General features: G+C 43.6%; 45 protein-coding genes, 1 tRNA gene and 1 pseudogene (1 of these 47 running past the window's edge). 23 read left to right on the plus strand and 24 right to left on the minus strand.

Annotation, left to right across the window (positions count from 1 at the left end; translation table 11 throughout):
- Positions 1-345 precede the first annotated feature (345 nt).
- The 9 genes and pseudogenes from AB5443_RS16930 to AB5443_RS16970 form a co-directional block, all read right to left on the minus strand.
- Positions 346-1,233 carry a HEPN domain-containing protein gene (locus AB5443_RS16930; RefSeq protein WP_368113885.1) on the minus strand — a complete coding sequence of 296 codons (888 nt, stop codon included), beginning with the start codon at positions 1,231-1,233 and terminating at the stop codon, positions 346-348.
- Between the two features lie 290 nt (positions 1,234-1,523).
- A complete protein-coding gene (locus tag AB5443_RS16935; protein WP_073347982.1) occupies positions 1,524-2,096 on the minus strand; it encodes an RloB family protein in 573 nt (190 codons plus the stop codon).
- Positions 2,097-2,108: 12 nt separating this feature from the next.
- Positions 2,109-3,317 (minus strand): ATP/GTP-binding protein, encoded by a 1,209-nt coding sequence (locus AB5443_RS16940; protein ID WP_368113883.1) that lies wholly within the window; start codon positions 3,315-3,317, stop codon positions 2,109-2,111.
- Positions 3,318-3,545: 228 nt separating this feature from the next.
- Positions 3,546-5,012, minus strand: a pseudogene (locus AB5443_RS16945) (hypothetical protein); the annotation flags it as partial.
- Positions 4,993-5,871, minus strand: a complete 879-nt coding sequence (locus tag AB5443_RS16950) for a hypothetical protein (protein WP_368113881.1) — start codon at positions 5,869-5,871, stop codon at positions 4,993-4,995. The pseudogene AB5443_RS16945 and the gene AB5443_RS16950, both read right to left, overlap by 20 nt.
- Positions 5,868-9,536, minus strand: a complete 3,669-nt coding sequence (locus AB5443_RS16955) for an ATP-binding protein (protein ID WP_368113880.1) — start codon at positions 9,534-9,536, stop codon at positions 5,868-5,870. The genes AB5443_RS16950 and AB5443_RS16955 overlap by 4 nt, the downstream gene beginning before the upstream one ends.
- Positions 9,520-10,071: a hypothetical protein gene (locus tag AB5443_RS16960; RefSeq protein ID WP_004308256.1), complete on the minus strand. Its 552-nt coding sequence runs from the start codon at positions 10,069-10,071 to the stop codon at positions 9,520-9,522. Before AB5443_RS16960 ends, AB5443_RS16955 begins: the two co-directional genes overlap by 17 nt.
- A 29-nt stretch (positions 10,072-10,100) precedes the next feature.
- Positions 10,101-11,297, minus strand: a complete 1,197-nt coding sequence (locus AB5443_RS16965; RefSeq protein WP_368113878.1) for a hypothetical protein — start codon at positions 11,295-11,297, stop codon at positions 10,101-10,103.
- A 150-nt stretch (positions 11,298-11,447) separates the two neighbouring features.
- Positions 11,448-11,594 carry a hypothetical protein gene (locus AB5443_RS16970; protein ID WP_195408299.1) on the minus strand — a complete coding sequence of 49 codons (147 nt, stop codon included), beginning with the start codon at positions 11,592-11,594 and terminating at the stop codon, positions 11,448-11,450.
- A gap of 481 nt (positions 11,595-12,075) precedes the next feature.
- Between AB5443_RS16970 and AB5443_RS16975 the strand changes: the two genes are divergently transcribed.
- From AB5443_RS16975 to AB5443_RS16995, 5 genes are all read left to right on the plus strand, one after another.
- Positions 12,076-15,402 carry a TonB-dependent receptor gene (locus AB5443_RS16975; RefSeq protein WP_195408300.1) on the plus strand — a complete coding sequence of 1,109 codons (3,327 nt, stop codon included), beginning with the start codon at positions 12,076-12,078 and terminating at the stop codon, positions 15,400-15,402.
- 19 nt (positions 15,403-15,421) lie between these two features.
- Entirely contained in the window at positions 15,422-16,993 is a 1,572-nt protein-coding gene (locus tag AB5443_RS16980) for a RagB/SusD family nutrient uptake outer membrane protein (RefSeq protein WP_368113872.1), read from the plus strand.
- Between the two features lie 283 nt (positions 16,994-17,276).
- Positions 17,277-18,167, plus strand: a complete 891-nt coding sequence (gene bla, locus AB5443_RS16985) for a class A beta-lactamase, subclass A2 (protein WP_368113870.1) — start codon at positions 17,277-17,279, stop codon at positions 18,165-18,167.
- 36 nt (positions 18,168-18,203) lie between these two features.
- The gene (locus tag AB5443_RS16990) at positions 18,204-19,613 is read left to right on the plus strand and encodes a GNAT family N-acetyltransferase (protein WP_368113868.1); all 1,410 of its coding nucleotides are present in this window, start codon (positions 18,204-18,206) and stop codon (positions 19,611-19,613) included.
- A 19-nt stretch (positions 19,614-19,632) separates the two neighbouring features.
- Complete coding sequence (locus AB5443_RS16995; RefSeq protein ID WP_044656072.1) at positions 19,633-20,157, plus strand: hypothetical protein; 525 nt, start codon at positions 19,633-19,635, stop codon at positions 20,155-20,157.
- On the opposite strand, the gene AB5443_RS17000 is transcribed toward AB5443_RS16995, so the two are convergent.
- The 3 genes from AB5443_RS17000 to AB5443_RS17010 all read right to left on the minus strand — a co-directional run bounded on the left by AB5443_RS17000 (position 20,154) and on the right by AB5443_RS17010 (position 23,180).
- On the minus strand, positions 20,154-21,698 hold the full coding sequence (locus AB5443_RS17000; RefSeq protein WP_368113866.1) for a M20/M25/M40 family metallo-hydrolase: 1,545 nt from the start codon (positions 21,696-21,698) through the stop codon (positions 20,154-20,156). The two genes, AB5443_RS16995 and AB5443_RS17000, sit on opposite strands and share 4 nt — an antisense overlap.
- Before the next feature lie 371 nt (positions 21,699-22,069).
- A complete protein-coding gene (locus AB5443_RS17005; protein ID WP_368113864.1) occupies positions 22,070-22,534 on the minus strand; it encodes a MaoC family dehydratase in 465 nt (154 codons plus the stop codon).
- 118 nt (positions 22,535-22,652) lie between these two features.
- The gene (locus AB5443_RS17010) at positions 22,653-23,180 is read right to left on the minus strand and encodes a GDSL-type esterase/lipase family protein (protein ID WP_044655972.1); all 528 of its coding nucleotides are present in this window, start codon (positions 23,178-23,180) and stop codon (positions 22,653-22,655) included.
- 130 nt (positions 23,181-23,310) lie between these two features.
- Here AB5443_RS17010 and AB5443_RS17015 point away from each other — a divergent pair, with 130 nt between their 5' ends.
- Positions 23,311-25,002: a pseudouridine synthase gene (locus AB5443_RS17015; protein WP_368113862.1), complete on the plus strand. Its 1,692-nt coding sequence runs from the start codon at positions 23,311-23,313 to the stop codon at positions 25,000-25,002.
- Positions 25,003-25,070: 68 nt separating this feature from the next.
- Here the strand turns inward: AB5443_RS17015 and AB5443_RS17020 are convergent, their stop codons facing one another.
- The 4 genes from AB5443_RS17020 to AB5443_RS17035 all read right to left on the minus strand — a co-directional run bounded on the left by AB5443_RS17020 (position 25,071) and on the right by AB5443_RS17035 (position 29,190).
- Positions 25,071-26,009, minus strand: coding sequence for a leucine-rich repeat domain-containing protein (locus AB5443_RS17020; protein ID WP_368113861.1), 939 nt, complete (start codon positions 26,007-26,009; stop codon positions 25,071-25,073).
- A gap of 329 nt (positions 26,010-26,338) precedes the next feature.
- Positions 26,339-27,361 carry a helix-turn-helix domain-containing protein gene (locus tag AB5443_RS17025; protein WP_368113859.1) on the minus strand — a complete coding sequence of 341 codons (1,023 nt, stop codon included), beginning with the start codon at positions 27,359-27,361 and terminating at the stop codon, positions 26,339-26,341.
- A 244-nt stretch (positions 27,362-27,605) separates the two neighbouring features.
- Positions 27,606-28,961: an MATE family efflux transporter gene (locus AB5443_RS17030; RefSeq protein ID WP_368113858.1), complete on the minus strand. Its 1,356-nt coding sequence runs from the start codon at positions 28,959-28,961 to the stop codon at positions 27,606-27,608.
- 22 nt (positions 28,962-28,983) lie between these two features.
- The gene (locus tag AB5443_RS17035; RefSeq protein ID WP_044655623.1) at positions 28,984-29,190 is read right to left on the minus strand and encodes a hypothetical protein; all 207 of its coding nucleotides are present in this window, start codon (positions 29,188-29,190) and stop codon (positions 28,984-28,986) included.
- A 75-nt stretch (positions 29,191-29,265) separates the two neighbouring features.
- On the opposite strand from AB5443_RS17035, the gene AB5443_RS17040 reads away from it, so the two are divergent.
- From AB5443_RS17040 to AB5443_RS17055, 4 genes are all read left to right on the plus strand, one after another.
- Entirely contained in the window at positions 29,266-29,565 is a 300-nt protein-coding gene (locus AB5443_RS17040; protein WP_368113856.1) for a nitrous oxide-stimulated promoter family protein, read from the plus strand.
- Between the two features lie 33 nt (positions 29,566-29,598).
- Positions 29,599-30,357: an SDR family NAD(P)-dependent oxidoreductase gene (locus tag AB5443_RS17045; RefSeq protein ID WP_368113855.1), complete on the plus strand. Its 759-nt coding sequence runs from the start codon at positions 29,599-29,601 to the stop codon at positions 30,355-30,357.
- A gap of 88 nt (positions 30,358-30,445) precedes the next feature.
- A complete protein-coding gene (locus AB5443_RS17050) occupies positions 30,446-30,715 on the plus strand; it encodes a zinc ribbon domain-containing protein (protein WP_044655624.1) in 270 nt (89 codons plus the stop codon).
- 332 nt (positions 30,716-31,047) lie between these two features.
- Positions 31,048-33,807 carry a PAS domain-containing protein gene (locus tag AB5443_RS17055; RefSeq protein ID WP_368113853.1) on the plus strand — a complete coding sequence of 920 codons (2,760 nt, stop codon included), beginning with the start codon at positions 31,048-31,050 and terminating at the stop codon, positions 33,805-33,807.
- A gap of 85 nt (positions 33,808-33,892) precedes the next feature.
- On the opposite strand, the gene AB5443_RS17060 is transcribed toward AB5443_RS17055, so the two are convergent.
- Both AB5443_RS17060 and AB5443_RS17065 read right to left on the minus strand, forming a co-directional pair.
- Positions 33,893-34,156: a GNAT family N-acetyltransferase gene (locus AB5443_RS17060; RefSeq protein WP_073347962.1), complete on the minus strand. Its 264-nt coding sequence runs from the start codon at positions 34,154-34,156 to the stop codon at positions 33,893-33,895.
- Positions 34,157-34,206: 50 nt separating this feature from the next.
- Positions 34,207-35,520: a TIGR01777 family oxidoreductase gene (locus AB5443_RS17065; RefSeq protein ID WP_368113851.1), complete on the minus strand. Its 1,314-nt coding sequence runs from the start codon at positions 35,518-35,520 to the stop codon at positions 34,207-34,209.
- Positions 35,521-35,643: 123 nt separating this feature from the next.
- Between AB5443_RS17065 and AB5443_RS17070 the strand changes: the two genes are divergently transcribed.
- Genes AB5443_RS17070 through galB form a run of 4 tightly spaced genes read left to right on the plus strand, consistent with a single transcriptional unit; the run spans position 35,644 to position 40,972 of the window.
- Positions 35,644-36,483, plus strand: coding sequence for an endonuclease VIII (locus AB5443_RS17070; protein WP_368113849.1), 840 nt, complete (start codon positions 35,644-35,646; stop codon positions 36,481-36,483).
- 28 nt (positions 36,484-36,511) lie between these two features.
- Entirely contained in the window at positions 36,512-37,492 is a 981-nt protein-coding gene (locus AB5443_RS17075; protein WP_022138154.1) for a lytic transglycosylase domain-containing protein, read from the plus strand.
- A 32-nt stretch (positions 37,493-37,524) separates the two neighbouring features.
- Positions 37,525-38,427, plus strand: a complete 903-nt coding sequence (locus AB5443_RS17080; RefSeq protein ID WP_368113847.1) for an ion transporter — start codon at positions 37,525-37,527, stop codon at positions 38,425-38,427.
- Between the two features lie 43 nt (positions 38,428-38,470).
- Complete coding sequence (gene galB / locus AB5443_RS17085; protein ID WP_368113845.1) at positions 38,471-40,972, plus strand: beta-galactosidase GalB; 2,502 nt, start codon at positions 38,471-38,473, stop codon at positions 40,970-40,972.
- A 68-nt stretch (positions 40,973-41,040) separates the two neighbouring features.
- Here galB and AB5443_RS17090 read toward each other — a convergent pair whose 3' ends face one another.
- A complete protein-coding gene (locus AB5443_RS17090; RefSeq protein WP_044653478.1) occupies positions 41,041-41,406 on the minus strand; it encodes a DUF2809 domain-containing protein in 366 nt (121 codons plus the stop codon).
- A gap of 176 nt (positions 41,407-41,582) precedes the next feature.
- Between AB5443_RS17090 and AB5443_RS17095 the strand changes: the two genes are divergently transcribed.
- Positions 41,583-42,251 (plus strand): MgtC/SapB family protein, encoded by a 669-nt coding sequence (locus AB5443_RS17095; RefSeq protein ID WP_044653477.1) that lies wholly within the window; start codon positions 41,583-41,585, stop codon positions 42,249-42,251.
- A gap of 26 nt (positions 42,252-42,277) precedes the next feature.
- Here the strand turns inward: AB5443_RS17095 and AB5443_RS17100 are convergent, their stop codons facing one another.
- The 3 genes from AB5443_RS17100 to AB5443_RS17110 all read right to left on the minus strand — a co-directional run bounded on the left by AB5443_RS17100 (position 42,278) and on the right by AB5443_RS17110 (position 44,859).
- Positions 42,278-43,051, minus strand: coding sequence for a TIGR03915 family putative DNA repair protein (locus AB5443_RS17100; RefSeq protein WP_368113843.1), 774 nt, complete (start codon positions 43,049-43,051; stop codon positions 42,278-42,280).
- A complete protein-coding gene (locus AB5443_RS17105; protein ID WP_368113841.1) occupies positions 43,048-44,316 on the minus strand; it encodes a putative DNA modification/repair radical SAM protein in 1,269 nt (422 codons plus the stop codon). Before AB5443_RS17105 ends, AB5443_RS17100 begins: the two co-directional genes overlap by 4 nt.
- Before the next feature lie 366 nt (positions 44,317-44,682).
- A complete protein-coding gene (locus AB5443_RS17110; protein WP_008760134.1) occupies positions 44,683-44,859 on the minus strand; it encodes a histone H1 in 177 nt (58 codons plus the stop codon).
- Positions 44,860-45,006: 147 nt separating this feature from the next.
- Here AB5443_RS17110 and AB5443_RS17115 point away from each other — a divergent pair, with 147 nt between their 5' ends.
- The 4 genes from AB5443_RS17115 to AB5443_RS17130 all read left to right on the plus strand — a co-directional run bounded on the left by AB5443_RS17115 (position 45,007) and on the right by AB5443_RS17130 (position 50,313).
- The gene (locus tag AB5443_RS17115; RefSeq protein WP_303003500.1) at positions 45,007-45,654 is read left to right on the plus strand and encodes a helix-turn-helix domain-containing protein; all 648 of its coding nucleotides are present in this window, start codon (positions 45,007-45,009) and stop codon (positions 45,652-45,654) included.
- Positions 45,655-45,687: 33 nt separating this feature from the next.
- Complete coding sequence (locus tag AB5443_RS17120) at positions 45,688-47,076, plus strand: alanine/glycine:cation symporter family protein (RefSeq protein ID WP_368113839.1); 1,389 nt, start codon at positions 45,688-45,690, stop codon at positions 47,074-47,076.
- 112 nt (positions 47,077-47,188) lie between these two features.
- The gene (locus AB5443_RS17125; RefSeq protein ID WP_044653515.1) at positions 47,189-47,821 is read left to right on the plus strand and encodes a hypothetical protein; all 633 of its coding nucleotides are present in this window, start codon (positions 47,189-47,191) and stop codon (positions 47,819-47,821) included.
- 356 nt (positions 47,822-48,177) lie between these two features.
- Complete coding sequence (locus tag AB5443_RS17130; protein ID WP_368113838.1) at positions 48,178-50,313, plus strand: KamA family radical SAM protein; 2,136 nt, start codon at positions 48,178-48,180, stop codon at positions 50,311-50,313.
- A 126-nt stretch (positions 50,314-50,439) separates the two neighbouring features.
- Here the strand turns inward: AB5443_RS17130 and AB5443_RS17135 are convergent, their stop codons facing one another.
- Positions 50,440-52,035 (minus strand): SusD/RagB family nutrient-binding outer membrane lipoprotein, encoded by a 1,596-nt coding sequence (locus AB5443_RS17135; RefSeq protein WP_368113836.1) that lies wholly within the window; start codon positions 52,033-52,035, stop codon positions 50,440-50,442.
- Positions 52,036-52,050: 15 nt separating this feature from the next.
- Positions 52,051-55,179 (minus strand): TonB-dependent receptor, encoded by a 3,129-nt coding sequence (locus tag AB5443_RS17140; protein WP_277132333.1) that lies wholly within the window; start codon positions 55,177-55,179, stop codon positions 52,051-52,053.
- A 108-nt stretch (positions 55,180-55,287) separates the two neighbouring features.
- Between AB5443_RS17140 and AB5443_RS17145 the strand changes: the two genes are divergently transcribed.
- The 4 genes from AB5443_RS17145 to AB5443_RS17160 form a co-directional block, all read left to right on the plus strand.
- Positions 55,288-55,866 (plus strand): uracil-DNA glycosylase family protein, encoded by a 579-nt coding sequence (locus tag AB5443_RS17145; RefSeq protein WP_195408325.1) that lies wholly within the window; start codon positions 55,288-55,290, stop codon positions 55,864-55,866.
- A 44-nt stretch (positions 55,867-55,910) separates the two neighbouring features.
- Complete coding sequence (locus AB5443_RS17150; RefSeq protein WP_022138774.1) at positions 55,911-56,264, plus strand: arsenate reductase family protein; 354 nt, start codon at positions 55,911-55,913, stop codon at positions 56,262-56,264.
- Positions 56,265-56,329: 65 nt separating this feature from the next.
- Positions 56,330-56,402 (plus strand) — tRNA-Trp (locus tag AB5443_RS17155).
- Between the two features lie 130 nt (positions 56,403-56,532).
- On the plus strand, positions 56,533-57,671 hold the 5' portion of the coding sequence (locus AB5443_RS17160; protein ID WP_117720571.1) for a site-specific integrase. The gene runs 28 nt beyond the window's last position; only the first 1,139 of its 1,167 coding nucleotides appear in the window; it begins with the start codon at positions 56,533-56,535; the stop codon falls past the right edge of the window.

Below are 57,671 nucleotides of genomic sequence, written 5' to 3' on the forward strand. Positions count from 1 at the left end.
AGGGCAAACATAAAATTACTGTTTGCTAAAATTAATGGATTTAGCACATAAAAAAGCACGGAATTTGACGAAGAACCTTTTTTATTTCATAGAGATGCTGAATTCAAATTATAAATGCAACACCGACTTATTTCACTGGGACAATTATTCTGCCATTGCATCATAATATTAAATATTCGGTAGGAAAAATGTGATTTTTTACTAAAAGTTCGGTAGGAAAAATGTAGTCTTTGTTGAACTACCATTAAATAATACGACAAATGGCACAAAGTTTACAACTCGCATCACAGCTCACATTAGCCGAGTTACCTTATATTTTAGGAATATCCCTATAAGATATACCAATTATTGCATCATCGTATCATATTCCGCGATTTTCTCCTTACATAAGCGTTCAGTAACATCTCTCAGAATATCTACACGGGGAATAAGGTATTCCAGTTGTTCTTGTGAAATACTGAAATCTTTGTTATAGCGAGCTTCTATGTAAGAACGACACAATAAATCAAAGCATTCTTTCTCTGTATCTGTATTTTGAGGGAAGACAGTAGTTAAGTCCATAGAAAAACGCTTTACCATCCCACCAAGTTCTTTGATTTTATGACTCTTCGGACGATAGTTCGTAAAGACCATCAGAATACAATTATAAAGTTTCTCACATGTCTGGTGAAGCAGAAATGCAGAAATTTTATTTTGTTTCTTAGGCAAATAAAATTCATTCACTCCTTCCAAAAGCCCGCAAGCATATGGATATAATTCATCAAATTCTTTTTGCGCAATATCCCGAATCTCCTTAAAACTCAACTTCCGTGGTTTAGCCAATTCGTGTTTGCCACTATCGTAAAGCATAATACCCTCCTTTACTATATCCGTAAAGAAATACTGGCTGACTTCCAAGTTACGGTTTACTGTATTAATATGCTCTACTATAAATTGTGGGAATGCATGACGGCGGTTTGCAAATAAGTCATGATATTTATTAGTAATACGATAGAGTTTTTCTTCCACTTGTTTAGTAGGTCCGGTTATGACGACAAGAATATCATAATCACTCTGATAGGAAGTATGAACACCAAATTCTATATTACTGTCCCATAAAACATAATTTCCCCTTGCATAACTTCCGAACAGGATAACCATCTGACAATTCCCGATGCTTTTACGCACTAAATCCAGCAAGACGGTCAATTCTTCCTGTGTCCGTTTGGGTAAACGTTTTATAGACTTTTTCATTATCATTCTTATTTGTAACTTTACAAAGGTACAAACTTTACCATACCCTAGCAACAGAGATACAAAAAAACTTATAATAAAGTATTTTTTAATTTGATTCTTATATTTAAAACAGAATCCAAACAATAAAAGAAACATCTGAATCCTGTTTTCTCATTTACACAAAATATTTTATAGTGCCATAATGTATATACTGATATGTTCATTCAATTGTGTTGCATTACATATTTTTAGATGTTTTTATTCAATTGTGGATGCAAAAGAACTGAATCTTATTGAAAACCAATTTCCTATTCGCTAACTTTTTTGATTGCCTTATAAATCTCACTATAAGAATCACGACCTTTATATTTTTCAGCCAGCTCACATGCCTTATCCATCTTTGAGTCTGCAAGCATATCTCTTACCCATTTGTCTTTTTCAAGATACTTGCGTGCCTTATCGTATGTTGGCAGATATTGCTTTAATGTTCTTTCAGTTGCAGCTGAATCTTGAAAATGTCGGCAAGTGTCCTCAAAGTGAAGCAAGAACCAGTACTCTATTGATTGCAAACTGTCACACAAAATCACATTGGCATTATTCTCGTATTTCTTTTTGAGCGCTGTCATTTTCCTGTTTTCCGCATCGGAGCGTCTGCTAACATCGGCATCAAAAACACATATCACAAAAACGTCTTCATCCAAAAGTTCCTTGATTCTCTTTTCAATCTTCTCAATGCTATTGTTTTCAAACAGACGTGGAGAAATAGAGTATCTATAACCAAGCAACTTCTTCAAATGGCTGAAATAGAATAATTCAGTCAATCCTTCACCAACAATATGAATAACCTGTCTGGTTGGTGTATTCTTTCTAACTTTTCTCATAAAGTTACATGATTATAGGTTAGGGACTGCACCGAATTTACCGAACTTATATGCCTTCTGAAGAGAACTAATTCTGTTCAATCCTTTGAAATCTGTCAGAGGGTAAAGCATACTTGATCCATCTGTATTCTTTTCCGTAAACCAGATATTATCTTTTCTAAGCAAATCTTCTTCGCCCAACAACCCGTCATAATGCGTGGTTAACAACAGTTGAGCCTGTTGGGATTCTTTCAGGAAATGTTCAATAATATATTCTATCAACTTGGGGTGAAGTGAGGATTCTATCTCATCGACTGCAAGAAAAGCATTTCTCTCAAGAATCTTTTGTACTTGAGCAGCCAAACCAAACGTACGAACAGTACCGTCTGACTCAAACAACTCAGGAAACTCGTAATAATCATTGTTTCCATACTCTGAAGAAACCCTATGTTGATACAGGGTATAATTAACCAACCCTTTCTTCGTTTCCTGCTCTTTGGATGTAATATTGGAGATATTGAAATCCGCTTCCTGTAAATACCTCAAAATATAATCTTTTGCAGATTCTTCCTTAATCGATTCTTCGGCATAACGGCTCAATGATGATGTAGGTACGATGGCAGGCATCACCTGATTTGTCAAGTACTGAAGAACTGTTTCCACTTCTGCAATATGTGTATTAACCTGCATGTAAGCAGCAAAAACAGACATATTATGTAGACATTTTAAGTTTATCTCTTCATTAACAGCTTGAGCAACCTTGATTTTCTGCCCGAATTTGATAACAGATACATTATTTTCAGTATTCCTTTCAAAGATAGAAGCCGGCTGCTGGCTTGGATAATAAATCAAAGTCTCCTTTGCAACATGTGATCTGTCCAAAGCAACGGAATATACATAACGAGTCGCTTTCTCTCCATTCATCAAATAAAATGAAATAGAAAATTCAGACAATTGCCCCTGCCTGGTTTTATCCAAAAGAAATGGAATCACCTGAATTTGTTCAGCTTTATTTAGCGGAGTGTAAGTAATAAATGATTTAATATAATCACAGACCTTAATAATATTACTTTTACCGGAAGCATTTGCTCCATAAACCACAGCAATTTTCAACAGTCTCACATCCTCAGCCAATTCGACTACGTGATATGATTCCATATCTTTACTACTATCAGCTTCAAAACTTAATATAGCCTCATCTCTGAATGAGAACATGTTCTTGAACTTTATTTCCGCTATCATATTATCTATTTTTCCACAAAGATAATAATAAAGCCCATAAATCATATATTAGATTTGATTATTCGCAATTTCCATGCAAATAATCTAATCTAAAGCGCAAATAATGAACGGCGTTTTAATTCATAGGAATATAATTCCCCAATTTCATCTTATTTATAACCTCACAAAGGTACGAACTTTGCCATCCCTAAACAACAGAGATAGAAAAGAACTTACAACAAAGTCTTTTCAAAATTTCTCCAACACTTCCATCATTGCCGGACGGCGTTTATATTTTATCCGAAATTCCGCTACTATGTTTTTCACCGCGGTCTGTCCTCCCTTTAGTTTATGTATGCCCGGTAACACTTGTGCGATAAATTCATAATTCCTCCGTCCCATTTTCCGTTCGGCATAGTCATTCAACGAAGAAGTATACATAGCAATCAGCTGTTCCGAATGAGTATCCTTCAAATAATGAGCATACCGCATCAATGCTTCCAGTTGATCGAATCTAGTTGATGACAACAAGGTGAACAAACGCTCATTATCCTGTTCTTTCACATAGATATCAGCTTCAGCACTTCCACCGAAAGAAAAATAGTTACTAAATTCTGTTTCCTTCATCATCGTATCCAAAAAACTCTTCCATTGTTCTTTCGGAATCAGAGTTTTGAGTTTACTGTAATATGTCAGTTTATCCCTGCCTGTCACAAACAATAGACGACATGTATCAATTACTTCGGAAGTCCGGTTGGTCATCTCGTAAATCTTCAGTTTTATTTCCAACCATTTACTATCGGTACCGGGATATGTCTCTTCTTTCGCCATCTCAATTCCTTCATCCAGTAAACGGATGGCTTCATCGTATTGGCAACGGACAATCAATTTTTCAACCTCCATCTCCCGTATTTCAGTCAGATAAAGATATTGGCGAATCGTTTCATTCGCTTTTTGCTCTTCATTCTGCTCCAATAATAAATTGACTTTGCGAAGAACTAACTGATATAAATCATAAGTGCCCTTTCTTGTTTCAAGAAGTCCATCAATCAATTCCAAGGCTTTTTCTGTCGGTTGAATCGAAAGATTGATTTGCATCATAAGTTCATCTATATCATAGATTCCGTAATTTCGATAAATAGATATTTCAGCAATCTGACGTAATTCCTGTAGAATATCCGTCTTTTGTTTCTGAGTTGTTTTAGGATGTCCAACCACTTTCATGAGTAAGTCTCCTGCGTGCTCACAATAAAGGGAAGTGCCAAAGTCATCATCTTCGTCAGCATATAGTAATTCATCCTCATAATTTTCACCGATAGAACGAAGTGTTTGAAGAGCTATGGCAATAGTACTATCCATATCTCCCAGACTCAAAAAGAAGTCTGCTTTCTTCAGAAAAATATCCATTCGATTGAAAACAGTTTCCCAATCACGACTGTAATCATTATAACGATTATAATAACGCGACTTTTTATTGTCACCGGAACTATTAAAAAGCTTTTGAATCTCCATTCTATAATCTTTTCCCTTTGATGTCGAAGACGATTCCTTGAATATAAAACGCTTCAAAAGCGCTGCCTTAAATTCCGGATTCGTTGAGGCATATTCACTGATAAATGTAGAAAGTTCCTGGGGATTAATGAATGACAGCAATTGCTTGATGTCCACATCAGGTAGTACCACCTCTTCTTCTTTTTTAACTATCCTCATTTTTGAAATACTTTATATATCCTTCTTGTTCATACGCCTTCCCATATTTATGAATCATCGCCACCAATGGTCTTAAACGTTCGTCAGAAACCAACATAGCCCTATAGCGCAAATACTGATTATCATAAAGCTGCCGATTTCCGTCCTTTAGGCGTTTCTCCACATCCGCAGGAATGAAAAATTCCGAACGATTGCCCAAATTTACATAGAATTCATTTAAAAAGATAGAAATGCCAGCCAAATCGATGTCTCCGAAATGAATATAGCGGTTGGGGATTATCTTTAGCCAATTACACAAATCCTTCGATTGCGGGTAACGGGATACGAAAAGAACTTTCATTCCTTCAAACAAATACTTTTGGGCACGGATATGCTGGAAATTCTCTCCATTCTCTATACCCACTACTACAACATCTTCAGGAATACGGAAATCTTCGTAATCCTGCATGAAGATGGAAGTGCCTTGCAAGGGAGAAAGCACACATGGTTCACCATGAAGAGTTGCTTCTATAGGCTCATAACAATTGAGAAGAAAACCTTTGAACGTACGGGTATATCTCAGTTTAGAGTCCCCCGCCTTCGCCACTTGCTCCGAACGTGATACTTCATCCGGACAGTTCCTCATCTCAATCCAATCTTCCAGCTCCATGCCGGAAGTATAATTCTGAGCAAGATAAATACGGCAACCTTCCGGGTCAATCATACGAAAACTACGCATACTCCCTCGGGGAACAATAGTGATGATTCCCTCATCCATTAATCTATTCGCTATCAGTCCAGCAAACTTTGTGTAAGGTACGAGCTCGCCGCCCAGCATTTTCAGGATCTGTCTCGCCATTGCCAATGTAAATAAACTACCACTCATTTTTCTATCTTATTATAGGTCAACAATGGGACAACCTGTGTATTTGACCGCCCGTCCTTACTCAGCAAATAGGTATATCGATAGTCCTCCACATTATAAGTAGTGGGAGAACTGTTTACCAACAATATATTCCGGCAATTGGCAAAATCCAGAATGCCTTTCACATTGTTGGGATGTAACTTGCCTATTTCATCCATCATGCAATGGATTTTAAAGTCACCGAACTTACGCGACGCCTTTTCCTTGAACACATTAATCAGCATGATATTGACCATTGCTTTCACCAGAATGTCCGTGCCGTCAGAACCTACGTTGGCAATCTTCTCTACCCATCCCGTGTCGTTATCATTCTCTTTCACGCGGAACTCCAGTTTGAATGTATCGGCAAGCGCTAACCGTCTGCGTCCCGGCTCGTCGAGCAGGAATTTCATAAACGACAGCAAATGCCGGACAGCCGTTGCATTGACATCTTCACGGGAAGCCTGCGAGAACAAGTCAACCTTTCCCATATTATATTGGTTCTCATCACAAAACCTCTTAATTTCCAGCAATAACTGCATCAGTTTATCGCTGCTCTGAAGCGGACGAAGTGCTATTTCCTTGATTACTCCGGCAAAATTCCGCTTGACAAAATCATCGTTGATATCCTTTATGGTTCTGTGTATCTCGCTTTCATTACGGGTCAGTCCTCCCACTTCCTGCGAAATCCGGCGGATTATATCCGTATACCGTTCACTGATATGTTTCTGATAATCGGAAATCTTATCATTATCCACAAACTCGCACAGATTGGAAGCGAAATCATAGTAATCCTGTTCTCCAACCAGTTCCGTACGGAAATGGAACGTGTTTTTTGACGAGAAGTTTCCATTGAACTGCGTCACCGCTTTCTTGAATTCGTCTGTTTTTTTGATGGTGGATACGATGAGAGACTTCAATTCTTCCACTATAACATCGCAACTTTTCCGGGTAGGCTTCTCTCCTATTTCCGTCACAGAAGGCGGACAGAAAGTTTCATCTTTCCGGAACATATCCACTTTTTTCAATCCGTCCTCCAGCAGATGCAATTCCTTGCCAATCCGGTCGAGATGCTCGTCTGCCCCTTTTTTCTGAAGCTGCAACTTCTCCTTCTTCAGAGCGAAACGTTCGTCCAATGCAACCAGCTTCGCATCCAGTTCTTTCTTCCGGCTTCGTGTAGCAGGTTCCTTATCAAACAGTTCCGCCTTGTCTCTTTCATAATAAAGAACTTGCGGACGGGATTTGCTGATAAATTCCAATTCTTTATTTATTTCGGCAAGCCTGTCGTCATACTTGCGGATAGTGACCGTATCAGCACCCTTTCCGTTCAGTTCATTCTCCTGTGCCTGTTTCAGTTCCTTGTCCCGCTCCGCAGTCTGTTGTTTCATCCGGTCTATCTCTTGCTGAACGCCTGCAACAAATTCCTCCAGTTCCTTCCGGAGTTCCGTCCTGCTGTCATTATACACTTTCCGGCAGGCTTTCAACAGTTTTTCCCGTTCATCCAAATACTTCTGCTTCTCTCCTTCCGCCACATAGAGACGGTGTCCGATTTCATCCAGTTGTGCCTTCAATTCTTCAGTACATCCTCTTTTCCATTCCTCTTCCTTCGTCTTCCATGAGGCGTAATCAGCCTGCAAATTCTTCAATTTTGCAGGAATCTGCATTCGCTCGGCTTCCATCAGATGTTGTTCTTCCAGAATACCATGTATTTGCTTCGAATACTTCTTCTCCAAAGAAGAAACTGCTTCCCCCTCTTCTTCCGCTAGTCGGGTGAGACGGTCGGTACAAAGTTGCCGGGCAGTTTGTTGCCTGTCACGTTCCTGCTTCATTTCTTCGGGAGTGCGGACAGAACGCTCGATGGCTGCCAGATTGAGTGAAACGCCGAACAGAGTAGACTCCTTATTCACTAATTGAGGTTGCAGTTCATTGTTGTACAACACCAGTTCCTCATCCGCCACCTTGCCTATCGTCTCCTGCCAATCCGGTTTGTTCTTCTCCAGCCACTCGCACAACGAACCTTTTCGTTTCTCAATCAGGGCATCCAATGTTTGCAACTGTTCTTCAATCGCGCTCCGCTCTTTGCGGACAGACTCCATCTTTGTCTGAAATTCCCATTTCAATTCTTTCACTTTCCATTCACACTCCTGTCTCAACTGCTTTATTTCTCCTTGCTGCTGACGGATGCCAAGTTCCAGTTCCTTGTCCTTTTTGCGCAGTTCGTTGATGCCGTCTTCACAATCGGACATTTCCTTTTGGTGGGGATGCTCGTATTTCACCTTTTGAAGTTTCAGGTTACACTGTGCCTGTTCATCGCGCAACTGCCGGATACGATTATCCACCGTCTGTACTTTCTCTTCTTGTGTCGTCCTTACTTTTTCCTCTTCCACACGAAGTTGTTGCATCAATTCCTCCTGCTTACCGCCAATCTCCGCATTCCGGACATTTATCCGTGCCTGCTGACTATTCTCAAAAGTATGGAAATCTGTTTCCAGTTTCTCAAACAGCAACCGGTACTTACTCAATACATCCTCATAAGCCCTTGTCAGTTCCGATTTCATACTCCGGACTTGTTCCAGTTCCTGAATCAACAGTTCTTCGCAAGATACCCGTTTGATGATTTCTTCAATCTGCATCTGCTCGTAATGCAGACGTTTCTCACGTATCTTTTTGAGTAAGTCGTTTATTACACCTATCTCCGTAATCAAGCCATCACGCTCTTTGGTGTACTTTTGTTGCAGTTCACCCATAAGCCGCAGCAACCGTTCACGTTCCGTCTCCGCTTTAGCCAGTTCTTCCTTCACCAGCGGAATCTCATGCAAAGCCCGTTTCTCCGCAAAGTTAAGTTCCGCACGCCCTTCAGCAATCTGCTTTTGGGTATAAATCAAGTCACGATAGGCATTCATTACTTTCTCCGCCATCTTCCGGACAGGCACTTCTCCATTCTTATTCTTTGTAAACCAAAGCATCACGTCCCTGTATTCCTGCTCGAATTCCTTTATCTGGCTACGATAGAAGTCTAAATCGACAGAGATATCCTCATCACTCATCGAACGGATAATGGTATCTTTTATAAAATCGGCATCCAATTTGGAATTTAAAAAGACGTTCTGTATGGTACGGGGAATATTCTGATATTTTGCACTTTCCACAATGGCAAACTTGCGGTAGGGTATCATTTCATGCTTACGGTTATTACCGAAGATGATGTCCCGATACATTTCATAGCTAGTCACCTGTGCAGTAATCTGAATCTTCGCGCCGATGTGTTCGCGGATACGTCCCCATTCGGAATATACCACATTGTGTTCGTCAATGAACCAGTCCTGTTGGAATGGCGCATCAATAAAACGGAAAAATACGCGTCCTTGGGATTTGGCAGCCACCACACAGTAAGCGGCATTCTCACGCATCACTTCATAGACTATATAAGAATTGGCGTACGGGAAGTAAAAAGCATCGAAACTTTTCTTCTCCTTCGGAATGCCCAGTCTTAGCTTGTCAGCATTATAAAAGAAAAGGATGGCACGAAGCAGCGTACTCTTACCGACACCTTGCGTACCTATAAAATGTACGTTGCCATCCAATTTCACTTCCGCATAAGGAATATGGGCACTGTTCAGAAAAATAATCTTATTCAGGTATCTCATCTTGCACCTCCTCTGAAATTGTGATACAATCAACCAAGTCTTCCATATAATGGAAAGCCGACAAAACTTTATATGTCCCGTCGAGTTCGTTTTCTTTCTCTATCAGTCCTATGCTCTCTAATTCTTTCAGCAGTTTGCCGACTACTTCATCATATTTCTTCTTATCCGAAAACAGTTTGGTCGCCTTTTCCTTCAGTTCGATATCGCACCCTATCTGAATCTCAATATCGGCGGCACGGAACAGGAATCCCGGGCCGAATGCCGAATGATAGGTTTTCAGGAAACTCAGGTAATCAATCCACTTCTGAATCGCCTCCAGTTTACGTTCCAAATCGACTTTCGATTCCTTGCGGGTAAAGTAGTAATAACCGTCACCGCCTTCCAGATAGAAGCCGATACCTTTGTAATAATCATAATAATCAGGTAAATCTTCCTCAATGGCATCATACAAGCGTTTTACTTGGGTAGAGACACTGTTAGAAGAAATGAATCCCCCTTTGCTAAGTATATTAAATATCTCTTCAGTGTATTTCATGGTCATCTGTTTTTAGTATTCAGCATACGTCATTTGGCATATATGATAGGGTATTCCACTTCGTCGGAGATTTCATAAGTATCCGTAAAGCGAAGTTCGTCGGCATACTGTGATGCCAGTTGGCAGAAAAAGATTAATTTCTCTCCACGTGTCACCTCTTTCCGGTAGCGATAGTTCATCACAAAAAAGAACAGATGGGTGCTGGATGCCATAAATGAATTATGCACTTCCTGCAGGTTTACGGTATCTATCATTTGCGACTGCCCATCCAGATATCCTTCCGGAATGGCATCTGCCAGTTGTTTCATTCCTTTCGGAGAATTCTTCTGTCGGGCGACAAGTTTCTTCAATATCTGAAAAGCCTCGTCGGAAGTCCGTAGATTATCAATGGAAAGTTTGATACGATAGCCGACCTGCGGCTCCATCCAAACAGGGTTCTTTTGCGCGGCAACAGAACGGATGCTTGTATGTTCTTCCAACAGGAACTGGTCTTTCAGGTACTTCAGTTTCTTTACTTTTTCAAAGATACGGTTCTGATAATCTATCAGGTTCAGATAATGGATGATTTGCTTTTGGATTTCAATCAGGTTATGGTATGAGTCATTCAACTGGAGTTTTACGTCACTCACCACATTACGCATCTGCACATCCATCGCCACCCGAAAGAAAGTAGGCTGTCCATAGTCTATCAATTCCTCGCTTTTACGAATCAACAGGGCTATATTGTTCCGTTTCTCGTCAAGCCGGACGAGTTTGGTTTTCTTTATCTTGTAATTAGGTTCGTTCTTATAGGTGTTATCCATATTCCGCTTCAAGTCCATCACGTTACGGACGGTAGTCAGAGCTATATTTTTCAGGCAGCGTTTCACTTCCCGTTGATAGTTGTACTTGCGCTGTTCGTTATTTTCCTTCAAGTAATAATCAATGTTTTCATTCAGCCGTGTCAGGTAATCCTGTACGAAAGAGACATTGATTTCTTCATTTACTTCGAGCACATCTTCAAAGAACTTCAGATAGATGTCTTCCATTTCGAGAAAATCGCCGGTATCCCGGATCACTCCGTAGTCTATCAAATAGCGGATGCGCTCTTCTTTGTACTCGGTCATTTCAAGTGCATAATCATAGCGGAACGAAAGAGACTTCCGCTTTGAAAACATTTCTTTCAGGAGTTCTTTCTCCCGGTCGAGACTTTTGACCAGTTCTTCTATGGAACGAAAAGTGCTCATATTAGTTTTGTCTTTTAATAACGATTACTTCTTCAATAGATCTCTATTGCTAAGAACTTTGCAAAAAACAAAGCCTTACAAAAATAATACAAATGAAATAACAAACCTAATTTAACTGTTAAGATTTTTATTATTTATGCGAATCAGTAGTTAGGATGACAGATATTTGAACCCAAAAAGCATCAGAGTAGTTGTATCTTTTGTGGTACCCACTTCTACAACATCCCTATCAACGGCTATTTCGGCAGCAATATCTGTTACCATACCGATAATCGGCCTTATCTGTACTATCTTCACTTATCATATTGAATTAATGTAAGATTTGATAGGTGTAGATGCTTCTTCGCAAGTGATATATTTCAAATAAATGTATAGTGATTTATATAGAATGGATGAGTTCAATAAGAACTTAGTTTATTATTCCTTTTATATTCATTTCGTTTCATAGGCTATAACCCGTATACATTTATAGTTCCTATTCTAAATCGGGGCAAATATATGTATATTATTTATTAACGCCAAAAGATTTAATAAAAATATTTTCTATATGGATAATACATATACAAAAATACACCTTATATAAAACGTGTACAAGAAAGCATCCGGCGTCTCCGGTCGGGTAGCAAAAGAGTCGGGTTTTAAATTCATATTTCGGTGTTTTCAAAATCCCAAGTCCTGATTCACTCTGACAATCCATGGTATTACAAAAGCATTAGTTCTTATTGAACTTATGCAAATATTTAATTAACCCTTATTTATTAACTAAAAAGTAATACTAATGAAGAAAAACATCCTTTTGCTGATGTTGTGCTTATTCAGCTCTATAGGAGTTGTGGCACAAACAAAATCTATTAGCGGGTTGGTGACGGATGCCACTGGTGAGCCGATCATTGGTGCGAGTGTAATCGAAGTAGGTACTACAAATGGTACTATTACCGACCTTGACGGTAAATTTACATTAAACATGAATCCGAACGGAAAAATTAAAATTTCGTACGTCGGATATCAGATGCAGACCATCGAACTCAAAGGAAAAACTTCGGTTCGAGTTCAATTGAAAGAGGATTCGGAGATGCTGGATGAAGTAGTTGTGACTGGTTATGGCGGAAAGCAGTTGCGTACCAAAGTAACCAACTCCATTTCCAAAGTAAAGGAAGAGACATTGAAACAAGGACTATACAGTAATCCGGGACAAGCATTGTCAGGAGCGGTTGCGGGTTTGTCCGTAAGCCAGACTTCCGGTAATCCGGGCAGCACGCCGACTTTGGTGCTTCGTGGTGGTACGAACTTTGACGGTTCGGGTTCTCCTCTTATCCTAATTGACGGGCAGGTGCGTTCTTCTTTGAGTGATATCAACCCTGATGATATCGAATCAATGGAAGTCCTGAAAGATGCCGGAGCAACAGCTATTTACGGTGCCCGTGCCAATGACGGTGTGATTCTTGTCACCACCAAACGCGGAAAGAGCGGTAGGGCGGAAGTCAACCTGAAAGCGAAGTTCGGCTTGAACTATTTCAAGAATTCTTATGAGTTCCTTGATGCCGGAGACTATATTTATTGGATGCGCATGGGATATAAGAACGCTTATACAGGCGATATGAAACATCCGGACGGAAATGCTGTCAAAGCATGGTCTTCTCTCAGTGGATTGACTAGCGCCACTCCTTACGGTACAGGTAATGCCTATTTTGCAAGTGACGGAGTGACTCCTTTGGATGGAAACAAAACGACCTCTGCTATTTGGAGTACAATGAAGTATGCGGATAACCTGGCATTTTTGCTCGATCAGGGTTGGCAAACGATGATTGACCCTATATACGGCGATAAACTTATTTACAAGAACACCAATATTGCGGATTTCAACGTGCAGACTCCTGCGTTTTCACAAGATTACAATTTGAGTGTAAGCGGTGGTAATGAGAAGGGAAGCTATTATGCCGGACTAGGTTATAATAAGAGTGACGGTACTGCATACGGTAACTGGTACAAGCGTATCACTTTCACCTTCAATGCTGATTATAAGTTGAAAGAATGGTTGACTTCCAGTTCCAGTTTTAACTTTGCAGACGCTACGTGGAATGGTCTGCCTGCCACCCAGACAGCCGAGGCCAATTACTTCTCACGTTGTTTGTCCTTGCCGCCTACTTTCCGCGGCTATAATGCGGATGGGGAAATGTTGCTGGGCCCTAACTCGGGAGACGGTAACCAACAATATAATTTTGATAAATTTGTCCGTGACCAAAACACAGACAAATTTACAATGAACCAGTCCTTTACTATTGATTTTATGAAAGGGCTGTCACTAAAATTAGGCGCAATCTGGTATTATCAGGAAGAGAAAGTTGAAAGTTTTAATAAAGACTATTTGAGTTCTCCGGGTAACAAGGTTACATCACGCGGCACTTCCGCCTCTTATGACCGCACGTTGGATCAGACTTATAACGCTGTATTGAATTATAATTATCAGATTAACAAAGATCATTATCTGGATGCAATGGCCGGTTTTGAGTATTATGATTCTTACAACAAAGGTTTCAATGCATCCGGTTCGGGCGCTCCGACCGACGACTTTATGGATTTACAATACACTACAAAAGAAGAAGGAAAACGCTCCATTGACTCCTGGCATTCCCGCCAGCGTATCATGTCTTTCTTCGGGCGTGTGAACTACGATTATCAATCAAAATATTTGCTGTCATTAGTTCTCAGAAAAGACGGATATTCAAAATTAGCTAAAGAAAACCGTTGGGGAGTATTTCCCGGTGTATCTGCCGGTTGGGTTTTCAGCAAGGAAAAATTTATGGCAAACACAAGCGATATACTTTCATTTGGTAAATTACGTGCAAGTTTCGGCCTGAACGGTAATGTCAACAAGAACTTTGTAGGCAATTATACTGTACAAGGCTCATATGGCAGTAACACATATAATGGTGTTACAGGATTCCTGTTGGGGAGCATTCCTAATCCATACTTGATGTGGGAGAAATCCAGAACTTTTGAAGTCGGACTTGATTTGGGATTCCTCGAAAATCGTATTAATGCCAATTTGACTTATTATAATCGTCTGACTAGCGATAAATATGCCAATATCACCGTACCTTCCACATCGGGAGTCGGTTCTGTGGTTTCCAATAATGGAAAGTTCCAGAATCAAGGTTTCGAGTTTGAACTGGCTTTCCGTATCATTGACCGGAAAGACTGGAAATGGAATTTGAACTGGAACGGTGCACTCAACAGGAACAAGGTCGTAGCTTTACCGGACAACAGCTTGGAACGTAACCGGCAGGATGCATATCAGGTATATACCGGTAATGGTGACGAGAAGATGTGGGTAGGCGGCTATCAAGAGGGACAACGCCCGGGCGACTTGTACATGTTTGTTGCCGAAGGTATCTATAAATCGCAGGATGAGATACCGGCAGGATTGATTGATATTACTTCCGGTAATAATGGTTCGACCGGCCGACCTTTGTATGGAGGAGCGGAAGGCTATAATAAATTGTCGGATAGTCAAAAGGAGAATGCATTGCCTATTCAGCCGGGGGATGTGAAATGGAAAGATGTCAACGGAGATGGAGTGATTGACAATTATGATATGGTGAAAGTCGGTAATACGGTGCCGAAATGGACAGGAGGTTTCAATACTACTGTGAGCTGGAAAGACTTGACATTATCAGCACGTTTTGATTATGCTTTGGGCTTTAAGGCTGTAGACTGGAAATCAATGTGGATTATGGCTTGTGCACAAGGTACCTACAATACTATCCAAGAAACGAAGGACACCTGGACACCGGATAATCCGAACGCAAAATATCCTACTTACGTTTGGGCGGATCAACTGGGGAAGAGAAACTATTGTCGTAGTTCTTCCATGTTTGTATATAATGGTAATTATCTGGCACTTCGCGAGTTGTCACTTACCTACCGCTTACCGTCCATTTGGGTGCAAAAGGCTAAACTAAGTAACGTGGAATTGTCTGTGACGGGACAAAACTTAGGCTATCTGACGGAAGCGAAGCACCTGTTTTCACCTGAGAAGGCAGATAACAACGGGGGATATCCGTTGCCGCGTACTGTGATTTTTGGAATCAACGTTTCTTTCTAACATATAAAAAAGACAGATTATGAAAAAAATAATATACATCATTTCTTTATTTATATCTACTGTCCTTTATACATCGTGTGATGCTTTGGATCTGGCTCCCGAGGATTATTTCGGAAGTGGGAACTATTGGAATAATGAAGCACAGGTAGATGGATATATGACAGGTATGCATTCTCAACTGAGGAGTTATTATGATATGTTCTATGTTTTGGGAGAAGTCCGTGGCGGAACACAACGTGTGGGAACTTCATCCGAGAATACGAGTTTGAATTATGCCAACTTGCGTTCAAATGTAATTGACCAGGATAGGCCGGGCATTAGTAACTGGTACGGTCTTTATTCTCCAATCATGCAAGTCAACCATTTTATTCAGAAAGTAGAGAATGAATGCAGCTTTTTGGATGACACAAACAGGAAACATTATCTGGCTCAGGCTTATGGATTAAGGGCGTTGTACTATTTTATGCTATATAAAACGTATGGTGGGGTACCCGTCGTAACCGAAGTTGAATTGCTGAACGGCAAGGTCACGGCTGATAAATTCTATGTGGAACGTGCGACAGCAGAGGCAACACTCGAATTTATAAAAGGGGATATCCGGAAGTCAGAGGATAATTATGCTGATGTGACAGTGGCGAATGATTATGATAAGACGATATGGTCTAAAGCGGCTACTTTGATGCTGAAAGCCGAAATATATATGTGGTCTGCCAAAGTGACCATTACCGGGCATACCGCTACCGGAACAACAGATTTGAAAGTGGCCCAGTCTGCTTTGAATCAGATTATAGGTAAATTCGAGTTGTTGTCTGACTTTGAGAAGGTATTCAGTACTGCCAATCGCAATAATAAAGAAGTTATTTTCACTTTACATTTTGCTGATGGTGAAGCGACCAACTGGGGAGGACAATTCCTGTATCAGGATGCTGTATTTATCGGTCAGGTATATGGACGTGACAGTAAGCGGATAGAGACGGATACATTGAACTTAAAGGGGACTGGCGGTGTATTCCGGCATGAATATACTCATGCTTTCTGGTCTGCTTATGATGAAAAAGATACCCGTCGTGACGCTACATTCCTGGAGTATTATACTCAAGAGGATAAAGATCCATCAAGTTTCGGATGTGTATTGAAAAAATGTATCGGTTCGATCAACTCTAATAATAACCGGATTTATGATACGGATGTCATTGTGTACCGTTATGCGGATGCTTTGCTTATGATGGCTGAGGTTGCGAACGGATTGGGAGAATCATGCAGTACATATATTAATAATGTGCGCAAACGTGCTTATGGTGACGACTATGCCGGACACGAATATACTGACGGTAGTTTTGAGGAAAACGAATTGGCTATATTGCATGAACGTGATAAGGAATTTGTATGGGAAGGTAAAAGATGGTTTGATGTTGTACGTATGCAGGACGCTTCTCATAATTCGTTAGTATTCTCGGCGACAGCCAATTATCCGGCTACTTCTCCTTTGATTAACACGAATGAAAAGCATAAACTTTTATGGCCGGTGGATATTAACACGATGAATATCAATCCATTGTTAGAACAAACGCCGGGATATGAACAGGAATAGGTATTAAGATTGTAGTTTTTTACAGTTAACGACATTGAGTCCGTTTTAAAAGGTTAGCAGCAGCTTCGAAAGCAAACTAACTTTTTAAAGCGGACTTAATTTTTAAATCAATAATTATGAAATATGTATATTTACTTCTATCGTAACCATTCCTTTTCTGAAAAGTGCAAGAATAAATTTGGGAGTACAATTATCGAATAAGAATTTGTTCCTAAAATTAGTATTCATATCTTTGTGTCTCCCAATAGAAAAAATAGAAACCTATTAAAAGAGAATATTAATTATGCGTTCATTCATTGTGTTTCTTTGTTTAATTCCCGTCCTGCTATTTTCTTGCCAGAGTGTTTCCCTTGAGACACAATTGAAAGAGGCGATCAAAGATAAGAAAGCTGAAATTGGCATTGCCGTCATCATAGATGGAAAAGATACGATAACCGTTAATAATGATACTCATTATCCTTTGATGAGTGTTTTCAAGTTTCATCAGGCGTTGGCGCTGGCTGATTATATGGGGAAACGCAATCAGTCGCTGGATACTCTGTTGACGGTGGAAAAATCGGATTTAAAGCCGGACACGTATAGTCCCCTACGGGATAAGTATCCGGAAGGGGGAATTGACATGAGTATTGCAGAGTTACTGAAGTACACCCTTCAGCAGAGTGATAATAATGCTTGTGATATTCTTTTTCATTATCAGGGCGGGCCGGATTCTGCGAATAAGTATATCCGGTCATTGGGGATTCAGGACTGTGAAATCACTCATACGGAAAATGATATGCATGAGGACTTAGACCTCTGTCACAGTAATTGGAGTACGCCGTTGGCTGCCGCAGAGTTATTGGAGATATTCCGTCGGGAACCATTGTTTGCAAAGGAGTATAAAGATTTTATTTATCAGACAATGGTAGAGTGTCAGACCGGACAGGATCGTTTGGTCGCTCCTTTGTTGGATAAGGGGGTGATAGTCGGACATAAAACGGGGACGGGAGATCGCAATGCCAAAGGACAACAGATTGGCTGCAATGATATCGGCTTTGTTGTTTTGCCTGACGGACATACTTACAGTATAGCTGTCTTCGTGAAAGATTCCGAAGAGAGTTCTCCGGAAAACAGTAAGATTATTGCGGATGTTTCACACATCGTTTACGAATATGTGATGAAGACAGTAAAATAAAGAGTTATAACGATAAAGAATAAAATCAGATTTAAAATGAAACTGCATCATATCGCCATTTGGACTTTTCGCCTGGAAGAATTGAGAGAGTTCTATATCCGCTTTTTCGGTGGAAAAAGCAATGAGAAATATGTTAATCCCAAGAAGGGATTCGAGTCTTATTTTATATCCTTCGATGAAGGGCCTTCTTTGGAGTTAATGAGCCGGCCGGATGTACAGAATACGGCGGTGGAAGAAAACAGAGTCGGGCTGACACATCTTGCTTTCACTTTTCCCAGTCAGGCGGAAGTTCTTCGTTTCACTGAAGAGATACGTTCCGAGGGTTATTCCGTCGTAGGTGAGCCACGCACTTCGGGAGATGGTTATTTTGAAAGTGTAGTTCTCGATCCTGATGGGAACCGTATAGAGTGTGTGTACAAGAAAGAATCAGGAGAAGAGACGAAGACAGGAGAAAAAGCAGAAACCAATGAAACAATAACCCATACTCTTGAAACGGGGCGCTTGGTAATTCGTCCTTTTCAGGAAAATGATGCAGAAGCATTTTTCGCTTGTTGTCAGAATCCTAATCTTGGGAATAATGCCGGATGGGCACCCCATAAAACAATAGAAGAATCGCGTGAAATTCTTCAGAATGTGTTTATCGGACAAGAGAATGTCTGGGCAATAACACTGAAAGATACGCAACGGCTTATCGGTTCCGTCGGAATCATCCCCGACCCGAAGCGGGAGAATCCGCAGGTTCGTATGTTGGGATACTGGCTTGATGAAGCGTATTGGGGTAAAGGATATATGACGGAAGCGGTGCAGGCTGTACTCAACTACGGATTCAACGAACTGCAACTCAGCCTCATCACTGCCAATTGCTACCCGCATAATAAGCGGTCGCAACAAGTACTTGAACGAAATGGATTTATCTATGAAGGCGTACTCCATCAGGCAGAACTGACATACAATGGAAATATACTCGACCATTTGTGCTATTATCTTCCTAATATATGCCGGCCCATCCCGGAAGATTACGATGAGATTCTGCAAGTTTGGGAAGCATCGGTACGCTATACGCATCATTTTCTTACGGAAGAACATATTCAATTTTATAAACCCTTAGTTCGCAATCACTATTTGCCGACGGTAGAACTATACATCATCCGTAATGCCGGAGGGAGGATTGTAGCTTTCATGGGATTGAGCGACGAGTTAATCGAGATGTTATTCGTGAATCCCGGCGAGCAGGGAAAAGGATACGGCAAGCGGTTGGTGGAATATGCTATTCAGAAAAAGCAGATGGATAAAGTAGATGTAAACGAACAGAATGAGAAGGCACTCAGCTTTTATCTTCACATGGGGTTCCAAATCACCGGAAGGGACGAAACGGACGGCATGGGGAAACCTTACCCGATTCTGCATTTACAGTTGAAAGAAGCAAATACCACAACAAAGGGCTAACCCTCAAAAACAAAGCTACATGAACCTACGTGATAAATTATCCGTTCGTTTTCATATCGAAGACATCAGGGAAGTACTTCATTTCATACAAGACGATGAACGGCTTCGGGAAGAAATCTATCAACTGATGTTTGACGAAGACGATACCGTCTCTTACCAGGCTTTGTGGACTTGTACACATTTCTCAAAGGAAGACGTAGAATGGTTGAGCCAAAGACAGAACGAGTTGATTGACGCAGCACTTACTTGTCCGCACTCCGGAAAGAGAAGGATGTTCCTGAATCTGCTTAGTCAGCAACAGCCGGCTAACCCGCCACGAATGGACTTCCTTGATTTCTGTATGGAGCGTGTCATATCCCGGCGGGAACCGGGCGGAGTGCAGTCTCTCTGTATAAAACTTGCCCACCAATTGACCTGCTCCATCCCTGAGTTACAACAGGAACTGCGCACAATGCTGGAAATCATGGAACCCGAATTATTGAATCCCGCTATCCGTGCCGTGCGCAGAAATACACTAAAGGCGATGAAAGCAAAGAAGAACTAATAGTTTTTCATCACTTCTTTAAAGTACCATTGAATCTTGCCGAAGTTTTCCAAAGAAATATACTCGTTCTCATTATGAATCGTACGTTGCTCGTACTGGTTCAGGCAAATCGGCAGGAAGCGATAAATATCATCACTCACAATCTGGTACTTATACGAATCAGTACCGCCAATCGTGATATAAGAAGTGACGATGGCGGCAGGATATATCTTAGCCAGTTCTTCCCTGATAATCTCGAAACCTTTTACGTTTTCGGGAGAAATGCCCGAAGGTTCACGTTCGGATACTACATTGATAGTAACATCATAGCCTTCGCACAACTTCTTCACGTGTTCAATCACTTCGGCAACCGAGCCACCGGGTAAAATACGGAAGTTGACAGTAACTTCCGCTTCCGAAGCCAGTACATTGGCCGCATCACTTCCCTTTGCCATAGTCACGGCTGTCGTTGTGCGCACCAGTGCGTTGGAAGCGGGAGATTTCTCCATTGTTTTCAACAGTAACGGTTCAAGCAGCCATTGGTTGGCTATCGCCATTCGTGAAAAGAATCCCATTTCTCCCCCTACATTATCGAAGAATGCAGCGATAGGAGAAATAATCCGTGCAGGGAATTGGTTGTTATTCAGCTTCTCAATGATTTCCGCAGCATATACCAAAGAACCTTTTGCGGGAGGCATTGAAGAGTGACCGCCCATTCCTCTGACCGTGAGACGCAGAGTAAGAAAACCTTTCTCTCCCACTCCCACCAAAGCCAACGGTTCTTTTATGGATTCCATAGCCGAACCGGGAGCTGCAATTATACCGCCTTCATCATATACCGCATCAAAACGCAGCCCTTTCCCTTTCATATAGTCTGCTATTTTGAACGCACCCTGACGCCCGCTCACCTCTTCATCCTGTCCGAAAGCAAACCAGATATCCCTTTCCGGCTGAAAACCTTCAGCTATCAGATTATCCGCACCTTCCATCAACGAGAACAGCATACATTTCATATCGAGCGTGCCGCGACCGTATATACGTCCGCCTGCAACAGCTCCTGAAAACGGGGGATAATCCCATTTCTCCGAGTACGACTCGATGGGTGGCAAGGGCTTATCATTGATTTGGAAAACAGTATCGGGAGCAGTCGCCGTAGCCGGGTCATATCCGATTACGGGAACGACATCATAATGGGATAAGAATAATATAGGTTTCAAATCACTGTTTTTTCCTTTCCAGTGAAAGACCAGTCCATAAGTGTTAATGGTATCTACCTCCATCGTCTTATATACTTCGGGATATGAACCAGCCAAATACGTCATAAATTCATCAAACGGCTTGAAATTTGTTTCTTCATAAACTTCATTGCTGATTGTCGGAATCCGTATTCCACCTACAAAACGGCGTATAGCTTGTTCGGAAGGGGTCGTGTTCACCAGTTCTTTATCACTCACATTTTTCTCTACTTTACCAAATTTATAAGTGACGGTTCTCAGCACCAGCACCAATACAATGACAAGTAGCAGAACCAATATGGCTGCGAAAATTATTTTAGTTTTCATACTTCAGTTATTTAGAATTGTCTCTCTTAAAATTAAATGTGACACACATCTATAGAATAAACAAACCATCGCAACTAAAAGATTTCAAATTCCGTCTTAATTTCCACACTTGCCGGTTTCGGTCAATTATCATAATATATTCAAATGAAATATCTGCGATATCCCCGTCATCGAAATCTGTCCCACCACCCAATTGAATTACAGGAATAGCCAAACCCGAAAATCAGCAGAAACAAATGACCTATCACCAACGTACCTACGCCAATCATTATAAAATTAAAAGTTTGAAGCGCAGAGAAAAACTAAGAAAAAACAAGAAGCTGCCTCCCTTTGCAGGGAGACAGCTTCTTTATGATGTCATTCTAATTCAATCAATTGAAATAATATAAGAATACGGCAATCCCTTCGAGGGCTTTCTTCGGTTGGTCTTTTATTTCGATGGCAAATTTGATTTCAGCTTTTGCCACACCACGCAAGTTGGTCAATGAATGAAGTGTAGTCACCAGACGGATGCTCTGTCCTGACAATACAGCCTGACCGAATTTCATCTTGTCCATACCGTAGTTAATCATCATCTTCAGGTTATTCACCTGAATTATCTGATTCCACAGATATGGGAGCATGGACAATGTTAGGTAGCCATGAGCTATTGTGCTATGATAAGGGCTGTCCACTTTGGCACGCTCCGTATCTACGTGAATCCATTGATGATCCAGTGTCGCATCTGCAAAAAGGTTGATACGTTCCTGCGAAAGTTCCACATAATCAGAAACACCTATTTGTTTGCCTACCAGTTTCTCGAATTCTTCGTATGAATTGATAATTACTTGTTCCATAGTCTTATCGCTTTATGGGGGTTATTAATCTATTAATTGACGGCAAAATTAGGAAAAATAAACTGATATGCCATCAATTTTTACGATAAAAGCAGTAACAAAAGAAATCGGGTATCACTCATAAATCGACAGCTTGTTTCACTGTTTCCGCCAGTATGCTGTAGCCTTTGCCATTCAGATGCAGGTCGTCGATGGTCAGGTCGGGATTCAGTCTGCCGTCCAGTAACAAGCGGTCGAATACATCGAGATAGATAATGTCCGTTCCTTGTAGTTTTTCATATATTTTCCGGTTGAGCATACGGATGAACTGGTTTACTGCCGTACTGTAATCATCGTAATCATTTCGTGGAAAAATACAGAAAAGATATGTTTTCAGAGAAGGAACGGAAAGGACTGCTTTCACATAACGTTCTACGTAATCGTCCACATTCTCATCGTTCAACCGATAGATGTCGTTGCTGCCGAATTGGATGATAACCTGACAATCAGAAGTATCCACAGTAAAAGACTCGACATAAGCCAGTCCTTCACCGGGTGCTCCGTAGTTCAGGCATTCCCATTGGGGGAAATAAATATCCAATGCCCAAAATGCCATATGGCTGTTGCCGACAAAAGCAAATTTCGGTTTTTCCTCAATCCTGTCCATTTTATATTCACTCAAGTTTATACTTAGTCAAGCACCCACTTTCTTTCATTCAAACTCCGGAACAAATATAGGACAAAATTCGCGGATTTACCTTACTTTTGCACCCGTAATCACAATCAAATATAAACCGATGATACATTTTTTCAAGAAGTCCGTTTCTCATATTGCGTTACCGGAGAAATTCACTTACCCTTTCCTGTATACGCCTCATCCGTTGTGCGTATTAGCGGCGGAAGAAGTGAAAGAGTATATCACAAGCCGGAAGGAATGGCAAGATGAATTAACTCTTGGAAAAATGTTCGGAGTACTGGTTATAATGCAGGAAACGGAAGGAGCTACGAAAAAAGCTACGGATAAAGATACAGAAAAAGGGACGGAAGAAGGAGGAAGAATAGGCTATTTAGCTGCCTTTTCCGGCAATTTGGCGGGAAAGAACCTGCATACTTATTTTGTTCCTCCTGTTTATGACTTACTGCAACCACAAGGATTTTTCAAGATTGAGGAAGAGCAGATTTCCGCTATCAATATCCGCATCAATGAGTTGGAGAATAGTGCTTCCTGTCTTGAGTCAAAAGAGAAGTGGAAGATAGAAACGGAGCAAGCTCAGGCCGAGTTGAATCACGCCAAAGCGGAGCTAAAAGCCGCGAAAGAAGACAGAGAAGCCCGACGCCGGTCATCACCTGGGATTTCCGAAGAAGGACAGGCCGCTTTGATTCGGGAAAGCCAATATCAGAAAGCTGAATATAAACGGAAGGAAAAAGCATGGAAGAAGCGGTTGGAAGAGCTCGAAGCGGAAGTTAACCGTTTCAAGAGTGAAATAGAAAGCCTGAAAGCAGAACGGAAAGAACGTTCGGCAGCTTTACAACAAAAGCTGTTCGGACAATTCCGGATGTTGAATGCGAAGGGAGAAGCGAAAGACTTATGTACCATTTTCGAGCAGACAGTCAGGAAAGTCCCACCCGCCGGTGCGGGTGAATGCGCATTGCCCAAGTTGCTGCAATATGCGTATCTTCATCAATTAAAGCCGTTGGCGATGGCTGAATTCTGGTGGGGGGATTCTCCTAAAAACGAAATCCGGCATCATGGATATTATTATCCTTCGTGCAAAGGGAAATGTGAACCGATTCTGCAACATATGTTGCAGGGATTGGAAGTAGACGAGAATCCGTTATTGGATAACGTTCATAAAGATACAGAATTGGAAACTGTGTTTGAAGATGAATGGTTGGTGGTGGTCAACAAACCGGCAGGAATGTTATCCGTGCCGGGAAAGGCGGAAGACATGGATTCCGTTTATCACCGCTTGAAGAAAAAGTATCCTGACGCTACGGGGCCTATGATTGTGCACCGGCTCGATATGGCGACTTCAGGACTACTGCTTGTGGCCAAAACGAAAGAAGTACACCAACATTTGCAGGCACAGTTCGAGAACAGGAGTATAAAAAAACGATATATAGCTTTGTTGGACGGTGTCATAGCAGAAACCGAAAAGACTGGAAGAATCTTACTCCCCCTCTGCCTGAACCCTCTCGATCGTCCCCGGCAAATGGTGAATGAAGAGTACGGAAAGGAAGCTGTCACTGAATATCAGATAATCACAAATTCAAGGAGCTGTACCCGCATCGCTTTCTATCCGTTGACCGGACGTACCCATCAGCTACGTGTACATGCCGCCCACCCGAAAGGGCTGAACTGCCCAATTCTGGGAGACGAGCTCTATGGCAAGAAAGCGGACAGGCTTTATCTCCATGCCGAATATATCGAGTTCCGCCATCCTGTCTACGGAGATATTGTCTGTATACATAAAGAACCGGAGTTTTAAGAAACTACTCCAAGTCATGATGGAGTAATTCCTTAAAGTTATTTGACCGTATCCGCATTAATAATGCGCTACTGGAAAAAAGTGATACTCTTCCATGTATAAGCGTCAGAGTATTCATTAGGCGTATACCACGTTGTGGCAGATTCAGCTTTCGGAGTGGCTGTGCCGGAGTCGTAATGCTTGTCAACATTCAATGTGAGATGGCATGCTTTGGCGAAATTACTGCCGTCGAAAGGTGGCATACCCATACTAGGATTTATCTTCAATGCCAGATTGCCCGGTGCAGTCAGTTTGAGCGTGGTCAGGTTGTTACATTGCTGAAATGCCTGACCGTTGATTTCAGTCACTTTGGGCAACGAAAGGGAGACGAGTCCGGAAAATGCAAAAGCACCTTCATGAATCCGGATGGCTTCCGGCAGTTCTACAGTCTTCAATAGAAGACAGCCAGATAGAGCCTGAAATCCGACATCTTCCACACTGCTGCAAGAAACAGTGGTCAATGTCTGACATGCGAAGAATGCGAAAGAGCCAAGCGCTTTCACCTCAACCGGTAACTTCACTGCACGCAAAGCAGGGTAATAGTAATGAAATACATCGTCCAAATATTCCCGCCCGTAGAAAGCTCTTGCGGGCAAGCCACGTACACTACCCGGAAGATAATTAAATTTTTCATCAACCCTTCCATCTACATTCACTAACGGCCAACCAGTCACGCCGGTCAAGTCTATCACTTCCACGTTGGAATCAAAAAAAGGGTTGCCGTCCGGAATACCAAGCATAGATACCTCCACGGGTATCCCTATTTTGGAGAACTCACCCGTCAGTTTGAATTCCTTGACACCTGCATCGAGGTCGGCTTTGATAGCGGCCTTTACTTCATCAGCAGTCATAGAAGTCATGTCAATAATACCCGGAGTGCGATTGTCCTCTCCATTTTCATTCTCGTCATTACCGCACGAGGCAAACATTAGTAATGCCAGTGCAAAGGGGATAAATAATTTCTTCATAATTTATTAATATAATGGTTTTCTATATCGGAAGCCTTCCGGCCGTTTTTTCGGAATGAAACAAAGAAGAAGAGGGATGGAAAGAGCTGTTTCGCTCTGCTAAAGTATTAGATTGCAAAGTTTCTGCCAAATAAAATCAATTGTCTTTTGTTTAAACGCACAATAAACAATTTTCCAATATACAAAAAACAATTTTCCTGAGAGGATTCCGAGGTAAATGTACAAAAAACAATTTTCCGATAGACCGAAAAGCCTTTAGGGAAAGAATGGAAACCAGACCCTGACAACACAAAATTATAAGAAAAGAAGAAAGAATGCGAGAAGGTATATTATTCTCCCTCCAAACGTATCCGCATACCATATTCTCTTGGGGTGACTCCCACCGCCTTTTTGAAGTCCCTGCAAAAATTTCCGCTATTGGCGTAACCAATCTTCCGGGTCATATCCGTGATGGAAATCGCGGGATTTTTTTGATAAAGCAGACATGCCTCACGTATGCGCAAATCATTGCGCCAAGTACTGAACCATATACCATGACATTTGCTCATATACCGACGAAGAAAAGGCTTGGTGGTTCCCAACGAAGCCGCCACCTCCTCCGAAGGAATATCTTTCCGGCAATATTCTTTCCGCTCTATATATTGTTGAAGCCTTTCATGCAGTATTTGTTCTTTTTCCGTAAGGATGTCTTCGGTCATCAACTCCTTTCCGTTCCCTTCTTCAATATCTTCCCTTGCCTCTGTTTCCATGTTTCCGCTACCCGGTTCCGATTCATCTGCCATGAACTGCCTGTTCAGTGACTCCGCCACAATGACCGGAATAGCAAATTTCATCTTATGGTAGTAATTGACAAACCACATCACTATAAAACTATAAAAAAGAACATACAACGGTACAAAGAATTTGTATATGCCCGGATAAAACAGGAGTGACAGTGCCATGATTCCAATAGCTAAAGCGCTATAAAAACCGATTTTCACCCAATACAGACGACTTTCCTCATTATCGTCATAATAATCTTCCACCTCCTGCACGGTCTTATGGTAAGCCAACATAAACTTCCATGTATAGAAAGCCAACTGGGCAACGTAGGCAATAATACCCGCATAAAAGAACCACATAAAAGAACCGGTAAAACAGAACAGGACGACAAACAGGGTAATACCCGCTACGGTAATAGCCACCGCATGACGAAACACCACGCTCCACCGGACTGCGTCCGGACGTATGAAAACCAACATGGACACGGTGAAAAGCAGTGCCTGGAATGATGCGACAAAAAGAGTACTGGCAGGCTCGATATGGCGGTCATATCCTGTAAAACAGCATATCAGACTGAGAAATGCCAACACGAAATAAGAAGATACAAGGATGTTGCGTGCTTTCCGGCGATATTATTGTAGTCCACAGCATACCACCCAATATCGCAATTACGAAAGCGGAACCACCCATCAAAAACTTATATGTTGTTTCATCCATATTTCCCGACCGTTATAATTGCAAAAATACATTTTTTCGCCAATTAAGGAAAGTTGAATGAAGAAAATACGGGATGACAGCGAATATTTATTTCATTTTCTTTCGGTTATGTAAAAATCAGAAGCTATTCGTAAGTACCTGTCTCCTCAATCTCCTGTAAACATAAATAAAAGCAGGGACAAGGAATAAATCCGCAGCTATCCAAGCCATCGGGTCACCGTAGCAGACGGCAAGAAAGCCGAAAGCGGGAACTGCGTAAAGGCTGACGAGGATACGGGCAATCATCTCCGCCACTCCGGAGAACATGGCAAGATTCGTAAAGCCCACTCCCTGAATGGTATAACGCAGGATGCACAACAGTCCGAGCGTAGGAAAGAACATACAGGAAATATGAAGGAAGAGCTCCGTATTCATCAAAATCTCCGTTTCCGACGGGTCTACAAAGATGAGAGCAAAATACTTGGCTCCCAACATCAGGAGTACAAAAGTAAATGCCGCATAGATAATCATCATCAAAGCACTTGCCTTAATACCCTGCCAAATACGTTCCGGTTTACCCGCACCATAGTTCTGTCCGCTGAAGGTAGCCATCGCAATCCCCAGACTCTCGAACGTACAGATAAAGAACATCTTGATGCGCATTGCCGAGGTAAAGGCGGCAACACAGGCTGTTCCCAACGCATTGTTCGCACTTTGCAGCATGATACTGCCAATAGCGGTGATGGAGAACTGAAGCCCCATCGGCACACCGATATAAAGCAGCGTCTTTGCCAGTTTCGACTGAAACCGGCGTTCTTTCGGCGTACTTCGCAATATTTCAAACTTCCTGTACATATAGATATAGCAGAGAACGGCTGAAAGTCCCTGTGAGAATACCGTGGCAATGGCAGCTCCCGCCACTCCCCAACCAAGCACAAGGATGCAGAATAAATCAAGAATTATATTCAAAACCGTAGAAAGAAGCAGGAACCAAAAAGGAGTCTTACTATCTCCCAACGCACGGATAATACTCGAAAGAAGATTGTAGAAGAACGTGAAAGGCACGCCGATAAAGGTGACAAGCAGATAAGCATATGCCCCCTCGAAAATATTCTCCGGCGTACGCATCATCCGAAGAATATCCGCGCACAGAATACTGGTGACAACAGCGATAGCCACAGACATCACCATAGAGAGTTTCAGGCTGACGGAGACATAACTGCGCATCGTACTATAATCCCTCGCCCCGAACTTCTGCGCCACGGGAATACCGAAACCGCCGCAACATCCGTTGCAGAATCCCAGAATGAGGAATACCACCGATGTGCTGGCTCCAACCGAAGCCAACGAATTAATTCCCAAAAACTTTCCAACGATTGCCGCATCGACAAGCGAGTACGTTTGTTGCAGCAGATTGCCGAGCAAAAGCGGCAGTGTAAACCTTAAAATCAGAGGTAATGCCGGCCCTGCCGTCATTTCTTTAGAGGTTGCCATACGTCTATGTTCTAATATTACCTTATCTTTTCACCAGTCTTTTAGGTGAGCCATGCCATGAACAACCCAAGCAATAGACTTCTGTCAGATCGAACCCTTCCATTGAATCTTCCGGATACTTCGGTACGACTTCTCCATTTTCCATCACATAGACCAGTAATCTCTCATTCCGGTCGTTCTTTACATATAAGGCGGCAATTTTACATTGCGGACACAATAACTTTTTCATGCGGCAAAGATACAAAACAGAATTGGATAAATATTCTGTAATCTTCCTTATCTTTGTGGAGTTCAAAAAGAGAAAATGAAGAAACAACGTATTGCACATGAGAAGAAGGTGGTAGAATTGATGATTCGTATCTACTGCCAGAAGAAGGAGAAGAACGCTGTTCTTTGTCCCGATTGCGAGGAACTGCTTCGCTATGCACATACGCGTCTCGACCGTTGTCCGTTCGGAGAAAAGAAGAATTCGTGCAAGAAGTGCACGGTGCATTGTTACAAACCGGCAATGCGTGAACGGATGCGGACAGTAATGCGTTTCTCCGGCCCGCGGATGTTGCTCTATGCACCTTGGGAAGCTATCCGCCATTTGCTGAATTTATAAGAAACAACATTAATCTAAACATATATATTTGTAATGAAACGAGCTGTTATTATTGGAGCTACATCCGGCATCGGGCAAGAAGTTGCGAAATGCCTGTTACTGGAAGGCTGGCAGATTGGAATAGCAGGCAGACGGCAGTCTGCCCTTGAAACCTTGCAACGGGTTGCACCTGACCAAATTGAAATTCAGGCATTGGACGTCACCCGTGAAGATGCGGCAGAAAAGCTGAATGCGCTCATAGACAAAACGGGTGGTATGGACTTGTTTCTTCTTAGTTCCGGCATCGGTTTCCAGAACATGAAACTGGATATGGAAGTGGAACTGAATACGGCACGCACCAATGTAGAGGGATTTACCCGCATGGTGGATACCGCTTTTGCGTATTTCAAGAAGAAGGGCGGCGGACATCTGGCGGTTATCAGTTCCATCGCAGGGACGAAAGGACTTGGCGTAGCTCCTGCCTATTCTGCGACCAAACGTTTTCAGAATACTTATATTGATGCTCTCGAACAGCTTGCCCGTCTTCAGAAGTTGGACATTCATTTTACGGATATCCGTCCCGGATTTGTAGCCACGGATTTATTGAATGACGGAAAGCATTATCCGATGTTGATGAAAGCGGATAAAGTGGGATGGCACATTGCCCGTGCGCTGAAGAACAAAAGACGGGTGGTAATCATCGACTGGCGTTACCGGATTCTTGTGTTCTTTTGGAGAATGATTCCACGTTGGTTGTGGAAGCGCCTGCCTGTAAAAACGAACGGGCAAAGGTACGAATTTATAGAAAAATAGATTGATAATTAGCAAGAACGGATAACTGTTGTTCCGATAAATCTACCTATCTTTGTCCGGTAACCAGAAACTTAAAACAAAAATAAAGATGGAACAGAAAATTTGTCAGTGTTGTGCCATGCCGATAGACGAATCTACATTCGGAACAGAAGCAGACGGTAGCAAGAATGAAGAATATTGCCACTACTGCTATGCGGACGGGAAGTTTACAAAAGACTGTACTATGGATGAGATGATTGAACATAACCTGAAGTATTTGGATGAATTCAATAAAGACTCTGAAGTGAAATACAGTGTAGAAGAAGCACGCGCCACCATGAAGGAATTCTTTCCGCAACTGAAAAGGTGGAAAAAATAAGCAAGAACAACATAAGGGGCTGTGTAAAAAAGGTGACATAATCAAGAGAATCCATTCCGATTACCTTTTTTACACAGCCCTTTCTATATTTTCAAAGAAGTCATCGTCAGTTATTACTCCAAACTACAATAAATCGTATCTACCTATTAAATTATCCGTAAATAGACAACAGTCCCTATTCATTTTTTCCTTTTTATCATTCATTATTTCTTCCCATTCGCTTTTTTATTATACATTTGTAACCGAATGTCCTTTCATCAGGACTGTAAACCAATAGAATAAATAAAAGACAAATAGTTCAGTTCTTATTTACTGATAAAAAGAAACAACAAATGAAACAAAGCGATTCACCTATCCTCAAGGATGACCATGTGCTTTCAGAAAACGAATCTGCCGGATTGACACACGACCTACTTTTGTTCGCAGAAAACATTTATGCCAGCCTGCCGATGAGTATCGAAGTTTATGATACTGATGGAATCTTACGTAAAATCAACGATAAAGCCCTGAAAATGTACGGAGTCAGCGACCGGACAACAGTCATAGACAAAGTCAATCTTTTCGATAGCCCCTATATGGACAAAGATTTGAAAGCCAAAATTCAAAAGGGCGAAGAGGTCACATTAGAATTTGAATATGACTTCGACCGTATAAATAGTGACGCCTATTTCAGCAGCCAAAAAAAGAACTCTATTATTTATGAAGCACAGGTAGTGCCGGTGTTGGATAATAAAAGAAATATTATCGGACATATATTACTATCTAATGACGTGACTGCCGAAAAAGAAGCGGAATTCCGTACAGAAGAAAGCAAGAAAAATCTGGAAATGGCTATGGAAGCCGCAAATATGGCTTCATGGGTATATAACGTCCACAAGAAAACGTTCAGCACATTGTACGGAAACGCACTGGCAAAAGAGGAGATGTCGCTGGAACAGATGCAAAGCCTGCTACACCCGCAAGACCGCCTACAGTTAATGCAGCTTTTCGCCCAACTGATAAACAAGGAAACCGAACAAGTGCACACCACCCTGCGCTTTTATAATAAGGAAGAAAGACAGTACCGCCATTACGAAAGCCGTATGCGCTTGTCTTCCGAACATCGAGGAAAGCTGCTGATTGTCGGCACCCAACTGGATGTGACGGAGAAAATACAAATGCAGAAGAAAACACAAGACCTGACTTCCAAACGCGAACTTGCCATGCAAGTGAGCAATATCGTACATTGGGACTTCGATGTGACAACGCAGAAATTCGAGTCCTACAATGACCCGATTAATGACTATGCCCCTAACAGGCTTGTCTCTCTCCAGGAATTTGAAAATGTTGTGCATCCCGACGACCGTTCCACTTATTTCGATGCCATGCAATCCATGCTGTCGGGCGAGAACGAAACCATCAACTTCACCTGCCGTATACAGACAAAATACGATGAGTCCTGGCAATATTGCAATGTCATCGGCGTTCCTTTCGAGCAGGACGAAAACGGAAACACCATACGTTTCACCGGTTTCCGGCAAAATATCTCCAAGCTCCACCGCCTGAACGAGGAGCTCAAGGAGAGAAACTACAAAATGGAACTTACTTTCAAGACCGTCGGTATGTCATACTGGGACTTTGATGTGATAACCCAAAAATTCACTGCATTCAATGACCCCGTCAACGATTATCACCCGGAAACTCCGATTGATATCGACCAATATTTAAGTGTCTCCCACCCGGACGACGTAGAACTTGTGCGCGAACATTTCGAAGGTATGATTCACGGCAATGAACAGGAATTCAATTTCCAATATCGCTCCAAGACAAAATGGGACAAGGAATGGCAGACTTTAATCATCACCGGTATTCAGGTAGAAAGAGACAAGAGAGGAAAAATAATCCGTTACACCGGTATAGGGTTCAACAATACGAAGTGGGAAAAAATGGCTCAGGAACTAAAGGAACTCAAAGACAAAGCTGAACTTTCCGACCGTCTCAAATCGGCTTTCCTTGCCAATATGAGCCATGAGATACGTACACCGCTTAATGCCATTGTCGGCTTCTCCGGTCTGATGGTGAATTGCGACGACCCCGAAGAAAAGGCAGAATATATGGAAATCATCGAATCGAACAATGAACTGTTGTTGCGACTAATAAATGACATTCTCGACCTTTCCAAGATTGAATCAGGCATACTTGAACGTAAGAGGGAAAAGTTCAACCTGTCCAAAGTATCCAGTGAACTTTATACCATGATTCAACCTAAAATAACCAATCCGAATGTAGAATTTATCATGGGGAATTCCGGCCCGGACTGCTGGATATTCCTGGATAGAAACCGACTCAAACAGGTGTGGATGAATTTCCTCACGAACGCGATAAAATGTACTCATTCCGGACACATCAAGATGGGATACAGTATCGAAAACGGGGGCATCAAGGTTTATGTGGAAGATTCGGGGGTCGGTATCCCGTTTGAATTACAGAACAGGGTATTCGGGCGGTTCCAAAAGCTCAATGAGTTTGCACAGGGAACGGGACTCGGATTAGCCATTTCGAGAGCTATCATCGAAGGTGCAGGAGGAGAAATCGGATTTACTTCCACTCCCGGCGAAGGTTCCACTTTTTGGGCATGGGTGCCGTGTGAGATAAGCATGCAGGAAGACATTGAGTCCAAAGTAGCACCACAGCCACAACTTGTCCGGGAACGAAATACGCACATATTCAGGCAACCTTTCTCTTTCAAAAATATAAATGGAGAAGAGTTGCAAATATTAATTGCCGAAGATAACGACAGCAATTATTCATTAGTAAAAAATATCCTCAAAGAATATCAGATTACCCGCGTAGTGAACGGAGTGGAAGCCGTGGAAAAGGTGCGCAACGAAAAGTTCGACATCGTTCTCATGGATATGAAGATGCCGATAATGGGCGGACTGGAAGCGACACGGAAAATCAGGGAATTAAACCCGGTTATCCCTATTATAGCACTGACCGCCAATGCTTTTGACGCTGACAGGATAAGTGCTATGGAAGCGGGTTGCAACGCATTCCTGGCAAAACCGCTGAAGAAAGAAGAATTGCTCGAACTGTTTTCTTTCAAACAATAACGACATCAAAGGGTGATAATGTAATATACCCAGTTCTCAATCCAGCCCACCCGGAACACACCATACTCATATCCTTTTTATTCCATCATCCCAGTTCCGGGTGGCGCTCTAGCCACCTCACCGCATACGAGCAAGTAGCTTTCGGTTTCATTCCGTTGGCCGAGGCGTAATCATAAGCAGCTTTTACCAATGCGGCGGCTATTCCGCGACCTTCTATCGGACGGGGAACAATCGTGTGGATGATGTCGAGAGAATCACCAAGAAGGCGATATTGTACAAAGGCGGTGCGACCGTCTACTTCTGTCTTGAACAGTTTTTGTTCGGGCTGATGAATAATTTCGTAATTCATAATCTTGTTTTTTAGAATTGCTTTGTTCTACACAATCAGTTTTGTTACCGTTAGAATTGTTCGATCCATTGCAATCGGTTTGTATCATAACCGCGGCGACCGGCAGCGGTGACGAGTTTTTTCTTTATATCTTCCGGCAGTTGGGGTGTCCGGCTCAGTATCCAGAGATATTTGTCGGTGCTGCTGCCTACGAGCGCATAGTTATAGTTCTCATCGTCCAACTCCAATACGTAATAGTCCGAATAGAAGTTGAGGAAGAAAGAAACTTTCAACTTTCCCGGTTGTGCAGGGTCGGGTATCTTGGCGTGCCCATTGGCGGTCTTGCAGATGTCATAAGGGGAGTTACGCTTGCATCCCCGGTTTTCGACACGAATAGAGCCGTCGGGACGGAGCGTGTAAGTAGCGGTCACGTCGACAAGTCCATGTTCAAAGCGGTTCTCGTAACGGGCTATTTCGTACCAAAGTCCCATATAACGATTCAGGTCGAGAGTGCGGACAGTGCTATGGTCTGTTCCTTTGAACAACCGTTCCACGTCGGGGACGGAAAAATGGAATCCCGCTTCCTGAAGGCGGGTAGGGCGAACCCGCTGACCGGATGTGAGGAAAGAAGCCGCTTCGCCATACAATATCCGGAACACTGCTTGCGGAACGACAATTGTTGTCCATGCATGATAGGCTTTCCCCATCTCACGGGCAAAAGTATATTGGGAAATTTGTTGCGGAGCAACCAGGTTGAATACTCCACGCATCTCCTCATGGGTGATAAAAAACTCCATCGCCCGACAAAGGTCGCGTATATCTATCCACGGGAAAGGCTGGTCACCCGGCCCGATGGCAGCAGCAATCTTCGTTGCCTGCAATGGTCGGAGCATCTGTTGCATCGCTCCCCCATCCGGTGAAAGCACAACACCGAAACGGGTAATGACAAGCCGCGTATGCTCCGGACAACGTTTCGCCTCTTTTTCCCAAGCATAGCAAAGGTCGGACAGGAACCCGTCTCCACGCGTACGGGTATATTCGTCCACTTCCGCCATCGCAGGATAATATCCTACGGCAGAAGCCGAAATCATCAGTTTCGGTTTTGTCCTGACAGCATTCAACGCACGGATAATGCGGTGCGTGACGACTATGCGGCTGTCGAAAAGTTCCTGCTTGTGCTCCGGCGTCCAACGTTTGTTAATCGGCGCTCCTGCCAGGTTGATGATAACATCGCAATGCGCCAGCGTCTGAATCAAATGTCCGGACATACCCTCGCGAAACATCGACCTTCCCAAAGGAATCACACGATGTCCGCCCTTTTCGGTCAGATAATTGGAGAGATGTTTACCTATATATCCGGTGGCTCCGGTCATTGCTATATTCATCTTGATTCTATTGTATATTCAACTCTACTAGAAAAACGTATAAAATGCAGGAAAAGTTCTTTGAAAAAAGCAAAATGAGGTTATCTTTGCAAGGTAGACTTAAACATTGAAAGGAAAAGCCATATGATAGAAGCCCCTGAAGCACGTATTCTTAGCGAACAGTTGAACGAAACGGTCAGAGGAAAAAAAATAACGGATGTGTACACACAATTCAGTCCACACAAGTTTGCCTGGTTCACAGGCAGCGCGGATGAATATGCCGGGTGGCTGTCCGGCAAGACAATAGACCATGCGCAGTCGCAAGGCGGCATGGTGGAGATAACAATAGGTGACAAAGTCCTCGTACTGACGGACGGTGTGAACCTGCGTTATCTGTCTCCGGGGACGAAGTTACCCGCCAAACATCAGTTGCTCATTGCTTTTGAGGATGAGAGTTGCCTGATAGCTTCCGTGCGTATGTACGGCGGAATGATGTGTTATGACAAGGATACCACCACCGGTACTCTCTCCGAATATTATCTCACAGCGAAAAGCAAACCTCAAGTGATGTCCGACGACTTCACCAAAGAATACTTCCTCGGACTCATCAACGCCGAGAGCGCTCAAAAGAAATCCGCCAAAGCTTTTCTGGCTACCGGACAGACCATTCCCGGACTTGGAAACGGCGTTTTGCAGGATATTCTTTACCATACCCGCATCCATCCGAAGAAAAAAATCGCCGGACTGACTGACAAAGAGAAAGAAAATTTGTTCTATCAAGTAAAGGAGACAATGAACGACTTATACCGCCAAGGCGGACGAAGCACGGAAACCGACCTCTTCGGAGAAAGTGGCAAATACGTAGCCTGCCTGTCGAAAGACACCGCCGGCACAGCCTGTCCCCGTTGCGGAGAAACCATCGTGAAAGAAAACTACCTGGGCGGCAGCATCTACTACTGCCGAGGTTGCCAACCGCCAGCGTAGTGCTTATCAAACTAAAATTATGAATGAAATGAAGAAACAAACTAAAATCAACTATATCCTTACTCTGATATTAGTGTTCTGTATCGGTGCTACCATCCCTACTTTGATAGGCAGCAGCCAAGTTAATGAACAACACTCGGCAAAGTCGGAAGTGCCCTATTGTGTCACCTCTCCCACCGTGCCTACCCAAGTCACTTTCGATGGAACTACCATCGACCTTCGCCGCTACGACCGTCGCGAACGGATGGATCGTGAAATGATGGCGTTCACCTATATGCACTCCACCACCATGCTTCTGATAAAGCGTGCCAACCGTTACTTCCCCATCGTGGAACCGATATTGAAAGCGAACGGTATTCCCGACGACTTCAAATACCTTATGGTGATTGAAAGTAATCTGAACAACATCGCCCGCTCTCCTGCCGGAGCTGCCGGACTATGGCAGTTCATGCCCGCCACCGGACGGGAATTCGGACTGGAAGTAAACGACAACGTGGACGAACGCTACAATATCGAAAAAGCGACCGTAGCCGCCTGCAAATACTTCAAGCAAGCGTATGACAAATATGGCGACTGGATGGCCGTATCCGCCGCTTACAACGCCGGACAGGCACGCATCTCTTCCCAACTCGACAAGCAACTGGCAAGTCATGCCATGGACTTATGGCTTGTAGAAGAAACCTCCCGCTATATGTTCCGCCTGTTGGCCGCCAAAGAGATATTCAGCAACCCGCAACGCTACGGCTTCCTGCTGAAAAGAGAACATCTCTACCCGCCCATCCCGTACAGGAAAGTGACCGTCAACACCCCCATCGACAACTTGAGCGACTACGCCAAGCAACAGGGCATCACCTACGCACAACTCCGTGATGCCAACCCGTGGCTGCGTGACACTTCACTGAAGAATAAAACCGGAAAGACTTACGTTCTCCATATCCCCACACAAGAAGGAATGTACTACGACCCGCAAAAGACAGTTGCCTACAACAAAAACTGGGTGATTGACTGACAGAGTATTTCATCCGGAACACATTTTTTATTATGAAACTGAAAGAAAGAATCCAACGTTTTCTGCATGACAATAAACTGAAACGGAAGTTATACGTCATCATCTTCGAATCGGACACTCCCGCAGGGAAACTGTTCGACGTGATTCTTATCGGCTGTATCCTAGTCAGCGTGTTGCTCGTCATTATCGAAAGCCTGAAAGGACTTCCCTCATACCTGACGACTCCATTCGTCATATTGGAGTATCTTTTCACCGCTTTCTTCACGTTCGAGTATCTGACGAGAATTTATTGCTCGCCCCGTCCCCGGAAATACGTTCTTAGTTTTTTCGGCATCATCGACCTATTGGCTACCCTGCCACTTTATATCGGGCTACTTTTCCCCGGTGCACGCTACCTGCTTATCATACGCGCTTTCCGGTTGATACGGGTGTTCCGTGTATTCAAGCTGTTCAACTTCCTGAACGAAGGCGAACGGCTGCTCACCGCCCTTCGCGAGAGTAGCAAAAAGATTGCGGTATTCTTCCTGTTTGTCGTCATTCTGGTGACGTCCATCGGGACACTGATGTACATGATTGAAGGTACGCAACCCAATTCCCAATTCAATAATATCCCGAACAGCATTTACTGGGCCATCGTCACCATGACTACCGTAGGCTACGGAGACATTACTCCCGCCACCGGTTTGGGAAAGTTCCTTTCCGCCTGCGTGATGCTTATCGGTTACACCATCATCGCCGTGCCGACGGGTATCGTATCGGCTTCGATGATGAAAGATTACAAGCGCAGAAGAGACAAAGAATGTCCCAACTGCCACCGTTCCGGGCATGAGGACAACGCCGAATTCTGCAAATACTGCGGAAGTAGCCTGAACCCGTCCGATACCAAAGAAATTCCGAAAGACGAAACAAAAGACAAAGCGAAAGCCAACACATAATCCAAAACAAAAAAATGAAAAACATTTTCTAACCCCCATATATATGAATAAACATCTTAAAATCGCAGCAGCTCTCCTGGTAGCTTTACCGACACTTGTCAACGCACAAGTACGTACCTCACAAACCTTTGAGAAAGGATGGAAATTCACTCGTGAAGACGACAAGAATTTCAGTCAGAAACAGTATGACGACACCAAGTGGCAATCTGTCACCGTCCCGCACGACTGGGCTGTCTACGGCCCCTTCAGCATCGACAACGACAAGCAAAAAGTCGCCATCACCCAAGACGGACAGAAAGAAGCGTTGGAACACGCAGGTCGCACCGGCGGACTTCCTTTTGTCGGAGTGGGCTGGTATCGCCTGAATTTCGAAGCTCCGGACTTCTCTTCCGGCAAGAAGGCAACTCTTATTCTCGACGGTGCCATGAGCCATGCCCGTGTGTACATCAACGGACAGGAAGCCGGTTACTGGCCTTATGGTTATAACTCTTTCTGCATTGATGCCACCCCTTACCTCAAAGCCAACGAGCAGAACACGCTAGCCGTCCGTCTGGAGAACGAGACAGAATCTTCACGCTGGTATCCGGGCGCAGGTCTTTACCGGAACGTTCATTTGGTGATTAACGAAGACGCCCACATCCCTACATGGGGAACACAACTGACTACTCCGGTGGTGAAAAAGGAGTTTGCCAAGGTAAACTTAAAAACCAGTCTTGAAATTCCGTCCGGCAAGTCCTTCACGGATTATCGCATCGTGACCGAACTGAAAGCTCCTGACGGTAAAGTAGTAGCCACCAACGAGGAAAAAGGAACGAAGTATGACGGAAAAGTTTTTGAACAGAACTTCGTGGTAGACGCTCCCCTGCTTTGGTCACCTGATTCACCGTCACTCTACTCCGCCGTATCCAAAGTGTATGAAGGAAACACGCTGAAAGACGAATACACCACACCTTTCGGCATTCGTTCCATTGAAATTATCCCGAACAAAGGGTTTTACCTGAACGGTGAACGCACTATGTTCAAAGGTGTCTGCAATCACCATGACTTAGGCCCTCTGGGCGGCATTGCCAACGAAGCCGGTATCCGCCGTCAGATACGTATCTTGAAGGATATGGGTTGCAACGCCATCCGTACTTCCCATAATATGCCTGCGCCGGAATTGATTCGTGCCTGTGACGAAATGGGTATGATGGTAATGGCGGAATCATTTGACGAATGGAAAGGCGCCAAATTGCAGAACGGTTATCATAAGGTTTTCGACGAATGGGTGGAAAAGGATTTGGTGAATCTGCTTCATCAGTTCCGCAACAACCCCAGTGTGGTGATGTGGTGTATCGGAAACGAGGTTCCCGACCAGTGGAACGGCGACCGCGGCCCTAAACTCTCCCGTTTCCTGCAAGACATCTGCCACTGTGAAGACCCTACACGCCCTGTCACTCAAGGCATGGATGCTCCCGACGCCGTGGTAAATAACAATATGGCTGCCGTGATGGATGTAGCCGGATTCAACTATCGTCCGCACAAGTATCAGGAGAATTATAAGAAGCTCCCGCAGCAGATTATTCTGGGCAGCGAGACGGCTTCGACGGTCAGCTCGCGCGGTGTGTACAAACTGCCTGTTGCCCGCCGTTCCATGCAGAAATATCCCGACCATCAGGCTTCTTCTTATGACGTAGAGCACTGCGGATGGTCTAATCTGCCCGAAGATGATTTCATCCAGCATGAAGACCTGCCTTATTGCATCGGAGAATTCGTATGGACAGGATTCGACTATCTGGGCGAACCGACTCCTTATTATACGGACTGGCCAAGCCATTCTTCCCTCTTCGGCATCATCGACCTTGCCGGATTGCCGAAAGACCGTTATTATCTCTATCGCAGTCATTGGAACAAGGAAGAAGAAACGCTCCATATCCTGCCCCACTGGAATTGGGAAGGGCACGAAGGAGAAGTAGTACCTGTATTTGTCTACACCAACCATCCGTCCGCCGAGTTGTTTATCAACGGCAAGAGCCAGGGCAAACGCACGAAAGACCTCTCCGTGACGATAGACAACAGTGCCGATTCGGTTTCAATGGCTAACCTCAAGCGTCAACAGCGTTATCGCCTGATGTGGATGGATGCCAAGTACGAACCGGGCACGGTGAAAGTAGTGGCTTATGATAAAGACGGAAAAGCCGTTGCCGAAAAGGAGATTCGTACAGCCGGAAAGCCTCATCATATCGAACTGGCTCCCGACCGTGCACAAATTAAAGCGGACGGGAAAGACCTGTCGTTTGTCACCGTCAGAGTAGTGGATAAAGACGGAAATCTCTGTCCGCTGGCCGACAATCTTATCAGCTTCAAAGTGAAAGGTGCAGGAACGTACCGCGCAGGAGCCAACGGCAACCCTGCTTCGCTCGAATCGTTCCAGACTCCGAAGATGAAGGTATTCAGCGGCATGATGACCGCTATCGTTTCTTCAACGGACAAGCCGGGGAAAATCACACTGGAAGCTACGGGAAAAGGGTTGGCGAAAGGTGTATTGGAGATTGAGAGTAAATAGAAAATAATGCTCTTATAAAACAAAAACGGGGTGAGAATCGTAAATACGATCATCACCCCATTTTTTTGTTATTTCCGTTGAAACAATCGTTCAAATAAAATAATAAGCACACATCCCACCGCATAGCAGGCAATATCCGCCCAATCGAACGTAGAGCCTAAAACAACTCGGGCTACACGATTCGTAATTCCCAATGTCTCCACCAACTGAAAGTACTGGAGCACTTCCACAAAACAAGCAAAAAGGAAGACATAAAACGGCATCCGGGGAATCCCTGTCGGAAGAAATATCCTCACAAAACTATACACCAGAACAACAACCAGTACATCACCGACATAAGGACGCACGAAATTATCACGGACATACAAAGCTATCAGCACCTCGATACAAAAGATAACCAAAAAACTGATTATATAAAATATTCTTTTCTTCATCATTCGCTCAATCACGGAGTTAAACATTCATTTTGGTGTGCGAATATACGATAAAATGCAACGGATACGTTCAAATATTATTAAATTAATGACACAAAAAGAAGAAATAATTGTATATTTATAAGTCTAAGTATTTTTTTCCGCAAACAATTAAAAACAGAAAGGAGACTGAACGTATGATGTTGAATATGGATTTTGTATTACGCTTGCTAGTTGCCGGAATACTTGGAGCCATTATCGGACTAGACCGTGAATACCGTGCCAAAGAAGCCGGATACCGCACTCATTTCCTCGTTTCGCTAGGCAGTGCCCTCATTATGATTGTTTCCCAATACGGATTTCAAGAGATTATCAAAGAAAGCAGCGTGACGCTCGACCCCAGTCGTGTAGCGGCGCAAGTTGTCAGCGGCATCGGATTTATCGGTGCAGGAACCATTATCTTTCAGAAACAAATCGTCCGCGGGCTGACCACCGCCGCCGGCATTTGGGCAACGGCAGGCATCGGACTGGCAGTCGGCGCAGGAATGTACACTATCGGTATTGCCGCCATGGTGCTGACTCTTGTCGGACTGGAACTGCTTAGCTACCTTTTCAAAAGTATCGGCATGAAAAGTTCACTGGTTTCTTTCTCTACCGCCAATAGAGACACGCTGAAACAGATAGCGGACAGATTCAACTCCAAGGACTACCTGATAGTCTCCTACGAAATGGAAACATTGCATCCGGGCGAATCGGAGTTTTATCAAGTGACAATGGTTATCAAGTCCAAGCGGAACAATGATGAAGGGCATCTGCTTTCCCTGATACAGGAATTTCCGGACGTAACGGTGCAGCGAATCGAGTAACTACCTCCTCTTCCCCCACTATCGGGTTATCGTTGCTTCTCCGTCAAATATTTCCAATAGCGCACAGGCATATCCTGCCTGTGTTTCCTCGGATTCATGCGTTCTTTTATACAAATCGCCTTGAAATATGTTTTCCAAAGCTGCTGGAAGAGTTTCTCGTCTTTATCCATGAGACTTTCGTCAAGCATTCCCGTAATCAGATGGGATTCGCGGCTGTCATCATCGAAAGAAATCGTTGTCACATCCTGCAAGTCGTAATAAAAGCCGTAGCGGCGTTTCATATCATAGATAATCCACTTTTGGTCGGCAAAGCGGTCTTTAAAGTGATGAATGGTAAGCGGCAATGCGTTAAATTGCGGTTCGAAAGCAGCGAAGAACGTCCCGTCCGCCGCTTTCTGAAAACGGACGAACTGCATCAGGTGTACGCGTTCGCCATCCACCTTTTTCCAGATTTGTGCTAGTTTCAGTACATCCGGGTCAGCAAAATTGGTTTCAATGGAACGGGGAGAATCAATCGCCTTGCGGATATAACGGAAAATAAGCATTCCCACTTCCGGCAGTTCCGACAACCAACTTTGAGTAAGGCACCCTAATGCCGAAGACGAAACTTTCTTCTGCAATCCACGCCATACACGGGCGGCTTTCTCTTCGTCGGTGACTACCGTATGCAACTCGTCATAGAATAAGGGCAAAGCATCTCCTTCCGACAAGAGTTCGTCGGGAAAGGTCTTGCGGAAATAGGCGTCAAAGACAGCAGTCAGCAGACCGTCAAAGGTTTTATCGTAGATGTAGATGTTCATTCTCCAAAGTCAAGTATCAACTGGCGTTCGTCCACTTTCTTTTTAGGTTTCGGCAGCAGCAGGGTGCGTACCCGTTGCGGTGAAAGCTCGTTCACGGTCTGCATTTGCAGGGGAAGTTCTTTGCAGGTGATGAAATATTGCGCTTTCTTCATCACTACTCCTATCTTTTTCAATTCGTAAAAGCCCAGTCGGGAGAAACGTCGGGAAGCGACGATCAGTTTCGCCGATTTCACGCCGATGCCCGGCACACGGAGAAGCATTTCGTAATCCGCCTTATTGATGTCAACAGGGAAATGTTCGGGATGGCGCAAAGCCCACGAGAGTTTCGGGTCTATTTCGAGGTCGAGGTCTGGATAGGAGTCGTCCACTATTTCATCTACTTTGAACTGGTAGAAACGCAGCAGCCAGTCGGCTTGGTAAAGCCGGTTTTCACGTACTAACGGCGGCTGTTTCAATGCGGGCAGACGCTTGTCGTAGGTATTTACGGAGACATATCCGGAGTAATAGACACGTTTCATCGTGGGACGGTTGTAGAGTGCCGACGAGAGAAAAAGGATGTCTTTATCGGACTCGGAAGTGGCACCGACGATGACTTGCGTACTCTGTCCGGCAGGTGCGAAGCGCGGGGCATGGCGGAATTTCTGCCGTTCTTCCTTGCTCTCCAATACGCCTTGCTGGATATATTTCATCGGGGCAAAGACGCTTTTATGGTCTTTTTCCGGTGCAAGCAGTTTCAAGTTTTCTTCTTTGGGAATTTCGACATTGACGCTGAGACGGTCGGCATACAGTCCGGCTTCGTTCACCAGTTCACGGCTGGCGCCGGGGATGCTTTTCAGATGGATATATCCGTTGAAGCGATGCACCAGTCGCAGGTCTTTGGCAACACGCACAAGGCGTTCCATCGTATAGTCGGGGTTGCGGACAACGCCGGAACTGAGAAACAGACCTTCTATATAGTTGCGACGATAGAATTCCACCGTCAGCTCCACCAGTTCGGATACGGAGAAGGTGGCACGCGGAAGGTCGTTACTACGCCGGTTGATGCAGTAGGCGCAATCGTAGATGCAGTAATTGGTAAGCATGATTTTCAGCAGTGATATGCACCGCCCGTCTTCGGCAAAACTATGGCATATCCCCCATCCTCCCACAGTATTGCCCAATGTCCCCGGTTTGTTGGAGCGCACTGTGCCGCTGGAAGAGCAGGAAACATCGTACTTCGCGGATTCCGCAAGTATCTTCAGTTTAGCCAAGACATTTTCATTCATAAATTCCCGTTCTGATTACCTGCGCAAATATACGATTAAATTTGATTCTAGTATTCATTTTCAATGATTCCATAAAGTTCTTTATTCACTAGAAACCGCAACAGAAATGAATGAAACGATATATATTCAAGAAATATTTGTGCTATATAAACAAGTTGTATGAGACCCGGGTGTCGTACAACTAATTCTTGCAGTATGTTATTTCCTGCTTTATTATTAATCATATACTCAATCACTATTGAGCATAAGCATTCAGCTCATAAACCTACCAAAATGAGTTTTCAGCCAAATAGAAAAAAGTAAGAGGGTCTGTCGCTTACGACAGACCCTCCTCTTTTTTCTAATATCTTAGTAGTCTTCTAACTATTAGTTCTTAGAAGCTTCCAAAGATGCTTTACGGAATTCTTTCATTGCTTTTTCGATTTCCAAAGAAGCCTTACGAGCACGAGTTCCTGCTGCTTTGTTACCGTTTTCAATCTGAGCGTTAGCATCTTTTGAGAAGTCAGCATAAAGAGCTGCTACTTTTTCTACCAATTCTTTCATAATCCTTTTATTTTTTTCGTTAATAATGTGCCGCAAAAATACACTGTTTCCTGAAATAAACGCATAAAAACAATATTTTTTTTGAATTATTCCCCGAAAATTATGCAAAAAAAGGGGTTTTCACCTTTTTTATCTACCTTTGCAGTCATGAAACCGCTTACAGATACCGATTATATACATGCACTGATTGCTGAAGGTGAGCATCAACAACAGGATTTTAAGTTCGAAATTTCCGACGCACGCAAAATAGCCAAGACTCTCTCTGCTTTTGCCAACACCGACGGAGGACGGTTACTTATTGGTGTAAAAGACAATGGGAAAATCGCAGGGGTACGCTCCGAAGAGGAGAAGTATATGATTGAAGCTGCCGCACAACTTTATTGTGTGCCGGAAGTGGAATACACCCTGAAAACATATATAGTGGAAGGAAGACAGGTCTTAGTGGCTACCATCGAAGAAACTCCCCACAAACCGGTATATGCCAAAGACGAAACGGGCAAACCGCTCGCCTATCTCCGCATCAAGGATGAAAATATATTGGCAACTCCTATACATCTCCGTGTATGGCAACAAAGCGACAGCCCGCGTGGAGAACTTATCCGCTACACTGAGCGCGAACAGCTTTTACTGGAACAACTGGAACGGGGAGCATTACTTTCGCTCAACCGCTATTGCCGTCAGACAGGAGTTTCACGCCGGGCTGCTGAACATCTGCTTGCCAAATTTGTTCGTTATGATATTGTGGAGCCTGTATTCGAAAATCATAAATTTTACTTCCGGATGAAAAGCGAATGACCACAAACAATATTGGATACTTAATACTTAACTATGACTTTTATCAATGAAATAAATGATATTCTTTGGACGTATATCCTAATCATCATGCTTTTAGGATGTGCCGTTTGGTTCAGCATACGGACACGCTTCGTGCAGTTCCGCATGATTCGCGAAATGATTGTATTGCTCAGCGAATCTGCCGGAAAAGGGAAACACGCGGAGAAACATGTGTCGTCTTTCCAGGCATTTGCCATCTCTATCGCCAGTCGTGTAGGGACGGGAAATCTTGCGGGAGTGGCTACGGCTATCGCTATCGGTGGTCCGGGGGCTATCTTTTGGATGTGGGTGATTGCTTTGCTGGGGGCTTCGAGTGCTTTTATTGAATCTACGCTCGGACAGTTGTATAAGATACGGGGGAAGGATTCTTTCATCGGAGGACCTGCTTATTATATGAAGAAGGGGTTGAAACAGCCGTGGATGGGGATGCTTTTCGCTGTGTTGATTAGTGTTACTTTCGGGTTTGCGTTCAATTCTGTGCAGAGTAATACGATTTGTGCTGCCGCGGAACATGCGTTCGGTGTCAATCATGCCATATTGGGTGGGGTGCTGACGATCCTGACGTTGGTTATCATTTTCGGCGGTATTCATCGGATTGCCCGTGTCAGTAGTGTGATTGTGCCAGTGATGGCGTTGGGGTATATTGGTTTGGCGCTGGTGATTGTGGTTCTTAATATCAGGCATTTACCGGATGTTATCGCGCTTATTGTCAGTCATGCTTTCGGATGGGAACAGGCGTTGGCGGGCGGAGTCGGCATGGCGCTGATGCAGGGGATCAAGCGGGGTCTGTTCAGCAATGAGGCGGGTATGGGTTCGGCTCCGAATGCGGCGGCTACGGCTCATGTCAGCCATCCGGTAAAGCAGGGGTTGATACAGACTTTGGCTGTTTTTACGGATACGTTATTGATTTGTACATGTACGGCTTTTATTATTTTGTTCAGCGGGGCGCCGTTGGATGGTTCGGCAAACGGGGTGCAGCTTACTCAACAGGCGTTGACGAATGAAATCGGGGCGTCGGGTAGTATCTTTGTGGCTGTGGCTCTTTTCTTCTTTGCTTTCAGCAGTATTTTGGGAAATTATTATTATGGTGAGGCTAATATACGTTTTATTACTCAAAGGAAGTGGGTGCTTCATGCGTACAGGATTTTAGTCGGCGGGATGGTGCTTTTCGGCTCACTGGCTACGCTGGATATGGTATGGAGTCTGGCAGATGTCACAATGGCGTTGATGGCTATCTGTAACTTGGTGGCTATTCTTTTCCTCGGGAAGTATGCAATCCGGTTGCTCAATGATTACCGGGCGCAGAAGAAAGCGGGGATTCAGAGTCCTGTTTTCAAAAAAGAGACAATGCCGGACATCGAAAAGGACTTGGAATGTTGGTGAAACCCAACTGTTTTTTGTACCTTTGCGCGCAAAGTGTCAGGTGGTTGGAATGCAGTATGACTACCACACGTTCAAATAGTAAATTGTAAATAATAAAATTGTAAATATAACAATGGGCTTATTTGGTTTATTCAAGAAGAAATCCGATGAAACGAAAGTCGGCAATGTAGAAGATTTCATATCTCTGACACGGGTTTATTTCCAGTCAGTTATCGCCACTAATCTTGGTATTACAAATATCCGCTTCTTGCCGGACGTGGCTAATTTTAAACGTTTGTTTAAAGTGCCTACGCAGAATGGCAAGTTGGGGCTGGCGGAGAAGGCAGCTTCCCGCAAGATGTTGATGCAGGATTATGGGTTGAAGGAGAGTTTCTTTAAAGAGATAGATACTTCGGTGAAACGCAATTGCCGTACACAGAATGATATTCAGTCGTATTTGTTTATGTATCAGGGATTCTCTAATGACTTGATGATGTTGATGGGGAATCTGATGCAATGGAAGTTCCGTATGCCGTCTATCTTCAAGAAGGCTCTTTACGGCATGACGCAGAAGACGGTACATGATGTTTGCACCAAGACGGTGTGGAAAGCGGACGACGTGCATAAGACGGCGACGGCCGTACGTCAGTACAAGGAGCGTTTGGGATATTCGGAACAGTGGATGACGGATTATGTGTATAATATCGTTCTGCTGGCCAAGAAAGAGCCGAAACGGAAGAACGATGACACGGAAACGAAAAAATAAGTTGCTTTAAATGTTAGAAAATCGTAAAGATTGACATGATAGAAAAAGCGGGGGTTTTGTACTTCCGCTTTTTTTGTTATCTTTATGTACTTTTTTCTTTTGTCTTGATACAAAAGAAAAAGTACCAAAAAGAAAAAATCAAGGCTGCGTCTGCCCGGCTACTTCGGTCTCATCCCCGGCTAAAGGGCAGAAACTCGCTTCGCTCAAACAGTCTGCCCTTCTTGACGCCGGGAATAAGACCTACGCTTGACGCCGTTCAGACGAGGCCGGGGGAACCATGCGGGGTGTGGGGGCTACTCATGTTTTTAGACTTATACTTTATAATAAACAACAATAATAAAAAGGATAGATTGCTTATGAAACAAAAGAAAATGCTTACGCTTACTTTTTCACAGTTGAAACAAATTTATAATCAGGAGATACCGGAGTTGGTGGAGATAGCTGAAAGAAGTACTACTGTTGAGGACTTTAAGGCTGGGTTGTTGAGATTTCTGGAGTCTTGTGGTATGAAGGATGGGGCTGCGGAGGAGGCGAGGGAGCAAATTCGACTTTTACTTCAGTATGATGGGGTGGATGTGCATGAACTGTCTACGGGGCAGGATATGCCGGTACGGACGATTCGGTTGCTTTATGAGTTTCTGATGGGAACGTTGGAGAATATGGAGATGCCGACGGATTTGTTTATTGAGATTTTTCAGATGTTCAGGCGGTTAAAGGGAGATGTAGTGCCTTTGCCGTCGGCTCAGCGTATCAAGAGCCGGAATGACCGATGGGAAACGGGGTTGGATGAAGAGGTACGCGAGGTGCGGGACGAGAATAAGGAACGGATGCTGCATTTGCTGATTCAGAAGATTGAAAACAGGAAGTCGAAGCCTTCGGTGCGTTTTCACTTTGAGGACGGGATGAGTTATGAGGAGAAGTACCGGTTGGTGAGTGAGTGGTGGAATGATTTCCGCTTTCACTTGGCGATGGCGGTGAAGAGTCCGGGGGAGTTGAACCGGTTCCTGGGGAATTCGCTTTCATCGGAGACTATGTATTTGCTTTATCGGGCGCGGAAGAAGGGGATGCCGTTTTTTGCGACTCCTTATTATTTGTCGTTGCTGAATGTTACGGGGTATGGGTATAATGACGAGGCGATTCGGAGTTATATTCTTTATTCGCCGCGGTTGGTGGAGACGTATGGGAATATTCATGCGTGGGAGAAGGAAGATATTGTAGAGTCCGGAAAGCCGAATGCGGCGGGGTGGTTGTTGCCGGACGGGCATAATATTCACCGGAGGTATCCGGAAGTGGCTATTCTTATTCCTGATACGATGGGAAGGGCTTGTGGCGGACTTTGTGCTTCTTGTCAGCGAATGTATGATTTTCAGAGTGAACGGTTGAATTTTGAGTTTGAGTCTTTACGGCCGAAGGAATCGTGGGAACGCAAGTTGCGGCGGTTGATGACATACTTTGAAGAGGATACGCAGTTGCGGGATATTCTTATTACCGGTGGGGATGCGTTGATGAGTCAGAATAAGACGCTTCAGCATATTTTGGATGCGGTGTACCGGATGGCTGCGCGGAAGCAGAAAGCGAATCTTGAACGGCCGGAAGGTGAGAAATATGCGGAGCTGCAACGGGTACGGTTAGGGTCACGGTTGTTGGCTTATTTACCGATGCGCATCAATGACGGACTGGTGGAACTTTTGCGGGAGTTTAAGGAAAAGGCTTCGGCTGTCGGGGTGAAGCAGTTTATTATCCAGACGCATTTTCAGACGCCACTGGAGGTGACACCGGAAGCTAAAGAGGCGATCCGGAAGATTCTTTCTGCGGGATGGATTATTACGAATCAGTTGGTATATACGGTGGCGGCTTCGCGACGAGGACATACTACACGGCTTCGGCAGGTGCTCAATTCTTTGGGGGTGATGTGTTATTATACTTTTTCCGTGAAGGGATTCAATGAGAATTATGCGGTATTTGCGCCGAACAGCCGTTCAATGCAGGAACAGCAGGAAGAAAAGATATATGGACGGATGACTTCGGAGCAAGCGGAAGAGTTGTATCGGATTCTGGAGACGAAGGTGGGAACGGAAGAGGAGACCAAAGAGGATGTTGCCAAACAGTTGAGACGCTTTATGAGAAAGCATCATTTACCTTTCCTGGCTACGGATCGTAGCGTATTGAATTTACCGGCTATCGGTAAGAGTATGACTTTCCAGTTGGTGGGGCTGACGGAAGAAGGGAAACGTATTCTGCGTTTTGAGCATGATGGTACGCGCCATCATAGTCCGATTATCAATCAGATGGGACAGATTTATATTGTGGAGAATAAGTCGTTGGCGGCTTATCTGCGCCAGTTGGCGCGAATGGGGGAAGACCCGGAAGATTATGCTTCCATATGGAGCTATACGAAAGGGGAAACCGAACCTCGCTTCAGTCTTTACGAGTATCCTGATTTCCTCTTCCATATTACTGATAAAATGAGTAATTTAAGTATTGAGGACTAATCCTTTTCTTCTTTTACACGTATTACTATATTTGCTATAATTGCAGTTAGCCCGCCGGTGGTGATTCCCGAAGAGAATATGCTTCGAATCGCTCTGGGGGCTTGTTGTAATACGTCCATAGATTTTTTATTCCAGGTTATTATTTCCTGTATCCCACCAAAGACGTGTGCCGCCGTGGTCTTCTCCGTTCAGAGCTTCAACGAGGGCAAGATATTGTTCCGGGTCTTCCGTTTGCAGGGTGCCGGGGAAGTTGAGACGGCGTACCATGATTTCCGTATCTATGCATCCGTTTTTGCTGTGATTGAAGCGCACGGGGAACAAGCGGGGATAGCCTGTCCGCCTTTGTTCAGCCCAGGCTTCACAGCCTTCGGGAAACATGGCAATCCATTTTTGAGTGATTATCTTTTCGAGTTTCGTTTCCTTATCGTCCTGCCAGTTCCATTTGGGTGAGACTTTGCAGCGGGCTTCGATGTTGTTTTCTTCGTCGTAGGTGTCGATAAAGTCCGAAGCGGTCAGTTCGCTTTGCAGGTAGTCTTCTACACCATAGACTCCCCATTGTTGGAAAGAGGTAATCACTCCGTTCCGATAGCAGATTTCTTCATCTTCGTCTGTCCATCCACGTAAAGCGGCTTCAGCACGCAGGAACCAGATTTCCGAAGCGGTCATCAGAGGGGCATTGGTAGATTGGGTGACAGAGAGTTTTGACAGTCCGGCATAATGATTGTGGGCAAAGCAGGTTCCCTGACGGATGCCACGATATCCTTTATTGAGTTCTGCGTCCGTACAAGGTGCGAAGTAGGCCTTAAGACGAGGGTCATTATAGCCGGTAAGGATGGATTCCATAGGGGCACTCATATAGGTTTCTTTCCAAACGAGGTTGAGTTCTCCCAATGGGTTGGTATATCCCGATTGGGTGGAGACTGACGCTCCCTCAGCTGCCATTTCGAAGAAACCGTAGTCGTTTTCCTTTATTTTCGCAATTTCAGTCTGTGCCTTGCCAGGAGCAACAGATGCAAGACGCATGGCAAGTCGCAGACGTAGGGAATTGGCGAACTTCATCCAGGAGGAATATTTGCCATCCAGCAATATATCGAAACGGGCGAAGCCGTTGGCATCTGGATTTTCCTCTATATAGCCGGTAAGGGCGACCACGGCAGAGTCGAGTTCGTTGAAGAATTCATAATAGACATCCTTTTGGGTGTCGGGACGATAATGTTCGGCTGCGTTGGCGAAGTTTTTGTAAATGATAGGGCCGTAATAATCCGTTACCCGATGCATGGCTTCTACCTTTAGTATTTTGGTGATAGCGAACAGAGCCGGTTGCATGTTACGGGTGGCATTCTCCGATTGGTATATTTGAGGAAAGATATACGAATACATATGTGTCCACATGGCACTGTTCCAACCGTCCTGCATATTATAGTCAGAGTTGTGCGAACCGCCGTTCAGTGGTTTGGCATCATGCATATATCCGCTGAACATATCCGCATTCAGATTCTGTATCAACTGGAAAGGCCAGTTCTTTCCTTTTCCGAAGTCGTAATTAAAGTAAATGCCTTGTTGGATAATCCCTATGCGGATTCCATAGCCGTTGTCATCAATAATCAGGTCGTCGTCCGTGATGCCGGACAAGTCGGTATTATAGTCACGGAAGTTTCCGGTACATGCGACGGAAAGCAGTAGTAAACCTATCAGATATAGATGTATATATTTCTTCTTCATTCCTCTCTCCTACTTTTAAAATTCACATTTCACCGAGAAGCCCAAACTCCGGGTAGTGGGCATTCCGAATACTTCGATACCCTGGTTGTCATTTCCTGTAGAAAGTACTAAATCAGGGTCAAAAGGAGCTTTCTTATACAAGAAACAAAGATTGCGGGCTACAAACGCAAGCTGCACATCTTTCAGAACTTTCGTTTTCTGCAACCATTGCTTGGGGAGATTATAGCTTAACGACACCTCGCGCAATCGCAGGTTGGTGGCATCATACATATAGTACTCCGTCACTCCGGCACGTCCGCCCACTGTCTTGTAGAATCCTTTTACATTGTTTATCTTCTGCCCTTCGAGTATGACATATCCCCTATCCCGTGCATCTGCTGTTACCTCCGAAACTCCGTAAAGATCCATTTCCGCTTGTGTCTGCGACAGCACTTCACCGCCATAACGCCAGTCAAGCAAGAAGTAAAGGCTGAAACCTTTGTAAGAGAAGGTATGGTTCCATCCCATCATAAAGACAGGATTGGCATTTCCTACTTTTATCGTATTTCCGTCTCCTTCCACTGACGGAAGTCCTTTATTATCGCCTTCTGTTTCGTAGACAATATTTCCTTTGTCGTCACGCACAAAGGCTTTACCATAAATATCGCCGATAGAACCGCCTTTTATAAGTTTCATTGCATAGCTGGAAGAGAAACTAGTAGGCCCATACACCATCTCTTTCAGATCATCATGCAATTTCACAATTTTATTCTTGTTGGAAGAGAAGTTCAGAGAGGTTTTCCAACTAAAATCAGAGTTCAATACCGGAGTCGCGTTCAGTATCACTTCCCATCCTCGGTTCTGAATATTTCCGGCATTTACATATCGGAAAGCAAATACATCTCCTGCAAGTGCGGGAAGTTTGAAAAACTGATTATAAGTATTGGTACGATAATAAGTCAGGTTAACTCCCAAGCGATGCTGAAAAAATCGCCATTCCGTTCCAAATTCGATGGCATGAGTCATTTCCGGTTCCATTTCTCTAAAAGGAGCCGCATCATTCGCCTGCATCTCTCCGCCGGCATTGATATGTGAAGAGGGATTGGTTATATGCGGTGGAATATCGTTACCTACCTTACTGTAAGCACCACGCAGCTTTGCAAAAGAAACCCATTCGGGCATCTTCACCCATTTATCGAGCAATATGGAAATACCGGCAGAAGGGTAAGCAAAGCCCGATTTTTCATGCGTTGTATGAGAGAGGGTGGACGCCCAGTCATTGCGGGCTGTCAAGTCAAGGAATATTTTTTCCTTATAGCCAATCTGCGCCGTACCAAAGAGTGATTGCAACTGACGATGCGCATCTATTTTCTGGTCGATACTGGCAGAACTATTCATCACAATATTGGCGATATTAAACACATTGGCAAAATGCAAAGAAGCATTCTTCGAGTCGTAGCGGGTAGAGTTTGTAACTCTATCATTGATACTGCCGCCGATAGCCGCATCCAGCGTAAAATCGCCCCAGGTTTTCTTGAACATAGCCATGATGTCACCATACATCTGCGTCTCCTGATAATCCATTTCAATATACCGCCCGTTTGCTCCGCACAAAGCGGTAGCAGTGGAAGCATAGAATTGCTGACGTAACTTATCGCTCCAATAATCCATATTGCCACGAGCCTGAATCGTCAACCAGTTATTCACCTTGAAACTTGCCGAGAGTGCAAGGATAACGCGCGTACGTGTTTCCTTACTTTGTATGCGGTTCACAATCCAATAGGGATTCTGCTCGAAGTCCTCGGTAAACGTATGCCAGTTTTGTACGCCCAGTTTTCTTTCGGCATCATAGGTTTCAAAGTTATCTTTATAATAAGATAAATCCTCTCCCCGGGGAAAGCGGTAAAGTCCTACCAACGGATTCATATAGAAACCACCTGAAACAGGCTTGTTCTCCACTGTTTGCTTCATGACATTAACGTTACCGTCCAGTTTCAGACGTTTGTTGAACATGGTAGCCGTTTCACGCAAATTGATATTGTGTTTTCTCAGTTTATTCTTGTCAATAATCCCTTTTCCGGTTGTATTGGCATAAGAGAAGTAAGTTTGCAGGCTTTCATTTCCGTAGCTTACGGATACGGAAGTGATGGATGTCAGTCCCGTACGGAAGAAATCTTTCAGAGTATTATTCGTCGGCAAGTACCCCTTCTCCCCCCAACTGTCTACCGCGTCACTTACTCCATAATGATTTTGCATTTCAGGCAAGCTGAACGCTTTATCAAAAGTTAATCCGGTGGAAAAATGAATATTTCTCTGTCCGGTAGAATTTCCTTTCTTGGTAGTAATAAGAATTACGCCATTGGCTGCCATACTTCCGTATAGAGCAGCGGCGGGAGCACCCTTCAGTATACTGATACTTTCCACATCTTCCGGGTTCAGGTTCGAGATGCCGTCTCCCCCATCCCTGTTTCCGGCATTGGCTGTTCCGCCGATAGCCGAATAAGATTGTTCCGAAGAAGTATTGGACATCGGTACTCCGTCTATTACATACAGCGGCTGGTTATCTCCGAAAGCCGAACGGATACCACGAAGACTGATTTTTGCCGAGCCACCCATACCGGATGAGTTCTTATTGACTTGCACCCCGGCAGCTTTTCCGGCAAGGGCGGTAATCATATTTATTTCTTTTACGCGGCTGAGTTCTTCTCCTTTTATTTTCTGGGCGGAATAAGCCAGTGTAGCCTCATCCTTTTCAAGTCCCAAGGCGGTCACAATGACATGGTCAAGCTCTATGGCACTCTCCTGAAGGGTGATTTCAAGCATGATTCTGCCTGCCACCTTGACTTCTGTTGTCTCATAGCCAATAAAGGATATTTGTAAAACAGCGCTGTCCGGCACGGACAAGAAGAAATTTCCGTCAACATCGGTCACAGTTCCGTTGGCTCCGCCTTTCTCACGTACAGTTGCACCGATAAGCGGTTCACCTTTGGTATCGACAACACGCCCCCTTACTGTCGTTTTATCAGCAGGGGTTTCTACTGTTTGTTTTAACACTTGTTGCTCTGAAGCATAACATTTTTCACTCAGGAAAAAGAACAGGCTTATTAAACAGCAACTAACAACTACTCTTACTCTCAATGATATTACGTTAGACCATGCATTCATTATGCTGCAAAAATAACTAATTATTTTAAATATAGCATTTTTCCGCATTGATTTTGAGGGAAATAAATAGAATCATTATTTTTGCAAGAAATTAAATAACGCATAAAAATGGAAATCGAAAAACATCCGTTAGAACCGTTTCTCCCCGCGAAAACAAAACTGCTTATGCTGGGGAGTTTTCCGCCACAGAAAAAACGATGGTCAATGGATTTTTATTATCCGAACCTGAACAATGACATGTGGCGCATTTTCGGCGTTTTATTCTTCAATGATAAAGATTATTTTCTGGACAAGACACGAAAAGCGTTCGTTCGCGAACGAATCATAGACTTTCTGAACGAAAAAGGGATTGCGCTGTTCGATACGGCTTCTTCCATCCGCAGATTGCAGGACAATGCTTCGGACAAGTTTCTCGAAGTAGTGGAAGCTACTGACGTGGCGGCATTGCTTCGCCGGCTTCCCGAATGCAAAGCAATCGTCACCACAGGGCAGAAAGCTACGGATACGCTTCGGCAACAGTTTGACGTGGAAGAACCGAAAGTCGGTGATTATGCAGAGTTTGTCTTTGAAGGACGGGCTATGAGATTATACCGTATGCCTTCTTCCTCGCGGGCCTACCCGTTGGCATTGGACAAGAAAGCGGCTGCTTACCGGATTATGTATCAGGATTTGCAGCTACTATCATAAGTATAAAGTGACAAGTATTAAACAATAAATTAGAAAAAAAGAGTATGACACCTTTATTTTTGCAGTACCCGGCATGCAGTACCTGCCAGAAAGCCAGGAAGTGGTTAACAGAAAACAACATTGAGTATACAAATCGGTTAATTGTAGAAGAAAATCCTACGGTGGAAGAGCTAAAAGCATGGATTCCCCGCAGCGGTCTGCCTATAAAGAAATTCTTCAACACTAGCGGATTAGTTTATAAAGAGCTGAAACTGAGCGAGAAGCTGCCAGGCATGAGTGAAGAAGAACAAATAGCACTATTGGCTACGAACGGTAAATTGGTGAAACGCCCATTGGTAGTGACGGACAGCTTTGTCCTGGTCGGTTTTAAACCCGATGAGTGGGAGAAATTAAAATAATTCAAAAGTTATTTACCCGTTTTTTTGGTAGTTCAAAAGTTTATACTACCTTTGCAGCCGCAAACACGGGAGTAGCTCAGTTGGTAGAGCACCGGTCTCCAAAACCGGGTGTCGGGAGTTCGAGCCTCTCCTCCCGTGCAAGGTCAAATAGCTGTAAGTCATAAACTTACGGCTATTTTCCGTTTATAGGTCGGACAAGTACCGGACACTTTATTTAATATGAATGTTTAATTGTACTACGTTTCTGTTTACAAAAACGTAGAAAAAAATGTGTTCAACTAAAAGACGGGGTGCCTCATTAAATAGTATAATACCCTACACTTTGCCCAAACTTCACACCGGGAAAAATTGGTATATTGATTTCAAAGCTTACGATCCTTTGGAACAAAAAATGAAACGAAAAAAATACATGCTGGATAGCATAGATAAAATTAGTGTCCGGAAAAAGAGGGCTACAGAATTAATTGCAAATATAAGCCGGCAACTCCTATCCGGTTGGAATCCATGGGCAGATACTTCAAATTCCCGCCAATATACATTGTTCGATGATATTGTGGAATTATACAATAAATATCTAATTAAATTCCATAAGTCCAAAGTGTTTAAAGAAAGTACCTTTGCAGACTATAAAAAAAGAATTAGGGTATTATCAGAATACAACAGAAAGCGTTTCAATCCTATAATATATATTTATCAGTTTGATAAGACTTATGCAAGTGATTTCTTAGATTATATTCTTATTGATCGTGATTCATCAGCTCGCACAAGGAATAATTATCGTACCTGGTTATCATCTTTTGGCAGCTGGTTATTAGAAAAACAGTATATAGACAAAAACCCCGTAGAGAATATCAAATCATTATCAGAAGACAAAAAGAAACGGGACGCATTGTCCGCCAGTGATCTACAGAAGCTTAGAAAATATTTAGAAAAAAATAATCCGTACTTTCTCCTACTTTGCCAGTTTGCATATTATACCCTTATTCGTCCAGATGAGTTGTCAAATATTCAATTATCCGATATCTATATTAAGGATCAAAAAGTATTTATTCCTTCAAGTATATCCAAAAACCGCAAAGACGGTATGGTAGGATTAAACGATATCTTAATAAAATCTATGCTCGAACTTAAAATATTCAATTATAGCAATGATTGTTACTTATTCGGGAAAGATTTTAAACCCTCAAAAGAGAAATCGACACCACGCACTTACAGGACTTATTTCAATAAAGTACGTACATTACTTAAATTCCCTGATTCCTACCAGTTTTATTCCCTAAAAGATACCGGTATTCGCGATTTGGCAAATTCAGCCGGGATTGTTATTGCACGCGATCAAGCAAGACATTCGGATATTTCTACCACAAACAAATATCTGAAAGGAGAAGCGTTGCCAGTACATGAAGA

Origin of the sequence: Bacteroides sp. RTP21281st1_H5_RTP21281_210402 (genome assembly GCF_040918965.1) — a bacterium.
GTDB lineage: Bacteria > Bacteroidota > Bacteroidia > Bacteroidales > Bacteroidaceae > Bacteroides > Bacteroides congonensis.

Coding starts and splice junctions, on each gene's coding strand:
- AB5443_RS17110 (WP_008760134.1), bottom strand. CDS start 44,859: ATGAAAGAATTGGTAGAAAAAGTAGCAGCTCTTTATGCTGACTTCTCA.
- AB5443_RS17070 (WP_368113849.1), top strand. CDS start 35,644: ATGATAGAAGCCCCTGAAGCACGTATTCTTAGCGAACAGTTGAACGAA.
- AB5443_RS17145 (WP_195408325.1), top strand. CDS start 55,288: ATGGAAATCGAAAAACATCCGTTAGAACCGTTTCTCCCCGCGAAAACA.
- AB5443_RS16940 (WP_368113883.1), bottom strand. CDS start 3,317: ATGATAGCGGAAATAAAGTTCAAGAACATGTTCTCATTCAGAGATGAG.
- AB5443_RS17030 (WP_368113858.1), bottom strand. CDS start 28,961: ATGGCAACCTCTAAAGAAATGACGGCAGGGCCGGCATTACCTCTGATT.
- AB5443_RS16930 (WP_368113885.1), bottom strand. CDS start 1,233: ATGAAAAAGTCTATAAAACGTTTACCCAAACGGACACAGGAAGAATTG.
- AB5443_RS17020 (WP_368113861.1), bottom strand. CDS start 26,009: ATGAAGAAATTATTTATCCCCTTTGCACTGGCATTACTAATGTTTGCC.
- AB5443_RS17130 (WP_368113838.1), top strand. CDS start 48,178: ATGAAACAAAAGAAAATGCTTACGCTTACTTTTTCACAGTTGAAACAA.
- AB5443_RS16935 (WP_073347982.1), bottom strand. CDS start 2,096: ATGAGAAAAGTTAGAAAGAATACACCAACCAGACAGGTTATTCATATT.
- AB5443_RS17060 (WP_073347962.1), bottom strand. CDS start 34,156: ATGAATTACGAAATTATTCATCAGCCCGAACAAAAACTGTTCAAGACA.
- AB5443_RS17040 (WP_368113856.1), top strand. CDS start 29,266: ATGAAGAAACAACGTATTGCACATGAGAAGAAGGTGGTAGAATTGATG.
- AB5443_RS16995 (WP_044656072.1), top strand. CDS start 19,633: ATGAACCTACGTGATAAATTATCCGTTCGTTTTCATATCGAAGACATC.
- AB5443_RS17095 (WP_044653477.1), top strand. CDS start 41,583: ATGATGTTGAATATGGATTTTGTATTACGCTTGCTAGTTGCCGGAATA.
- AB5443_RS17115 (WP_303003500.1), top strand. CDS start 45,007: ATGAAACCGCTTACAGATACCGATTATATACATGCACTGATTGCTGAA.
- AB5443_RS17135 (WP_368113836.1), bottom strand. CDS start 52,035: ATGAAGAAGAAATATATACATCTATATCTGATAGGTTTACTACTGCTT.
- AB5443_RS17010 (WP_044655972.1), bottom strand. CDS start 23,180: ATGGACAGGATTGAGGAAAAACCGAAATTTGCTTTTGTCGGCAACAGC.
- AB5443_RS17100 (WP_368113843.1), bottom strand. CDS start 43,051: ATGAACATCTACATCTACGATAAAACCTTTGACGGTCTGCTGACTGCT.
- AB5443_RS17075 (WP_022138154.1), top strand. CDS start 36,512: ATGAAGAAACAAACTAAAATCAACTATATCCTTACTCTGATATTAGTG.
- AB5443_RS17140 (WP_277132333.1), bottom strand. CDS start 55,179: ATGAATGCATGGTCTAACGTAATATCATTGAGAGTAAGAGTAGTTGTT.
- AB5443_RS17045 (WP_368113855.1), top strand. CDS start 29,599: ATGAAACGAGCTGTTATTATTGGAGCTACATCCGGCATCGGGCAAGAA.
- AB5443_RS17105 (WP_368113841.1), bottom strand. CDS start 44,316: ATGAATGAAAATGTCTTGGCTAAACTGAAGATACTTGCGGAATCCGCG.
- AB5443_RS17080 (WP_368113847.1), top strand. CDS start 37,525: ATGAAACTGAAAGAAAGAATCCAACGTTTTCTGCATGACAATAAACTG.
- AB5443_RS17125 (WP_044653515.1), top strand. CDS start 47,189: ATGGGCTTATTTGGTTTATTCAAGAAGAAATCCGATGAAACGAAAGTC.
- AB5443_RS17055 (WP_368113853.1), top strand. CDS start 31,048: ATGAAACAAAGCGATTCACCTATCCTCAAGGATGACCATGTGCTTTCA.
- galB (WP_368113845.1), top strand. CDS start 38,471: ATGAATAAACATCTTAAAATCGCAGCAGCTCTCCTGGTAGCTTTACCG.
- AB5443_RS16950 (WP_368113881.1), bottom strand. CDS start 5,871: ATGAGTGGTAGTTTATTTACATTGGCAATGGCGAGACAGATCCTGAAA.
- bla (WP_368113870.1), top strand. CDS start 17,277: ATGCGTTCATTCATTGTGTTTCTTTGTTTAATTCCCGTCCTGCTATTT.
- AB5443_RS17015 (WP_368113862.1), top strand. CDS start 23,311: ATGATACATTTTTTCAAGAAGTCCGTTTCTCATATTGCGTTACCGGAG.
- AB5443_RS16990 (WP_368113868.1), top strand. CDS start 18,204: ATGAAACTGCATCATATCGCCATTTGGACTTTTCGCCTGGAAGAATTG.
- AB5443_RS17120 (WP_368113839.1), top strand. CDS start 45,688: ATGACTTTTATCAATGAAATAAATGATATTCTTTGGACGTATATCCTA.
- AB5443_RS17150 (WP_022138774.1), top strand. CDS start 55,911: ATGACACCTTTATTTTTGCAGTACCCGGCATGCAGTACCTGCCAGAAA.
- AB5443_RS16965 (WP_368113878.1), bottom strand. CDS start 11,297: ATGAGCACTTTTCGTTCCATAGAAGAACTGGTCAAAAGTCTCGACCGG.
- AB5443_RS17090 (WP_044653478.1), bottom strand. CDS start 41,406: ATGAAGAAAAGAATATTTTATATAATCAGTTTTTTGGTTATCTTTTGT.
- AB5443_RS16955 (WP_368113880.1), bottom strand. CDS start 9,536: ATGAGATACCTGAATAAGATTATTTTTCTGAACAGTGCCCATATTCCT.
- AB5443_RS16975 (WP_195408300.1), top strand. CDS start 12,076: ATGAAGAAAAACATCCTTTTGCTGATGTTGTGCTTATTCAGCTCTATA.
- AB5443_RS17050 (WP_044655624.1), top strand. CDS start 30,446: ATGGAACAGAAAATTTGTCAGTGTTGTGCCATGCCGATAGACGAATCT.
- AB5443_RS17065 (WP_368113851.1), bottom strand. CDS start 35,520: ATGAATATAGCAATGACCGGAGCCACCGGATATATAGGTAAACATCTC.
- AB5443_RS17035 (WP_044655623.1), bottom strand. CDS start 29,190: ATGAAAAAGTTATTGTGTCCGCAATGTAAAATTGCCGCCTTATATGTA.
- AB5443_RS17000 (WP_368113866.1), bottom strand. CDS start 21,698: ATGAAAACTAAAATAATTTTCGCAGCCATATTGGTTCTGCTACTTGTC.
- AB5443_RS17005 (WP_368113864.1), bottom strand. CDS start 22,534: ATGGAACAAGTAATTATCAATTCATACGAAGAATTCGAGAAACTGGTA.
- AB5443_RS16960 (WP_004308256.1), bottom strand. CDS start 10,071: ATGAAATACACTGAAGAGATATTTAATATACTTAGCAAAGGGGGATTC.
- AB5443_RS16980 (WP_368113872.1), top strand. CDS start 15,422: ATGAAAAAAATAATATACATCATTTCTTTATTTATATCTACTGTCCTT.